The sequence below is a fragment of the Bifidobacterium pluvialisilvae genome, assembly GCF_019331695.1.
Lineage (GTDB): Bacteria > Actinomycetota > Actinomycetes > Actinomycetales > Bifidobacteriaceae > Galliscardovia > Galliscardovia pluvialisilvae.
Genome location: NZ_JAHBBI010000016.1, coordinates 1 through 41,345, shown reverse-complemented (window position 1 = coordinate 41,345; position 41,345 = coordinate 1). Strand labels below are relative to the sequence as shown.

Genomic DNA, 41,345 nt, shown 5'->3' with positions numbered 1-41,345 from the left:
CGCCACCGGCGTCGACGCCTACGAAAGCGGGTTCGGCATCAGAACCGGCTGGGCCGGACGCTCACACTAACCTACCAACACGCCAACAACACGCGCGAATAAGACCCACGTTTTGACCCTTAGCCCCAAAATAGACACACATTTGGGCCTATAAACCTATAACCCGGCCTCGGGCACTGGTCCAGCAGACCCGACCTTTGGATACCGGACGGCACACGCCGGCCTCCGGTGCCGGATTGGCGGACGCCGACATTGGCACACGCCGGCCTTGGATCGGCCAGGTCAAACATAACGAAAAAGGGCTTCTCCGCGTGGAGAAGCCCTTGACTTCGGGGTGGCTAACGTGGCTCGAACACGCGACCTTCTGAACCACAATCAGATGCTCTACCAACTGAGCTATAGCCACCATGTCGTCTTCACTCAGCGAACTGAATGAGCGCAACAGGTGAATACTATACACGATTTTCCACGCTTGTCACTTCGGCGTGTCGCAACCGTCATCATGCACCGACGGCGACGCCGGACGCCAGACCACACAGGCGTTCTCGCCACCACAGGCACCACGGACGCCACGGGCCCAATCATGACGGGTAGCGTTGATGCCACAATGAAGGGCATGAGCAAGTCTGAGAATCCCGCAGTCATTCATCCCGACTCCCCTGCCCCTTCCGACTCCCCCGCCGTCCCGGACCGCCCGCTCGGTGACCTCCGGGGCCCGTCGCGCACCTGCGCGCTGCTGCTCGGCTCCGGCGAACTGGGCAAGGAGATCGCCATCGAGCTCATGCGTCTGGGCGTGTGGGTCTGCGCCGCGGACTCCTATGAGGGCGCCCCGGCCCAGTATGTGGCGAACGAATCCCGCGTGCTCGACATGGCCAAAGCCGACGAGCTCAACGCGCTGATCGCCGACGTCCGCCCCGACATCATCATCCCCGAGGTGGAGGCCATCGCCACCGCCGAGCTGTCGAAGGCCTCCGAGGCCGGCGTGCAGGTGGTGCCGAGCTGCCAGATCGCGCAGATCTGCATGGACCGCGAGCGCCTGCGCCGTCTGGCGGCCGAAACCCTTGGCCTGCCTACGTCGCCGTACCGCTTCGCCGAATCCGAGGCGGAGCTGGCCGAGGGCGCGGCCGCCGTGGGGTTCCCGTGCGTGGTCAAGCCGGTGATGAGCTCCTCCGGCCACGGCCAGTCGGTGATGCGTGGCGCCGATGATGTGGCGCACGCTTGGGATATCGCGCAGAACGAGGGGCGCACGGCCAAGGAGCATACGGTCAGCCGCGTGGTCATCGAGGCGTTCGTGCCGATGGACTACGAGCTGACGGTGCTGACGGTGAGCTCGTCGTCCGGCATCGTCACCTGCGAGCCGATCGGCCAGCGTCAGGAGGACGGCGACTACCGCGAGTCGTGGCAGTGCGCGGACATCACGGACGACGTGCGTTGTCAGGCCTCCAAGATCGCCACGACCATGGTCTCCGGCCTGGTGGACCTCGCCCACGCCAACGGCGAGACCGGCTGGGGCGTGTATGGCGTGGAGCTGTTCGTGCTCAAGGACGGCCGCGTGCTGTTCAACGAGGTCTCCCCCCGCCCGCACGACACGGGCATGGTCACGATGATCTCGCAGCATCTCAGCGAATTCGCGCTGCATGCGCGCGCCGTGCTCGGCGTCCCGGTATCCGAGCGGTCGGTCGCATTGCGGGACGCGTCCATGGTCTCCGCCAGCCATGCGATCGTCGTCTCCGGCAAGGGCGCGGTGTCGTTCAGCCATCTCGCCGAGGCGCTTGCCGAGCCCGACACGGACGTGCGCATTTTCGGCAAGCCGGGCGTGGACGGCCATCGCCGCATGGCCGTCGCCCTGGCGTCCGCCGCCACCGGGGACGAGGCCCGTCGCAAGGCGGCCGACGTCGCCGAACGCCTTGCGGTCACGGTGACGGAACACGACTGACGGAAGACGACCTCCGCCGCGATGTCCGGCATGGATATCCCATGGTCGGATCCATCGTCGGTGTGACGCCGCGCCCGGACGTTTCCATGCGTCCGGGCGCGTTGTGTTTGTAGTTGGCGCTTGATATCCTAAGCTCGATTATTCACCCCGAATTTCCACTCCGATAACGCTGTGAAATCACGTTGTGAGAAAGGTAATGATGGAGAAACTGGAAAAGCTCTACGAGGGCAAGGCCAAGCAGCTGTACGCAACCGATGATCCGGAGGTCTTCTGGGTCGAGTACAAGAACACGGCAACGGCCGGCGACGGCGAGAAGAAGGAGGACTTCACCGGCAAGGGGCGTCTGAACAACCTCATCACCACCATCATCTTCGACCTGCTCAAGAAGCGTGGCATCGACAGCCATCTCATCGAACGCGTGAACGACACCGCCCAGCTGGTGCGCAAGGTGAACATGTTCCCGCTGGAGATCGTGCTGCGCAACACGGCCGCCGGCCACTTCTGCTCGCGTCTCGGCGTCGAGGAGGGACTGCCGCTCAAGGAGCCGGTGCTCGAGTACTTCCTCAAGAACGACGATCTGCACGATCCGTTCGTCAACGACGACGACCTGGTGGCCCTCGGCGTGTGCACCCGCGAGGACCTCGCCGAGATCGCGCCGCTGGCCCGCCGCATTAACGAGGCCCTCATCGAGATCTTCGCGAAGATCGACGTCAAGCTCGTGGACTTCAAGATCGAGATGGGCCGCACCGACGACGGCAAGCTGCTGCTGGCCGACGAGATCACCCCGGACTCCTGCCGTCTGTGGGACCAGAAGGACCATTCCGGCAAGGTCGAGCACCTCGACAAGGATCTGTTCCGCCGCAACCTCGGTTCGATCATCCCCGCCTACGAGGAGATCGAGTCCCGCCTGGCCGAGCTGGCCAAGTCCGAAGGCATCGAAGTCAAGTAGCCGTCAGTGATATGGCTCCCCTTCTCAAGGTCTGAAGGGGAGCCATACGAATTCAGGAAAGGAAAACCGCAGTGGTTTTTCGCATCTATGTTGAGAAGAAGCCCGGCTTCGACGTGGAGGCGCGGCAGCTGGAGAACGAGCTGCGCACCATCCTCGGCGTCGAGGCGCTGAAGGGCCTGCGCATCATCAACCGCTACGACGTGGAGGGCATCGGCGAGGACCTGTTCCGCCAGTGTGTGCCCACCGTGTTCAGTGAGCCGCAGACCGACGTGGCCACCGACGAGCTTCCCGAGACCGGCGACGCCGCCGTGTTCGCCGTGGAGTTCCTGCCCGGCCAGTTCGACCAGCGCGCCGACTCGGCGAGCGAATGCATCCAGCTGATCAGCCAGGGCGAGCGTCCGGACGTGCGCAGCGCCAAGGTGTACGTGCTCGAGGGCGCGCTCTCCGATGACGACATCGCCGCCATCAAGCATTACGTCATCAACCCGGTGGAGGCCCGCGAGGCCTCGCTCGCCACCCGCGACACCCTGAAGATGGAGGTCGCCACGCCGGGCAAGGTGGAGGTCATCGACGGCTTCCTCGACCTCGACGACGCCGGCCTCGCCAAGTTCATCGAGGACCGTGGACTGGCCATGGACCTCGCCGACATCAAGGTGTGCCAGGAATACTTCGCCGGCGAGAAGCGCAACCCGACGATCACCGAAATCAAGGTCATCGACACGTACTGGTCGGACCACTGCCGCCACACCACGTTCGGCACGCAGCTGACCAACGTGACGATCGACGACGACGTGGTCAGGGCCGCGTTCGACAAGTACCTCGCCATCCGCCATGAGCTCGGCCGCGACGAGAAGCCGCTGTGCCTCATGGACATGGGCACGATCGGCGCCAAGTACCTCAAGGCGCACGGCGTGCTGAGGAACCTTGACGAGTCCGAGGAGATCAACGCCTGCACCGTGAAGGTGAAGGTGGACGTGAACGGCGAGGACGAGGACTGGCTGTTCCTGTTCAAGAACGAGACGCACAACCACCCCACCGAGATCGAGCCGTTCGGTGGCGCGGCCACCTGCATCGGCGGCTGCATCCGCGACCCCCTGTCGGGCCGTTCCTACGTGTATCAGGCCATGCGCGTCACCGGCGCCGCCGATCCGACCGCGCCGGTCTCCGAGACGCTTGAGGGCAAGCTGCCGCAGCGCAAGCTCGTGACCACCGCGGCCGCCGGCTACAGCTCCTACGGCAACCAGATCGGTCTAGCCACCGGCCAGGTCGACGAGCTGTACCATCCGGGCTACGTGGCCAAGCGCATGGAGATCGGCGCCGTGGTGGGCGCCACCCCGGCCGACCATGTGCGCCGCGAGACCCCGGCCCCCGGCGACAAGATCATCCTGCTGGGCGGCCGCACCGGCCGTGACGGCATCGGCGGCGCCACCGGCTCCTCCAAGCAGCTCGAGGTCGACTCCCTTGAGGAGTGCGGCGCCGAGGTGCAGAAGGGCAACGCCCCGATCGAACGCAAGCTGCAGCGCCTGTTCCGCCGCGGCGACGCCTGCCGTCTCATCAAGCGCTGCAACGACTTCGGCGCGGGCGGCGTCTCCGTGGCCACCGGCGAGATCGCCGACGGCCTGACCATCGATCTCGACAAGGTCACCAAGAAGTACGAGGGCCTTGACGGCACCGAACTGGCCATTTCCGAATCGCAGGAGCGCATGGCCGTGGACGTGGCCGCCGACGACGTCGAGGAGTTCCTCGGCTACGCCCGCGAGGAGAACCTCGAGGCCACGGTCATCGCGACCGTCACCGAGGACCCGCGCATGGTCATGACGTGGAATGGCGACACCATCGTGAGCCTGAGCCGCGCCTTCCTCAACTCCAACGGCGCACCGAAGTTCATGGACGCGCACGTGGAGCAGGGCGGCACGTACGAGACCCCGTGGAAGGGCGCCACGCTGGCCGAGCGCATGCACGACCTCGTCACCGACATCAACGTGGCCTCCAACAAGGGCCTGTCCGAACGCTTCGACTCCACCATAGGCGCGGCCACCGTGCTCATGCCGTTCGGCGGCAAGGAGCAGCTGACCCCGTCCGAGGCCATGGTCGCGAAGTTCCCGGTGTTCGGCGAGACCACCACCGCCTCCGCGATGGCCTGGGGCTTCAACCCGTACATCATGGAGAAGAACCAGTTCACCGGCGCCTATCTGTCGGTGGTCGAATCCATCTCCAAGCTGGTGGCCGCCGGCTTCCGCCGCGAGGACGCCTACCTGACGTTCCAGGAGTACTTCGAGAAGCTGCGTGACGATCCGAAGCGCTGGGGCAAGCCGCTTGCGGCCGTGCTCGGCGCGCTCATGGCGCAGGTCGACCTCGGTGTCGGCGCCATCGGCGGCAAGGACTCCATGTCCGGCAGCTTCGAGGACCTCGACGTGCCACCCACGCTGGTGAGCTTCGCCGTGGCTGTGGGCCCGATGGACCGCGCCACCTCCCCTGAGTTCAAGAAGGCCGGCCACGACGTGGTCCGCATCGCGCCGCGCTACAAGGCCGATGGCCTCACCCCGGAGCCGGAGAGCCTCATCGAGGTGCTGTCGGTCATCGAGAACCTCGTCGACGACGGTCAGGTGGCCGCCGTCTCCACGCCGGGCTACGGCTGCACGGCCGAGACCCTGTTCAAGGACACACTGGGCAACCGCATCGGCGTGAAGCTCGACGACGCCATCGCCCTCGACGACCTGTTCGTCCCCGCGTACGGCAGCTTCATCGTGGAGCTGGCCGACCAGGGCAAGCTGCCCGCCGTCTCCAACCTGGTGTGCATGGGCAAGATCGGCGAGACCACCGAGGCCTACGAGTTCGCGGCCTGCGGCGAGACGCTCGACCTGGCCGACGTGCAGGAGGCCTGGGAGCACGGCATCGAGGATGTGTTCCCCTACCGCGGCAAGGGCGAAGCGGTCGAGACCGTGAGCTTCACTGCGCCGAAGAAGACCGTGTACACGGGTTCCCCCGTTGCCAAGCCGCATGTGGTCATCCCCGTGTTCCCCGGCAACAACTGCGAGTACGACACGGCCGCCGCGTTCGAGCGCGCCGGCGCCGACGCCACCACGCTGATCGTCAACAACCTCACGCCCGAGGCCGTGGCCGAGTCCACGCAGGCGCTGGTCGACGAGATCCATCGCAGCCAGATCGTGATGATCCCCGGCGGCTTCTCCGGCGGCGACGAGCCGGACGGCTCCGCCAAGTTCATCACCGCGTTCTTCCGCGCCCCGGCCGTCACCGAGGCGGTACGCGACCTGCTCAAGAACCGCGACGGCCTGATGCTCGGCATCTGCAACGGCTTCCAGGCGCTCATCAAGCTGGGTCTGGTGCCGTTCGGCGACATCGTGCCGATGACCGACGAATGCCCGACGCTGACGTTCAACACCATCGGCCGCCACCAGAGCCGCCTGATCCGCACCCGCGTGGCCTCGAACCTCTCCCCGTGGCTGGCGAAGACCAACGTCGGCGACGTGCACACGGTCGCCATCTCCCACGGCGAGGGCCGTTTCGTGGCTTCCGACGAGGTGCTGGAGCAGCTCAAGGCCAACGGCCAGATCGCCACGCAGTACGTGGGCGAGGACGGCGTGCCGAGCATGGACCTCAACGTCAACCCGAACGGCTCGCTGCTCGCCATCGAGGGCATCACCAGCCCCGACGGCCGCGTGTTCGGCAAGATGGGCCATTCGGAGCGTAGCGGCAAGGGCCTCTACGTGAACGTGCCCGGCGACAAGTACCAGCCGATCTTCGAGGCCGGCGTCGAGTACTTCACCGCCTGACGCCGATTCCGATTCCTTTTGTCAGGGCCGGCAAACCCGCTGGTCCTGACGAATCTCTCGATTTCAGCGAACCTGCCCGGTTCCGACGAATATGTCCAGAACAAGGCGGGGTGCATGCCGGCTTATACGGCCATGCACCCCGCCTTGTCATTGCAATGGTTGCCTCGCCGACGCATCCGTTACGCGATGCCCCTGCACTCCTGCATCATGAGTTTGTGGGTCTATCCAATCGCGAAAAATGATAAGTGGGTCTATGGCATACACAAGGAAGCCCTTGTTACGGTCCTCATGTATGTCATAGACCCACAAACCCCGTTGTGAACGCATATTTAATCATGTAGACCGCAAGCGCGCGTCCAGAGGCGACCGATAAATGGGCCGCCATCACAAATATCAAACGTCGGTTAGGCGGTCAGTCGATGTTGTTCAGCAGAAAAGCGTTATACGCCTTGTCCGCAATCACCTTCGTGCCGGCGAAGTCCATGCCGGCCCCCACCAATGCCCCGGCCACCGGTACGACCTTCACCAGATTGACCGCCCCTTTGGAGCCGAACTTGGTCAGCAGCCTGAAGCCGACTTTTTTGTTGATGGCGATCAGAACCGCCCCAGGAAGCTTCTTCAACATCGCCATGGTGACTTTATTCGCCACTTCCACACCGGTTTTCTTGACAATGTCCGTGATAGACGTGCCCACCAGGCACAAATATGCCAGCGTCTGCACCTCATCCTCGCGGGTATCGTAACCACCCATGTAGGCAAGTGCCGCGATCATGCGCATCTGTACATAGATGACGCTACTGATATTGGCCGGTATGGTGACGGGCATCGTAAGGAATCCACCAAACCCGGTGACAAAGCCGGAGACGGAACATTTGGCTATCTGATTGGCGATGAACGCCTTGGCCGCTTTCTCAGGAGAACCATATCGGTCCAGATATTCCTGAGCCAAGGCGTCACTGCTTTTGCTGACCTTCGGGATTCCGTGCAATGCAGCGTCGTAGCATTTGTCCAGCACGTCGGACATCTGTTCTTCCGTCAAGGATGGCATTTCGACCTGCGAGGAAATGCTCTTCACCGCATCCGTGGCATCATCCCTGACCTTCGCTGCCTGTTTCCCGACCTGGTCGGCCGCCTTGCCGACTTCATCGGCGGTGTTTTTCACCGTCTTCCATACACCATCGATCGCACCTTTGGCCGCGGAACCGACACTATCGAATATATTCATGGACGATCTCCCTGTTCCCCCGGATGCTGTCGACAATCGACCAGCATCCAGACACCCATTTATTGTACGTTTCGCCAAATACATTACATGCGGTCAATCCCATTGCTCCGTCATCTTTGATGACCAATGACGACGACGTGTTTGGCTTTTTTGACGATAGCATGCCGGACGATATGACCACGAGTGTCGATTGTTGCGACGTGGCAATACCATCGGAATCAGATGGATCGGGGAGGCAATCATGGACGATGGACGTCGGCATGCCGAAGACGGTGACGATGCGCGGCTGCGCATGCTGAACGCCGGTGTGCAAGGCATGCGTGATGTGCAGGACGAAGGGCGGAGGGCCCTGAACGAGTTCGATGAGAGCATCGGTGACGGCGCCGCGGAGCTCGACAAGACGTTCCGTTCCATGAGCGCGTCCATGGAACGGACCCGCAGGTCGGCCCGCGAGCAGGCCGACGACACCGCCGAACGTGTGCTCACCAAGCTCAGCGGACTGTTCAAAAAACGGTAGAAGTTCGCGGTTTACTCGCGCAAAGCGTCGAATTCAGGCACGTTTTACGACAAATTGCGCGAGTAAACCCGCGGATTTCACATCTCACGCAGTGCGTTTTGAATGCGGCGGACGGCTTCGGCGAGTTCGGACTCGGATTTGAGCAGGCTCAGCCGCACGTAGTCGCGGCCGACGCGGCCGAAGCAGGTGCCGGGGAGCACGGCCACGGAGGCGTGGTCGAGCAGATGATCGGCGAGGCTCTCCCCCGTCCAGCCGGCCGATTGCGGTACGCGCGCCCATACGTAGATGCCGCCGGCGGAGTCGAACACGTCGAATCCGGCCTCGCGTAGGCCTTCCGCCACGATGCGGCGGCGTGCGGCGTAGCGTTCGGCGAGTTCCGTAACGCATGACTGGTCAGACCGCAGTGCCACGATGCCGGCGTCCTGGATGCTGCCGGTAATCATGGAACCCATCTGATAGTGGTAGAGCTTGAGCCGTGAGACCACGGTCTCGTTCCCCGCGACGAATCCTGCGCGCCAGCCGGCCATGGCGTACATCTTCGACAGCGAGCACACCTCCACGGCCACGTCGAACGCGCCGGGGATTTCGAGGATGCTGTGCTGCTGCGCGTCCGGCCCGCCGACGCCGAGGCCCGTGTAGGCGTAGTCGTGCACGATGACGAACCGGTGCTCGTGCGCCAGTTCGACGGCGCGCTTCAGGAATTCCGGCGAAGCCTGTGCGCCGGTGGGGTTGTTGGGATAGTTGAGCACGAGCATCGTCATACGGTCCCATGTCTCCGCCGGCACGGCGTCGAGGTCGGGCAGGAAGCCGCGGTCGGCGAGCGCTGGCAGCAGTATCTCCTCGGCGCCATGCATGACGGCCATGCAATGGTAGGAGGGATAGTAGGGGTCCACGAATGCGACGGCGTCGCCACGGTCGGCGAGGATGGCGTAGAGTCCGGCGAGACCGTCGACCGCGCCTTCGACGGCGAACAGTTGTGTGGGCCAGTCGAGCGTGACGTCGTGCACATTCCGGTACCAGTCGGCGGCGGCTTCGAGGTATGCCGGCTTGCCGTCGAATGGGGTGTATCGCGCGTTGGCGGGGTCGTCGACGGCCTGTTTGGCGGCGTCGCGGATGAACGCGGCCGGGTAGGCGTCGGGGTTGCCTTTGGCGAGGTCGATGACGTCCGCTCCCCCGGCGACGGCCCGTGCGACTTTTTGGTCCATGACGGCGAACACGTTGGGCGGTATGGATTCGGCGATGGGTGCGAACGGCACCGGGCATGAATGGCGTTGTACTGCGGAATCAGTGGCGGGCATGGTGATGGTTTCTCCTGACGGTGCGATCATGGCCGAATATACCGTTCTTCCGTCACGGGCCGTCGCCGTCGCGCGCATCGTGGTCATAGCCGTTGCCTATCGCGCGTTATCATCGGCCGCGCATCGTGCATCATGCCGTCCGCCACGTCGCCACCGGCCACGTCGCCACCGGCTGTGTCGTCGCCGGCGGCATTGCCATCGGCTCCGTCCGCGTCTGCGGTTTCCCGGATGTCGATGATGTCGCCCAGGGGGACGGTCTGGCCGTTGCCGAGTCTGAGGAGGCGATGGGCTTGGTCGATGCGTCGGAGTTCGTCGGTGACGGTGACGTAGACGCCGCCGTCCTTGCGTGGGTCGGGCATGAAGAACGTGACGGCAATGCGTGGATGGTCCTGCTCATGACCGGCGATGCGTCGGAGCCGTTCGTCCAGTGATTGCCGGGCGTCGACGTCGAGTTCCACGCGTCGTTGGGTCTGTCGCGCGGTTTCCATGATGATGGCGTCGTAACCGTTGAGTGCGGCGAACGGCATGAACTGGGCGGCGCGGTTGTGTGCGGACATGCGTGGCCGGGTGTAGGACACGTGATGCGGCAGTTCGATGATGTCGTCGTAGCGGTGGGTCGGGGTAAGTGTCATGCGGCGTGGCCTCCGATCTGGTTGTTGCGTTCGATGCCTGTGGCTCCTTCCTCGAGGTTCATGCCTTTGATGACGGCGTTCCTGCCGAACCGGTGCTTGATGTCCAGCAGGGTCTGCTGCACGTCGTGTTCGCGTCGCTCCCCCGTCGCCGTCTCACGGCGTCGTCGTTCCGCCGCCTCCACGTCGGTGAACAGGTCCGGCTGTTCGTAATGGTCGTGGGACGCCGCCTCCCCCACGGTCTTCAATCGTGCGGCGACGATGGTGATGCGCCGTATGGTCAGGGCGGGGTCGACGACGCGGTCGTATATCCTCGTGGCCGCGTTGACGATGCGTCGGGCTGATGACGTGTACGATGCCAGGGTCTCCGTGCCATGCGCGGCTTTCGGGATCTTCCGTCCGTAATGGTCGGTGGCGACGGCGCCCGTATAGTGCGCGGCGTCGGTCCGGGGGGCGTTCCCCATGCCGCAGTCGCCCTTCCGGTCGCCGAGGTTCTCGATGTCGTAGCCGACCATGAGCGACACGCAGTCGGTCCGTACGTTCCTGTCGACCATGTCCAACGCCAGCTGGTCGGCCATCTCCTTGACGATGACGCGCGCGTGCGCGAAGTCGTACGGCTCGTGCAACACCTGCCCGGAGCTCATGCTGTTGGATGACGGCCGGTATGCCTTGATGTCGGCGATGGTGCATGGCTCCCAGCCCCATGCGTGGTCGATGAGCGGTTCCGCGTTCACGCCGAACAGGCGGTACAGCAGGTCCTCGTTGTGGAAATCGGCCGGCCCGCCGAGTGAGCATCGTGCGATGTCGCCCATGGTGTTCAGCCCGTGGGCCTCGAGTCTTCTCGCATAGCCCCGCCCGACCCGCCAGAAGTCGGTGAGCGGACGGTGCCCCCACAGCAGCCTGCGGTACGACATCTCGTCGAGTTCGGCGACGCGCACGCCGTCACGGTCGGCCGGCATGTGCTTGGCGACGATGTCCATGGCCACCTTGGCGAGATACATGTTCGTGCCGATGCCGGCCGTGGCGGTGATGCCCGTGTTCGCGAGGATGTCCCGGACGATGGTCATGGCCAGCCGGTGCGCCGTCATGCCGCCGGCCCGCAGATACCGCGTGACGTCCATGAACACCTCGTCGACGGAGTAGACGTGGATGTCCTCGGCGGCGGCGTATTTGAGATAGATGCCGTATATCTGCGCGCTGCGTTCGAGGTACAGGGCCATGCGAGGCTTCGCCGCGATATAGGTCAACGCGAGACGCGGGTCGGCCGCCAGCTCGGACGCCAGACACGACTCCCCCGTCAGCCGTCGCCCCGGCGCGCGCAGCCGGCGTTCGGCATTGATCTGCCGCACCTTGCGCACGACCTCGAACAGCCGCGCCCGCCCGGGGATGCCATACGCCTTGAGCGACGGCGACACCGCGAGACAGATGGTCTTCTCCGTCCGGCTGGTGTCCGCCACCACCAGATGCGTATCCAAAGGGTCGAGCCCGCGTTCCGCACACTCCGCCGACGCATAGAACGACTTCAGATCGATGGCGATATAAGTGCGCCGGCGCGAACCACCAGCGCCGATCTCAACGCCGCCATCAACGCCTCCACTGACACCGACACCGTTCCACGACACCGCACTCACCTCCTTCACCGAAGCCGCGACCTTCACCAGAACCGCGATTCACACCGACATCCTGCGAAACAAGACATCGCATGAAACAAATGTTCGAATAACCACCATCATACCATAGAACAAATGTTCTATATCACGCCCGAGCAAATTCCGACGACCCCTTCGACGACCCGAAACCGGATGCGCCACCGCATCGGATTCCCCGCCCGTCGGCCCGCCACGGCGCGGCATCGGTTGTAGTGCGCGGTTGGTAACGTGGGAACGATTGAATCCTGCGTTAACTCTATATGAAGGAGCGAGTGGCTTGTCCGCCGAACTGGAAGAAATTCACGAGGAATGTGGCGTCTTCGGCGTCTGGGGTCATCCGGATGCGGCACGTCTCACCTATTTCGGTCTTCACGCCCTGCAGCACCGCGGTCAGGAGGGCGCCGGCATCGTCTCGAACGATGACGGCCATCTCATCGGCCACCGCGGCCTGGGCCTACTCACGCAAGTGTTCGGCGACGAACGCGAGATCACCCGGCTCGCCGGCGACAAGGCCATCGGCCACGTACGCTACGCCACGGCCGGCTCCGGCTCCACCGACAACATCCAGCCGTTCATCTTCCGCTTCCACGACGGCGACATGGCCCTGTGCCACAACGGCAACCTCACCAACTGCCGCACGCTGCGCCGCAACCTCGAGGACGAGGGAGCGATCTTCCACTCCAACTCCGACACCGAAGTGCTCATGCACCTCATCCGCCGCTCCGACCAGCCCACCTTCATGGACAAGCTCAAGGAGTCGCTGCGCAAGGTGCACGGCGGCTTCGCCTACCTGCTCATGACCGAGGACGCCATGATCGGCGCGCTCGACCCGAACGGCTTCCGTCCGCTCTCCCTCGGCCGCATGAAGAACGGCGCCTACGTGCTCGCCTCCGAGACCTGCGCGCTCGACATCGTCGGCGCCGACCTCGTGTGCGACATCCGTCCCGGTGAGATCGTCGTCGTCAACGACGACGGCTACACCATCGACACGTACACCGACCACACGCAGCTGTCCATCTGCTCCATGGAGTTCATCTACTTCGCCCGCCCCGACTCCAACATCTACGGCGTCAACGTGCACTCCGCCCGCAAGCGCATGGGCGCACGGCTCGCCCAGGAGTCCCCGGTGGACGCCGACATGGTCATCGGCGTGCCGAACTCCTCCCTCTCCGCCGCCTCCGGCTACGCCGAGGAGGCCGGCCTGCCCAACGAGATGGGCCTCATCAAGAACCAGTACGTGGCGCGAACCTTCATCCAGCCCACGCAGGAGCTGCGCGAGCAGGGCGTGCGCATGAAGCTCTCCGCCGTGCGCGGCGTCGTCAAGGGCAAGCGCGTCGTCGTCATCGACGACTCCATCGTGCGCGGCACCACCTCCAAGCGCATCGTGCAGCTGCTCAAGGAGGCCGGCGCCGCCGAAGTGCACATGCGCATCAGCTCCCCGCCGCTCAAATACCCGTGCTTCTACGGCATCGACATCTCCACCACCAAGGAGCTCATCGCCGGCAAGAAAAGTGTGGAGGAGATCCGCGAATACATCGGCGCCGACTCCCTCGCCTTCCTCTCGCTCGACGGCCTCGTCGAATGCATCGGCTTGCACGAGGACGCCCCGTACGGCGGCCTGTGCGTCGCCTACTTCAACGGCGACTACCCGACCACGCTGGACGACTACGAGCAGGACTTCCTCAAGTCCCTCACCCCCGAGGACCGCAAGCGCCTCCCCGAATTCGCGGCGCACGGCAGCCAATACCAGGGCAACGAATACGCCAGCGTGAAAGCGTAGGCATCCGGGCGCGCCGCCCCACGGCGGCTTCCCCGGCAACCACACGAACGAACACGGACACAACCACCCGTAAGACATCAGGAAAGGATCATCATGCCCGAAGCGTATGAGAAGGCAGGAGTCAGCGTCGAGGCCGGATACGAGGTCGTCAAGCGCATCAAGTCCCACGTCGCCCGCACCAACCGTCCCGGCGTCGTCGGCGGCATCGGCGGCTTCGGAGGCCTGTTCGACCTCGCCTCGCTCGGCTACAAGGAGCCGGTGCTGATCTCCGGCACCGACGGCGTCGGCACCAAGCTCGTCGTCGCCAAGATGGCGAACAAGCACGACACCATCGGCATCGACTGCGTGGCCATGTGCGTCAACGACATCGCCGCCCAAGGCGGTCAACCGCTCTTCTTCCTCGACTACATCGCCTGCGGCAAGAACGACCCCGCCCTCCTCGAACAGGTCGTCGCCGGCGTGGCCGACGGCTGCGTCCAGGCCGAAGCCGGCCTCATCGGCGGCGAAACCGCCGAAATGCCCGGCATGTACGACGAAGACGAATACGATCTCGCCGGCTTCACCGTCGGCGTAGCCGAAAAGTCCGCCGTCGTCGACGGCTCCACCATCACCGCCGGCGACGTGCTCATCGGTCTGCCCAGCTCCGGCGTGCACTCCAACGGCTTCTCCCTCGTACGCCGCGCCCTGTTCGACCAGGCCGGCTACACCGTCGACACCGAACTGCCCGAACTCGGCGGCGCCAAGCTCGGCGACGTGCTCCTCACCCCCACCAAGATCTACGTCAAGACCCTCAAGCCCCTGTTCGCGGCCAGCGTCGTCAAAGGCGTCGCCCACATCACCGGCGGCGGCTTCATCGAAAACATCCCGCGCATGATCCCCGACGGCCTCGCCGCCGACATCAAGCTCGGCACCTGGCCCGTCCTGCCCATCTTCGACGTGCTCGAAAAGGCCGGCGACATCGACCATAAGGAGATGTACAACATCTTCAACATGGGCATCGGCATGGTGCTCGCCGTCGCCAAGGACCGCGCCGACGAAGCGCTCGCCATCCTCAAGGAGCACGACGAGCCCGCCTACGTGCTCGGCTCCATCGTCGAATCCACCGACGGCGGCCAGATCACGCTCCACGACTGATCCACGCACAATACGGCAATACGCACTCACGAACTGATTGAAAGGACCTGACAACATGGGTCAGAAAGTACTGGTCATCGGCTCCGGCGCCCGCGAACACACCATCGCGCACACCCTCCTCAAAGGCGACAGCGTCGACGAGGTGTACGTCGCCCCCGGCAACCCCGGCATGATCGCCGACGGCATCCGCATCGTCCAGCTCAACGAGGAGAACCACGCCGCCCTCATCGACTTCGCCGTACAGAACGACATCGACTGGGTGTTCATCGGCCCCGAAGTCCCCCTCATCGAAGGACTCGTCGACGATTACGAAGCCGCCGGCGTCAAGGCGTTCGGCCCCAACAAGAAGGCCGCCCAGATCGAAGGCTCCAAGACCTTCGCCAAGGAACTCATGCAGCGTCACGACGTGCCCACCGCCGCCTACGCCACCTTCGAAAGCCTCGACCCCGCCGTCAAATACGTCAAGGAGCACGGCGCCCCCATCGTCATCAAGGCCGACGGACTCGCCGCCGGCAAGGGCGTCACCGTCGCCATGACCGAAGACGAAGCCATCGAAGCCCTCGACGAAATCTTCATCGACCACCGCTTCGGCGCCGCCGGAGCCTCCGTCGTCATCGAGGAATTCCTCGAAGGCCAGGAATTCTCCCTCATGAGCTTCGTCCGCGGCGACGAATTCTGGACCATGCCCATCTCCCAGGACCACAAGCGCGCCCACGACAACGACGAAGGCCCCAACACCGGCGGCATGGGCGCCTACAGCCCCGTCCCCCAGATCGCCCAGTCCGTCGTCGACCAGGCCATCGACACCATCGTCAGGCCCGTCACCAAGGCCATGGTCGACGAAGGCACCCCCTTCACCGGCATCCTCTACGCCGGCCTCATCGCCACCGCCGACGGCCCCAAGGTCATCGAATTCAACGCCCGCTTCGGCGACCCCGAAACCGAAGTCGTCCTCCCCAAGCTCACCTCCGACCTCGGCGCCGGCATCTGGGCCATCCTCAACGGCGAAACCCCCACCTTCACCTGGGACGACCAGCGCGCCACCCTCGGCGTCGTCCTCGCCTCCAACGGCTACCCCACCAACGTCATCAAAGGCGCCAAGGTTCCCGACATCGCCGTCGACGACGACTCCCACGTCTACTACGCCGGCGTCACCACCACCGGCGCCAACGGCGACCAGCTCATCGCCAACTCCGGCCGCGTCCTCCTCGTCGAAACCACCGCCGACACCCTCCAGGCCGCACAGGACAAGGTCTACGCGATCATCGACTCGCTCGACACGGAGGGGTTGTTCTATCGCCACGACATCGGCGCCAAAGCCCTGAAGTGAAATAACGGAGTGTCCGCTGCGTTGTGGGGAACTCGACGTACGCAGTACGCCTTCGTTCCCCACGCCTTGCGGCCACACACGTTATTTCACTTCAGTCGTTTTTCTGGCTCCCCTCGTTGAGGGGAGCTGTCGGCGAAGCCGACTGAGGGGAGTCCGTCACCAAAAACAGCCGCCGACCATCACACGTCCCGTCACGTTTCACCCCACGCTCCCCCATTAATCTCAAACAACATCGTCATACCCCCGTATAATGATTGACGTTGTCGTTTCCTTGTAAAACAACGCCTTTCAAAAGACATATTTTCGGCACCCCCGACAATACACACCAAAACGTAACCTTCTGTTCATCCTCCATTCATTCGCAAATCCGCCTTCGGCAACGTCGCCGGACGACAATGGGTATACGGAACAGTGTCTTTTCGGCGATATTCCCAAAGCGAATCATGCGACGCGGAAAGACTCGGGATAACAGGAGATGAGATGTTCAGGGCAGTACGTTCGTCGATGAAAACCTGGACGGTCGCGGCCATCGCCGCGGTACTCGCGATGGTGATGCTACTCGCCGGATGCTCCGGCAACACGGATTCGCAGAACAACGGCAACGGGGGCGCTTCGGCATCGACCGACACCTCGCAGACGGACCCCACATCGTCGGCGAAGCCGGTCACATCGAACAACGGCAAGACGGAAACCTACAAACCCGCCGACGGCAACGCCACGGCCACGCTGAAGATCGCCTCCGGATCGGAGAACAAGGAGGTTTCCGCGGCCATCCAACGCGCGGTCGACGACTCCAAGATCGGCGTGACCATCGACTACATGGGCTCGCTCGACATCATGAACGTGCTGAAGAACGGCGGCAAATCCTATGACGCCGTCTGGCCGGCGTCGTCGATGTGGATCACGATGGGCGACACCAAGCACATCGTCAAGAACGCCACCAGCACCTCCACCACGCCCATCGTGTTCGGCATCGCCAAATCCAAAGCGCAGCAGCTCGGATGGGCCAATGCGGACGGCACCACCAAGGCCGTGAAGACGCAGGACGTCATCGACGCGGTGAAGGCGAAGAAACTCACGTTCTCCATGACCAGCGCCACCCAATCGAACTCCGGCGCCAGCGCCTACCTCGCGTTCCTCACCGCCATCGCCGGCAAGAACCAGGCGCTCACCAAGACCGACCTCAACAACGCGAGCGTGCAGGCCAGCGTCCACACGCTGCTCTCCGGCGTCGACCGCTCCTCCGGATCCAGCGACTGGCTCAAGGACATGGTCGTCGCCAACCCCGACCGTTTCAACGCCATGGTCAACTACGAAAGCCTCGTCATCCAGGCCGACAAGACCCTGACCTCCAAAGGCAAGGACCCGTTGCTCGCCGTATATCCCTCCGATGGCATCGCCGTCTCCGACTCCCCGCTCGGCTACGTCGACCGCGGACAGAACCTCGATGACGCCTTCGGCTCCTTCTCCAAGGCATTGCAGTCCAAGGACGCCAAACTGCTGTTTGAACGCGCGGGCCGACGCACCGGTCTCGCCGGCGTGCTCACCTACAAGAACGACGCCAAGGTCAAGGACGCGTTCCGCAGCGAATGGGGCATCAACACCGGCGCCGACGCATTGAAGACCATCCCCCTGCCCGCCGCCGACGTCATCGACGAATCGCTGAACGTCTACCAGTCCAGCCTGCGCAAGCCCAGCTGGACGGTATGGGTGGTCGACTATTCCGGCTCCATGCAGGGCGATGGCAAGGACGGCGTCGTACGCGGCCTCAACGCGGCCCTCAACCAAAGCCAGGCCAAACAGTCGCATCTCGAAGCCGGCAAGAACGACGTGAACATCCTCATCCCGTTCTCCGGCAACGCCCAGGACCCGACCAAATCCACCGGCACCGACACGACGGCCATCCTCCAACGCGGCCAGGAAACCGACACGATCGGCGGCACCGACATCTACGCCGGCCTCGAAAAGGCCCTGCAGAACATGCCGACGAACACCACCGACTACACCACCGCCATCGTATTGATGACCGACGGCGTCTCACAGACCGGCAACAAGGACGCGTTCACCAAGCAGTACAAGTCCTCCGGCCATGACGTGCCCGTGTTCTCCATCATGTTCGGCGAGGCCGACCCATCCCAGCTCAACGAACTCGCGAAACTCTCCAACGCGAAGGTGTTCGACGGCCGCTCCGAGGACCTCGCCACCATCTTCCGCGAGGTGAAGGGATTCAACGGATGATCAGCACCATCATCAGCTTCGTCGCCGGTCTCGGGCTCGCCGCCCTCACGTTCTGGGTGGCGGGCGGCGGCGTCATCGGGCTCGTCGGCGCCGTGATCGTGGCCGCCGGCGGATACATCGGCGTCTCGTACCTCACCCAGCCCGAACGCAAGCTCGGCAAGGTGCTCGCCTCGGCCGTGCCCAACGGGCAGAAGGCCATCGAGGCCATCGACATGGCCAATGCACGAATGAACGCCATCAAGGGACTCATGTCGCAGGTGCGCGACCCGGCGGTGCGCAAGGAGGTCAACGACATCGTCGTGGCCACGAAGGCGCTCACCTCGTTCGTCGAGGACAACCCCCGCGCCTACGAGACGCTGCGCCACTTCATCAACGTGTACGGCGACCAGACGCAGAACCTGCTCCAAGGCTATGTGGAGGTCGAACGCTCCGGCGCCCGCGACCAGCTGGCCAAGGCGCGCATCGACACCATCAACGCCATGCAGGTGCTCGAACAGACCGCCGCCGGCGAGCTCTCCCACGCCGTCGAGGCGAAGACGCTGGCCCTGTCCGCCGACTCGGAGGCCATCGCCCGGCTCGCCAGCATGGACGGCTACAGCGTGGAGACGACACACGACACCCTGCCCTCGGCCGACGGTACGACGCGGCCGGGCGGCGACAAGCGCCAGCGGTCGGCCTACGTGTCGCCGATACCTTACGAGACGCCGGCGAACTTCCCACAGACGTCACCGACTCCGCAAACATCACAGGCGTCACCGATGCCACCGAAGCAGACGATACAGGCGGGATATGCGGCGCCGACGTCCGCCGCCCCCGCAGGCCCGGCATCCCCCGCACACGTTCCCCCATACGACGCAACGGCTCAGAAAGGAGTCAAGTCGTGAAACTCTCGAAATCGAAGGTCATCGGCCTCGCCGCGCTGCTGGTCGTGGTGCTGGTGATCGGCGGCGTCACCGTGTTCCGCAACTGGAAGACCAGCACCGCGCCAAAGCCGGTGCAGACCCAAAGCGTGACCGGCTATCTGGGCGGCGAGAAGATCACCCTGTTCGAGGACCAGGAGTTCAAGAATCTCGCCGCGAAGAACGGCCTGAAGATCGACTACCGCAAGGCCGGGTCGTTGGCCATGATGGACGCCGACAACAACGGCATGGATTATCTCTTCCCGTCATCGAAGGTCGCCGTCGAATACGGCAAGTCGAAGAAAATCGACACGTCGGGCGCCGATATCGTCTTCAACTCCCCCATCGTCATCTACACGCACAAGCAGGTGGCCGACGGACTGGTGAAAACCGGCCTGATGAGCAAGACCGACGGCGTCTACCGCATGGACATGACCAAGGCCGTCGACGCATTGAAGAGCAACAAGACGTGGGCGCAGGTCGGATGGTCGGGCGGCTACGGACAGTTCCGCATCGACTCGACCGACCCGGTGAAATCCAACTCCGGAAACGAATACGCGGCTTTGGTGGCCACGGTGCTCAACGGCGGGCAGCCGGCGACCGTGCAGTCCGTGCAGCGCGACAAGGCCACCTTGCAGACCATCTTCTCGAAATCCGGATGGATGGAGACCAGCTCGGAGGACAGCTTCAACCAGTTCCTCACGCTGGGCGTCGGATCCAAGCCCATGATGATCGGCTATGAGAGCCAGGTGCTCGACGTGGCCGCGAACCAGCCCGACGCATGGAACCAGGTGAAGGACGACATCGTCATCGTCTACCCGACGCCGACCGTATGGTCCACGCACATGCTCATACCGCTCGACGACAAGGGACGCAAACTGCTGACGCTGCTCAAGAGCGACGATATGCAGAAGCTCGCCTGGCAACGGCACGGCTTCCGTTCGGCCAACTTCACCGGCACCGACGGCATCAAACGGTTCAAGGTGCCCGGCACCGTCGACCAGATCACCGCCGTCTCCGAACTGCCCAACAACGACGCCATGCAGGCGATCATCACCACGCTCTCGAAAGGACAATAAACCATGAAGGAAATCTCTCTCAGCGACCTCGCCGGAGGCGCGCAGACCTCCCAGGCCGTGGACCTCGCCACCACGCCCGACCAGCAGGCGCTGGCGGCCGACGCCACGCCCGACCAGCAGATCGCCAAGCTCAGCCCCGCCGACCAGGCGAAGGTGCAGCAGCTCGCCGGCTCCCTCGACCTGACCAAGTCGGGCATCGAATCGGCCTACGGCAAGGACGTGCAGCGTGCCACGTCGACGTTCGCCGACGACATCCTCTCCAAGACCCGCTCCAAGGACGCCGGGCAGGCGGGCGAACTGCTGCAGGGACTGCTCGTCACCGTGGACGAGGCCGAGCTCAGCGGCATCAAGAAGGTGCCGATCCTCGGCACGATCGCCGTGAACATCAACAAGCTGCGCCGCCGCTACGAGAAGGTCTCCACGCAGATCGACGACATCGTCTCCAAGCTGGAAAGCTCGCAGAGCCAGCTCATCTCCGACATCTCGATGTTCAACACCATGTACGAACGCAACGCCGAGCAGTACCGCGACCTGAAGATCACCGTGCTCGCCGGCAAGAAGGCGCTGGCGGACTTCAACGCGAACCAGCTGCCGAAGCTCGAGCAGGAGGCCGCCGCCGCACAGGACCCCATGCAGGCGCAAATCCTCTCCGACTTCAAGGCCAAGCTGGAGCGCTTCGCCAAGCGTCTCGACGATCTCGACCGTGTGAGCGTGATCTGCCTGCAGACCGCGCCGCAGATCAAAATCATCCAGAACGCCGACCAGATGGTGTGCGACAAGATCGACACCACCATCTCCACCACGATTCCGGTGTGGAAGAGCCAGATGGTCATCGCGCTGGGTCTGGAGAACCAGCGTCAGGCGCTGGAGCTGCAGAAGAAGACCGACGACGTGACCAACCGGCTCATCCAGGCCAACGCCCGTGCGCTGCACCAGGGCGCCGTTGATGCCGAGAAGGCCAACCAGCGTTCCGTGGTCGACATCGAGACGCTGGAGAAGGTGAACTCGGAGCTGATCTCCACACTGCGCGAGACCGTGCAAATCCAGAAGGAGGGCAAGGCCAGCCGCCAGGCCGCCGAGGTGAAGATGCGCCAACTCGAAGGCGACCTGAAGAACGCGCTCATCGAGAACGCCCAGCAGCTCGGTCGGTAGCCGAGCGTGGTTCACTCTTTGCACAGGGGGCGTAAAGAGTGAACCGCAAAACATATACGAGGACGTGCCGTCCACTGGAACCATGCGGTTTTCAGTGGACGGCACGTCCGATATACGAGAAAGCCGGTTCACTCTTTGTGTATCCCCATAAAGAGTGAACCGGCATCAGGCCATTTCGGTCACTTCACCGCGCTGTCGAAGTCGTCGACCAGGGCGCTCATCCAGTCGGTGAGGCTGGTGTACTCCTGCGGCATCTGCTCGGTGAGCTTCACCACGGGCACGTTGCCTTCGGCGGCGGCGGACTCCAGCTGCTTGGTGGTGTCGTTGGCCTCCTGCGTGTTGAGCACGAACACCTTCATCTTGCCGGCCTTCAGGGCGTCGGCGAACTGCTTGACGTCGGCGGGCGAGGGCTCGCTTTCGTTGGCGCTGGCGTTCTTGTAGCCGCTCGTCGTGGTGTCGGTCATGCCGAGGTCGTCGGCGAGATACCATGCGACGGATTCACTGGCACCGTACGGCACGCCCTTGGTCTTGGCCGATGCGGCTTTGATCTTGTCCTCGACCTTCTGCTCCTGGACCTCCCAGTTCTTGTGCTGCTGCTCGAAGTAGTCCTTCTGGTCGGGCATGGCCTTCTCATAGGCGGCGGTGATGGCGTCGGCGGTCTTCTCGCGCACGTCCTTGGAGAACCAGACATGCGGGTTGTCGCCTTCCTTGATGCCGTCGGTCTCAGCGGCGTTCACCACGTCGGCCTTGGTGGAGGCCGCGGCCTTCGACGCCCATGGATCGTAGTCGGCGCCGTTCACCACGGCGACCTGCGCCTTGGTGAACGCGGCGACGTCGGAGGTGGACGGCTCGTAATCGTGGGCCTCCACGTTCGTGCTCTTCATGATCGACTGCACGTCGACCTTGTCGCCGCCGAGGGCCTCGGCGACGGAACCCCACTGGTTGATGCTCGCCACAACTTCGATCTTGGAGCTTCCCCCGTTGTCGGCGGACTGCGATGCGCCGCCGGATGCACTGTTCCCGCATGCCGCAAGCCCTGCGGTCATGACCACCGCCGCCGTCGCCGCGGCCAGCACGGTCACCTTGCGCTGCAGTTTCTTCGTCCAAATCGTCATTTCTTCCAGCTTTCTACCGTTGCATTCCCCTCTCTGAGGAATTCCACGCCCCAGTATACACATAAATTGATAATCGTTTTCATTATTGATGAAAATCACCCGTCAATCATCGCCCATCACGGCGTTTCCCAAGCCGACACGCACGATGCGGGAAATCCTATGGGCGATCAGCGATGCGCGGCGTTGCTCCATGCAGTGAACTCGTCGGCCTGGTCGAACCATGACGTCGTCGGCATCCTCAACTCGTCATCGGTGAGCAGCAGCCATTCCAACCGCAACGGGATATCCGTATGCACGGCGGAGACGATCTGCAGTATCGTCTCCGCCGGCAGATCGCCCTCGATGTTGTCAAGCTCCTCGATGGAGACCCCGCCGGGGCCGCCCTCCCACACGAACACCGAAAACGGCTTGGTCGGCACGGTGAAATGGCCTCGGATATGCACCGGCGTTTCGATTTCGTTGAGCAGCGTCGACAGCCGCCCCGGATGCACCGGTCTCGGCGAATGCACCACGGTGGCCTCGAACCCGTCCCTGGAGCATTCCAGCCGAACCGGCATATGCGTCTGGACGGGACTGTCGCAGGACCGCCGCAGCGACAGGGCGTCAAGCCGACGCTGCGCCCCATCAAGCGAATACGAGCCCGAGGCCAGGGCCCGCCAGTCGACATCGCAGGCGCATTCGATCTTCGCGTCGTCGGACGAACGGATCTGACCGATCAGCTCGCCCATCCACATCGAACCGCAATCCGGTTCGTCGATCTCCCCGGTCCACGCGGATATGGTGAGCACATGACTCGCCTCCCGCAACAGCAGCGCCTCGACCTCGCCGACCGACCGTTCGTCCACAATGACCACGTCGCCGTCGTCGGACTCGAACGGGGCGTCGTCGAACAACCGGTCACGCAACCCCACCTCGTTCACGACCGTCGCCACGGCGGCGACACGCGGCACGGGCGTCACCGTACCGTTGTCGCCGAGATCGTCGGCGAACGAAAAGCAGTCGTCAAGATACTGGGCGATGGGGAACGCCTGCAGTCCCACGGGCAGCACGACGACGAAGGTGACGCCCGTGCACACGCCACAGCGGCGTATGGCATTGCCCAACCCCACAATCATGCGCTCCACATCGGATTTGATGGCGCACGTCACGCAACAGCCAGGCATCGCAAAGCGTTCCTCGCCGTGCGTCACCAGGGAGCAGCCCTGCACCGTTCGCACAATGGCCACGTCGGACAGACAGCCCTCATGCATTATCGAGTGCGAGTCATCGTCCGACTGCTCCATTCCCATGAATCGCCGTTCCACGCGATATCGGATGACACAGACATCCGGACCGTCACCCGCGCAGAATGCGGCGAGGTCTCGGGTAACACCATCCATGCTGGTCAGCAGCACGACACGGTCAGGACGAAGGGGCTCCGACATATCGGCCTTGGCCATATGCATCGGTTCGTTGATATCCATGATTCCTTTTCCACTGGTAGCGCATGAACCGGCCCGACGGATTCCGCAGCCGGGATATCCCGGCGACGCGCCGGGAGCCATCCCGGACAACCGTTGCGTTTCCACGCATGACGCGATCTCATGCATCACCAATTTGTGATAATGATTCTCATTAGCTATGATGACATCCATGACCAAACATTGTCAAGTCACCGGGAGGCGGGCCGGAGTCGGCAACCGCGTCTCCCATTCGCACCGCAAGACCCGCCGACGCTTTGGCGTGAACCTCCAGCACAAGACCTATTGGGTCCCCTCACTGGGGCGCCGAATCACCCTGACCGTCTCCGCCCGCGGCATCAGGACCATCGACCGTCGGGGCATCGACGTCGTGGTCGCCGAATTGATCCGCCGCAACGAGATCACGGCCTGACGCCCATCGACGGCACAACACGCCGCAAGCCGGCCCGGCATCCAGACCGGCTTGCGGCATCACAGTCTTGCCGGTCGCGTTTCTCCATCTTCCGCGGCCGGCATCTTCATCGAAGGAACCATCATGGCAAGCAAATCATCCGACATCCGCCCGGTCATCACGATGCGGTCGACGGAAGGCACCGGATTCACCTACACCACCCGGAAGAACCGACGGAACACACCCGAACGACTGGAACTCATGAAATACGATCCGATCGTCAAAAAACGCGTCATCTTCCGCGAAACGCGATGAGACCACAAGGAGTATGAAAATCATGGCCAAGACCAGTAAGATCGCCCGGCAACGCCAACGCGAACGTATCGTGGCAAAATACGCCGAACGACGCGCCGAACTCAAGAAGGCCGGCGTCAACCCCCATATCAGCGAGGCGGAGCGCGAAGCCGCGATGAAGGCACTGCACGCCCTGCCGCGAGACGCCAGCCCCACCAGACTGCGCAACCGCGATTCCATCGACGGGCGTCCGCGCGGCTATCTGCGCAAGTTCGCCGTTTCGCGAGTGCGCATGCGCGACCTCGCCCACGCCGGCAACCTGCCCGGCGTCACCAAATCGAGCTGGTGAACGGCAGGAGAATCACCATACGGAAAGGAAGACTCCCATGAAGGTCAAGGCATCCATCCGGTCCATGGCCAGAAAGCCGGGATCGGTGGTCGTACGCCGGCGCGGCCACACCTATGTGATCAACAAGAAGAACCCCCGATGGAAAGCGAGGCAGGGCTGATGGCCCATCCGAAATACCGGACGTCACGCGCGAACACGCGTTCGCGCCGCGCCAACTGGAAGGCGAAGCCGGTGAGCCTCGCCACAGTGACCACGCCGGACGGTCGCACCGTCCAGGTGCCGCAGCATCTGGCGAGCGCCGTCCGCAAGGGGTATATCGAGACCTGAAATCGTCTCCCCTCCCCCACATATATCAAACCGCTCCCAAACCTCATGATTATCAACGGTAGAAAGACAACCATGACCAACGAAGCAACAACCAACGCCGCCACCGAAACGGCATCCCGTAAACGACGGGGCCCGCTGTACGCCATCGGAGGCGGTGTCCTTGCCGCCGCCCTGATCATCGGCTCGTTCGCGGCCGGAAGCGCCTATCGCGGAAGCCACATGCAGGCCGGCACCGACTCCACGGCCACCACCGCCGCGGACACCGTGGCCGATTCCTGCGACGTCACGCTCGACGTGGTCGCATCCGTGAACCAGTGGGGATCACTCGCCAAGGAGCTCGGCGGCAACTGCGTGAACGTGACATCACTGATCAATTCCACATCCGCCGATCCGCACGACTACGAGGCCACGCCAAAGGACCTCGCCAAGCTGTCGAAGGCGCAGGTCGTCGTCATCAACGGCGCCGGCTACGACGGATGGGCGGAAAAGGCGAATCTCGATTCCTCCAGGCAAAAGATCGTGAACGTGGGCGACCTCATGGGCATCACCGCCACCGAGGAGCACAGCCACGAGCACGACGAAGGCGACGGGCACCACCATCACCACGGCTCGACCAACCCCCACCTCTGGTTCAGCCCCGAAGCGGTGCTCAAGGCCTCGCAGGCCATCACCGCGGCATACACCGACGCCGCACCGGACGGAGGCTCCACCGAGGCCACGGTGCAGCGGCACTCCAATGCATGGAACGGCGACTACGCCGATTTCGTCGCCTTGGTGAACAAGGGTCGTGCGAAGAACGTCGAACGACGGTTCGCCGCCACCGAATCCGTGGCGAACTATCTGCTCGACTACATCGGCGCCGTCGACAAGACACCCGCCACATACACCAATGCGATGAACAGCGAATCCGAGCCGTCGGCGTCCGACCTGAAAAGCGCCATCAACGTCGTCTCCGGCAACGACGTGGACATTCTCGTCGTCAACCCGCAGGAGATGGGCGAATTCGCCAAGAAGCTGGATGCCGCGGCCAGAAAACACAACAAGACGATCATCTCGGTGACCGAACAGCTGCCCGAAAACAAGAAGACCCTGCTGGAGTGGCTGACCTCGATCACCAATCAGGCCCTGGCCATCGACACCACGAACGGCTACTTCCTCACCCAGGACGTCAAGGACCGCACGATCGCCGACTACGCCGGCGAATGGCAGTCCGTATACCCGTATCTCAAGGACGGCACATTGGATTCGGTGATGGAGGCCAAGGCCAAGGCCAAGAAGGGCGATATGACCGTTGACGAATACAAGAAATACTACGACACCGGATACAAGACCGATGTGGAGAAAATCGTCATCAAGGGGAATCGGATGACCTTCACCAGCAACGGCAGGTCAGCCACCGCCACCTATCGGTACGACGGGTTCAGGATCCTCGACTATGCCAAGGGCAACCGCGGCGTCCGCTACCTGTTCACCGCCACCGGCAACGTGCCGCAGGGAGCGCCGAAGGTCGTGCAGTTCTCCGATCACGGCATCGCGCCCGGAAAGGCCGCGCACTTCCACATCTTCACGGGCGACGAATCCCAGGAGCAGACGCTCAAGGAGATGGACAACTGGCCGACCTACTACCCGGCTTCGATGAGCGCGAAGGAGGTCGCCACGGAAATGCTGGCCCACTGAGGCCGCTGGATTCCGACCTTCATCATCTTCGGCGCATGTCCGGCACAGGGCATGCGCCGAAGCCATATCGTTCCGGCGGCAGCCGTATTGTCCATCGGACATATGATTATGATAACGGTTTTCATTTAACATACGAAGTTGACCGAGGCCCCTATGAACGACGAACCACGCAAGACGCCGGCAAAACGCGTGACACGACCACGAATACTGCTCTCCCGCACCCTGGCCGGCCTCGCCAGATTCGCCACCGCCCAGGAGATCGCCGGCATACTGCGCGAACAGGGCACCGGCATCGGCACAGCCACCGTATACCGCAACCTCCAGCTCATGGCCTCGGCGGGAGAACTCGACACCCTGCACCTCAACGGCGAGACGCTCTACCGGGAATGCTCCGACCACGGCCATCACCATCACATCGTCTGCCGGGAATGCGGACGCACCATCGAAATCGAAATCCCCGGACTGGAGCAGTGGATCAAACAGGCTGCCCGCAAGGTGCACTTCACCGAAATCAGCCACGACCTTGAGATATTCGGCCTATGCGAGCACTGCGCAAAAACGCATTCGCACGGCAATGAAATAACTGACTGATAATCGCTTTCACTAATTTTCGCCCACATGGCTTCGCGCCTATATTGACGTACGTCACAAGGAAACGCCGCGACGACGGGCCGACGATATCGGCGGCGGATGCGGCATCATACGGAAATCATACGGAAAGAGGTTCATCATGACCATCAAGAACTACGACGAGCACGCCTACGAGATCGTCACCGAGGAAGGCACCTTCGCGGTCTGCAAGGACGACCTGGCCAAGTTCGACGTGACCAAGCACGAGCACGGCGTGGCCGCCTGCGGCTGCTGCGGCTGCTGCTTCACCGGCGACTGCTGCAACGACGCCGACTGCAAGCACTGCGAAGGCAAGTCCTGCGCTCACGCCTGCCACGAGAACCGCGAAGGCCATGAGTGCGCCTTCTGCCACCTCGCCTTCGACACCAACGAGAAGTGCCACGAGGAGATCCTCGCCGATCTCAAGGAGCTGAAGGCCGAACTCGCCGCCTGATCTCCGCCCGGCCTTTCTGCACGGGCCGCGAACGGCTTCAAACGAAAGCGAGGCCTCATCCAAGGGATCGCCATAGGAATACCGACACGTCGATAGAAGGATTCCCCGGCTCCCCATCAACTTCGGCGCATGTCCGGCACAGGGCATGCGCCGAAGTTATTATTTTTCTCTCTCAAAAAGACGGTTCCAGACCACCCATCATCCATATGGGACCCGCTCACCCGCCGAAAAACACCGGCCATCCCCCGAAAACGCGAGTTGTGGGTGTTCGATTTGGCGATAATCGCGTTTCGCCGAGAATAATCGTTGAAATTCCAACGCCGCCATGCCGAATCAACCGAGACGAACACCCACAACTCGGCATATGCGGTTGCGACGGCCGGATGTGTGCGCTCACCGACGCCACCCGCCACCGTCCGGACACCGCCGCGAGCCGGATTTAACCACCGTCCGGACACCGCTACTGCTTCAATGCGGCGATGAGGTCCTGCATGGCGTCGTTGGGTGGCAGTTCGGTCACGTTCTGCACGGTGTCGACGGTGCCGGGCACCTTGAACCGTGTGATGGAGTCGGTGCCGGAGAAGGTGACGCTGCGGAAGCCGTGCCGCTCCCATGCGAGCTTCTGCACCGGCTTGGACTCCAGCAGGGTCAGCAGCTTCTCCCCCTTGGCGTCCAACGCCATGAACGTGTGCGTGCTCCATACGGTCGGTGTGGGGTAGGCGATGACCAGGTCGTCCTTCACCTGAGCATACGCGTCGGGATTGTTTACGGCCAGGTCGAGGATCTGGCTCTCGTAGCCGACCATCATCGGCTTGGAGCCGACGCCGAGCGTGAGGAACTGGTTGAAGCTGTCCTCGGAGCTCGTCTCCATCCATCCGGATTTCGCGAAGATGCCGCGGATGGTGGCGGCGTCGCGTTTCACCGAGGCCCGTGTGGCCGGCTGGCCGCCGTTCATCGTGTTCGCCAGCAGGGCCGCGTATTCGTTGCCGGAGTTGGATTTCACCGGGTCGGTGCTTTCGATGTGGAACACGCCGTAGCCGCCCGCATACCCGACTTGCGACCATGTGCGCCCGGCCTTCATCGCGTCGACGGCCTTCGCCATGTCGAGCCGCCACACGTTACCGGATTTCGTCATGATGCCGGATTTCGCCAGCCCTTCGGCCACGGGCTTGTGCGTGTAGACGACGATGGGCGAGTTGAAGACGATGTCCTGTTTCGTTGCCTTCACGCCCTTCGACGCCCCGTATTCGACGGCGGTGCGCGAGGAGGGGAACAGATAGTCCATGCCGGAACGGTCGGCCGTCATCATGTCCAGAGAGCCGGCCTTGCGATAGTCCACTTTCAGACCGGATTCGGCGGCCAGTTTCGCGAATTCGTCGTCGTCGAACAGGCCGGTCTTCTCGCCGCCGAGATAGCCGGTGACGGACACGGTCGACGTCGGCGTCGCGGACCCGGGGCCGGACTTCGACGTCGTCCGCCATACCGCGAACCCGCAGATCACGGCGACGACGACGATCAGGGAGATGAGCCCGACGATCCTGTTCCTGTTCATATTCCCATTTCAGTCGGTGCCGTTGACTTTGTCGCCGGAATCGCCGTCGGCAGCGGCTCCGGCTTCGGCGGCCGCGCAGTCGGCGCAGATGCCGAAGATCTCAAGAATATGATGGCTGATGGTGAATCCGTTGTCCTTGGCGACCTTACGGAACCATGCCTCGCTCGGCGGTTCGATGTCGACGGTCTTGCCGCAGCGTTCGCAGACGAGATGATGATGATGCCGCGCGGCGTCCTCGCCGCAGTCGCGGAACAGCTGTTCGCCGCCCATGCGGATGGTGTCGGCCTCCCCCGCCGCCGCCATGGAGTTGAGCTGCCGGTATACGGTGGCCAGACCGATTTTGGAGCCGGCGTCCTGCAATCGGCGGTGCAGGTTCTGCGCGGAGACGAAATCGTCCGTCCGCCGCAACGCCTCGCGGACCGTTTCCTTCTGGACCGTCCGTCTCGTCAGATGTTCGACCATGCATACCCCGTTTGCCATGAATTCATTCGTTGCACGTACTCATATAGGATACGCGCGTCAACGACCAAAAAATACGGACCCAGAATCCCGCTATCCGTGATTTACGGTGCGTTTCGGTCGTTTTCCGAACGAAAAACGACCATAAAGCACCGTAAATCGGCGATATCGGGGTTTGGATCCGACGCGCAACATCACAGAGGCCAGTAGGGGGCGACCTCCTTGTCGAAGGCGTCCGACACCGTCTTCGCCACGACGGCGGGGTCGGTGTCCCAGATCTTCTGGTTGAACAGCTCGCATTCGATGTCGCCGCGCCAGCCGGTGTTCCACACGGCCTCGGTGAGCGGCTTGAAGTCGATGACGCCGTCGGCCAGCCGGACCGTGCCGCCGCCGTTCGCGGCGCATTCGTCGATGGCCCGCTGGATGGCCGCGGCGTCATTGGTCGTCCCATCGGCCTTGGCGCCGAATTCGCGGGGATCGATCGTCATTGCAGGCTCCTTTCGTGGTGTGCGAGGTGCCCGACTCCTGTGGGGAAGTCAGGCACCTTGGTCTCCGCCCCGCTGGCGGGGGCTGTCGACGACAGCTGACTGGGGTGGTCGGACACCTACTCAGCCGCACAGGCCATGCTCACGCCAGCTGGGCGTCGAGCGGCAGGTTGTCGATGGCGTGCCGCGCGGCCACGAGCGCGTCCTTGAGCGGCGCGACCTCGGGGTACCAGCGACGCTCCCATTCCAGCGACAGCGGACCGGTGTAGCCGCCGTTCTTCAGCAGTCGGCAGCACTTGGCCAGCGGCACGCGGCCGGTGCCCTGCAACACCGGGGTCTGGTCGCCGGGGAACGCGCAGTCCTTGATCTGCACGAGGCCGCGACCGTTGGCGATGTACTGGCCGACGTATTCGAACGTGGTCACCGGGTCCTCGCCGACGCGCCACGGGTGGGCGAGGTCCCAGATGGTGCCGACGCGGTTGCCGGGGGCCAGACGGTCGATTTCGGCGTGGATCATGGCGTTGCGCTCGCCGTTGGTGTGCGAGTCGTGGGTTTCAATGAGCGGCTGCACGCCGAGCTTGTCGGCCAGTGGCAGGGCCTTGACGATGATGGCGGCGCCGCGCTTGGAGATGCCGGCGAGGTTCTGGCCGTCGGGCAGGGCGAGTCCGGGCAGACGGTCGGGGGTCCAGCACGGGTCGAGCGGGGCGGTCGGGAACACGCGCACGTACTGGGCGCCGAGCACGTCGGCCATGTGCAGGCAGTGTTCGAGGCTTTCGAGCAGTTCGTCCTCGGTGCGGTCGGGGTTGCACACCTGCACGCGCGAGTCGACGGAGAAGATGGAGACGTTCGCCTTCTCGGCGAGTTCGTCGCGCATGGCCTTGAGCTCGTCGTCGGTGGAGGTCATGGTGAATTTCATTTCATCGCCAACCGCGACCTCGATCTTCGCAACACCGGTTTCCGTGAAGGTCTTCGCCAGTTCGTCCATGGTGTCGTACGGCGCGCCGAGCGTGCTTGCAGCCAGTTCCCAAGCCATTGTCGCTTTCCTTTCCTAAGCCTCGTTGCTGAGGTGTCATCGGGCTTTCGGGAACATGTGGTTCCGTCGGCCCTATATCGTCCGCATCGGCCCGTCACGACTCTCCGTCGTTTCTGAAACCGATTTCAAAAACAGTTTCAGTGTACACCAATCCGCAGGCCGAAACAGCGGGTTTCGCGAAAAAGCCGTTACCGTCAACCCAAGGGCGCAAAACCCCGTTATCGCGAATTCACGGTGCGAAAAGGTCGTTTTCCGCCCCGAAAACGACTAAAAGGCACCATACATCGCGGATAACGGGGTCAATAGCCCGTATTCACCCGTCAGCCCATCCCCTCGGCCGACCGCGCCGTCACAGATACGTGACGAGCTCATCGACAGGCTTGCGGCGGGAGTGCTTCGCCGACGGCCCGGCGTCGGCGGCCGGATAGCCGAGGTCGAGCATCGCGACGACCCGTTCCTTGTCCTCCAGCCCGAACGCCGTCTTCACCTTGTCCGGATCGAACACGTTGACCCAGCAGCTGCCGACGCCGCGGTTCGTAGCGGCGAGCATCATCTGCGTGGTGGCGATGGACGCGTCCTCCACGCCGGAATCGTATCTGCCGCCCGGATACTCATACACGTCGGTCGTGTCATACGTGACCATCAATACGGTCGGCGCACCATACCGGCATTCCGACAATTCGTCGACCTTGGCCAGCCCGTCCGCCGAACGGATGACGTACACGTGCTGTTCCTGCTGGTCGGTGGACGTCGGCGCCAAGCGTCCGGCCTCGAGAATCGCGTCCAAGTCGGATTGCGCGACCTGCCGCGCGTCGTATTTCCGGCACGCATACCGCCTGACGATCGCATCATCGAACTCCATGGCAAAATCCCCTTCCATCGTCACCCGACGATTTCGAAGCCCACTATAGGCGCGGAATTATGAGCGAACGCACGCCACACTATGCTGAATATGGGCTGAACCCCCCGCTATCGGCAATTTGCGGTGCGAAAAGGTCGTTTTTCGGCGGGAAAGCGGCAGAAAGGCACCGTGAATTGCGGATAACTCCCGTAAACGCGGCTCTAGCGTGAGCGTGCGGAATCACGCACGACCATGCGGCCCTGCACGGTCTCCAGGCGTGACTGCGGCGGCTCCTCGCCGGCACGCTTAGCCTGGATCTGCTCATAGAGCATGGCGAAGGCGCGTTCGCCCATCTCGTTGAAGTTCTGCCGGTAGCTGGTGAGCGCCGGCTTCCACAGGGGCGCGAACTGGCGGTCGTCGAATCCGACGACGCTCACATCCTCGGGCACGCTGCGGCCCTCCTCGCGCAGGCCGTTGATGACGGCTATGGCGGTCTCGTCGTTGCCGGCGAACACGGCGGTGACGTCATCGCGGCGGCCGAGCGCACGACCGGCCTCGACGGCCTCCTCCAAATCGGAGGACGATACGCGCAGGATCTCGGGAATCGGCGCGCCTGCCTCGGTCAGCGCGTCACGCCAGCCGTTGGTCCGCGTGTTGCCGCTCGGGCCTTCGGCGCGGGCGACGTGGTAGACGGTCCTGTGGCCGAGACCGAGCAGGTATTTCGTCATGTCGCGGCCGCCCTCGCGTTCGGAGTTGATGACCTGGTACGGCCCCTCCCCCGCGTTGCCGCCGACGATGACGACCGGCATGTCGTCGGGGATGTATCGCAGGGCCTCGGCGCCGGCGCGGTCGTATTCGTAGACGATGACACCGGCAGGGTTCGACCCCAGTGTCATCTGCACCATCTGCTGCACGTCGTCGATGTGGTGCTCGCTCAGCGTGGTGACGCCGAACAGGTAGTTCTTCGACTGCGCGCCGCGTTCCACGCCGATGTTGGTCATGTTGGTGGAGAACGTGCCGGAATTGGTGGCGAACACCATGACAGAGTCCATCTCCTTGTTCGCCAGCGCACGGGCGACGATACTCGGCTTGTATCCGAGCAGCTTGATGGCCTGCGCGATGCGCTTGCGCTTCTCCTCGTTCACGTTGGCGGTGCCGTTGAGATACCGGGAGACGGTGGGCGCCGAGACACCCGCCAGTTTGGCGACGTCCTTGATCACCGGCGTGCTGCGTTGCGCATTCCTGGCCATTGGTTGGTCTCCTTGGATGGTTGTGCCGCCTTATGGCAGTTGTACTGCATTGACCGTCGGTATGAAAGTATTTCAGACTTCATGCCGACGGTCACGATGTTGCCTATTATTTCAAGCCTCGATGACATTGCCGCGGCTTGTAATCGATTGCCCGCCTGCTCGGGGTTCCCTTGGCTCCCTCTGATGAGGGAGCTGTCGGAGTCCGACTGAGGGAGAGATGAAGACGGTACATGCCGAGTCCGCTCCGACTACCCCTCAGTCCGGCTTACGCCGGCCAGCTCCCCTGACAAGGGGAGCCGAGGGCGCCGGGGGGGGCGTTCGATCAGCCGGCGAGCGAGGCCTTGAGCGCCGGGGCCACGGAGAGCCGGGTCGAGCAGCGGGATGAGCGTGGCTGAGGTTCCGGCGAGGATCACGAACGCGTGGGCGTAGCAGATCTTGTCGGGCCCGTGCTTGCCGTCCCACGTGATCTCCGGGTACCAGCCGCCGTTGGCGTCGTCGTGCAGGTGGCCGAGCAGGCCCTCCACTGCGGCGTCGACCAGCTCCTCGGAACCGGGGTGGCCGAGCAGCGTGCCCAGCGAGTACACGTGCGCCATGCGGCAGGTGATCCACGTCTGGATGCCATGCGAGGGGTCGGGGCTGCCTTCGTTGTCGAGCCAGGCGGAGCCGCCGCCGGGCGCGGGGAACCTGTGCCCGAAGCCGAGCAGGTTCTCGGTCTCGCGCTTGAGCAGCGCACGGTTCTCGTCCGTGCCGTATTCGTATTTCTTATCCATAAGACGCTCCTGTGCCTTGTATGTCAGTCCAGCGGGTTGGCCTCGAAGCGCACCGGTGGCTCGCCGGCGGCGATGTGCTCGAACTCGGTGAGCACGGAGGCGCCCATGCGGTTGAGGTCGCAGCCCATGGAGCCGGCGATGTGCGGGGTGAGTACCACGTTCGGCAGATCCCACAGCGGCGAGTCGGCGGGCAGCGGCTCCTCCGGGTCGGTCACGTCGAGCACGGCGCGGATGCGGCCGGAGACGAGCTCCTTCTCGAGCGCCTTGTGGTCGATGACGATGCCGCGGGCGGAGTTGAGCAGCAGGGCGCCGTCCTTCATGAGGCCGAGCTCGTGGGCGCCGATCATGCCGGCGGTCTGCGGGATGCCGGGCGTGTGGATGGACACGATGTCGGACTCGCGGAACACGGTGTCGAGGTCGACCTTCTTGGCGCCGTACTGCGCGGCCTCCTCATCGGTGAGGTGGCGGCTCCAGGCGAGCACGTTAAAGTCGAACGGCTTGAGCATCTCCATGAAGTCACGGGCGATCTGCGCGGTGGCGGTCACGATGCCGACTGTCTTGCCGAAGGTGCCGGCGTCGGCGTAGTTGACCTCGCGGTTGATGTAGGCGCGCCTCTCGCCGTACTGATGCTGCGAAAGCGTGTGGTCCTTGCTTTCCAGCAGCGTGACGCCGAGGCAGTATTCGGCCACGGGGATGGAGTTGGCGGCCTGCACGTTGGTGGCGAAGATGCCGCGGTCCTTGGCGATCTTGCGGGCATCGTCGGTCAGGGCCTTGTAGGCGCTGCCCTGGGCGGCGATGATGCCCTTGAGCTTCGGCATGGCGTTGAGCACGTCGGCGGTGATCTGCCCCCAGCCGTACCACAGGTAGTCGGCGTCCTTCATGCGCTCCCGCGCGGCCGAATCGGAGAAGTCGGTGATCTCGGTGTGCCGCTCGATGTTGGCGATCTCGTGCAGGCGCTTCCACATCGGCTCGGTGAGCAGCTGCTCCGGCAGGCCGGGCTTGATGGACATAACGACGTTGAATTTCTCGGACATGACGCTCCTTTGCAGTGTCGGACGTTCTTCACAAAACCGCGCTTAAAATTGGTTTCTTTATTCCAAAACGCCATCTTTCATTGTCAGACAGTATTATATGAAACCGATTTCAAAACTGTAACCGCGACCGACGCCGTTATCGAATCATCGGAACCCGCATTTCCCACACGCGAATGGTCGAGAATCCGCCTCAATCCCGACAATTTGCGCGGGTAAACATCACAGAACGCACGAAGGCACGAGGAAAGTTCAGGAACGCTTCGGCAGAGAATCCCTCAGGATGACGTCGGGCCTGTTCTGCAGGAAGATCAGCCGATGGCCGAGGCCACGGTATTCGTCGTCGCCGAGCATGATGTTGTCGACGGCGGCGCGGCCCATGTCCTGCAGCGGCAGGTGCACGGTGGTCAGCGCCGGGTAGACGTCGGCGGCGTAGGGAATGTCGCCGAAACCGGTGACCCCCATCTGTCTGCCGGGTTCGAGGCCTCCGGCGCGCAGCGCGGTCATGGCGCCAATGGCCATGACGTCATTCAGCGCCACGATGCAGTCCGCGCCCCTGCCGCCGTAGAGCGCCCCCTCCCCCGGCGACAGCAGTCCGTCGCGAAGCATCTGCGCCACGACGGCGAAACCGGTCTCGCGACGGAATCCGCCGCTGGCCACGGCACGCGGGTCGATGTCGACGCCCCCTTCGGAGAGCGCCCTGACCACACCACGGTAGCGCTGCCCGGAGGAACGGTAGCCGTCGTTGCCTTTGAGAATCAGCGGACGCCGGTACCCGGCATCGATCAGCAGCTTGCCGATGGCGTAACCGCCGGCTTCGTTGCCTACGTCGACGGCGGGGAACGGCATATCACGGTCGAGGATGAACACGACGCGCCCGCCGGCGTCGGTGTAGCGTTTCAGCTCCTGCTGGAGGTCCCGTCTCGTACGGTCGTTGACGTTTTCGCTTTCCGAGATGATGATGCCGCGCGGCCGGGAGGCGATGAACCCTCGGATGCGTTCCAATTCCGCGGCGCCGTCGGACGCCACGCCGATGGCGACGTCGACGCCGCGCTCGGAGGCCGCCTTGAGGACGCCCTGCGAGACGCCGGCGAAATACGGGTCGGAGATGTCGGAGACGAGCAGCGCGATGTTCGGGGACACGCCCTTGGCCACGGCCTGCGCATAGGCGTTCGCGCGGTAGTCGAGCCGCCGCGCCGCCGCCACGACCTTCTCATACGAGTCCTTGCGCACCTTGCGCGTGCCGCCGTTGAGCGCACGCGAGGCGGTGGCGATGGAGACGCCCGCCTCCCTGGCCACATCCATAAGCGTCGCGGCCCTGCCCTGATGATCCGTCGTCATCGCCGTCCATCCTCCATATGTCCACAATCCGCCCGCCGCTTCGGGGCAACGTCACGGAAAACGATTGCCGTACCAATGGTGAAGTCTAGCACCCGGCGCCTTCCCCGACTATTATGGAAAACGCTTACCGTATTGATTTTTGGGGAAATCAAAGGAGCGTGTCTCATGAAGACGTCACCGATATCGACGGGCTCGAAGACCCGCATGACCAACCATACGCAGACGCAATCCGTCCGACCGCAACCGACCGCACGGACGCAATCCGCCACCACGCCGGCGCAACCGCCGCAGGCCATGTCCCCGAAGCTCATCGGCTCCATCGTTGCCGTGGGCTCGCTGGCATTCATCGGCATTCTTACGGAGACGGTCATGAACGTGCTGTTTCCAAGGCTCATGGCGATGCTGTCGGTCAATGCGTCGACCATCCAATGGCTGACCACGGGATATCTGCTGGTCGTCTCGGTGACCGTCCCGTTGTCGTCGTTCCTCGACCGCAGGTTCCCCCATCGCGGCATCTTCGTCGTGGCCGTCCTCGCCTCCGTCGCCGGCTGCATGATCATGATTGTCGGCAACGGTTTCCCCATCCTGCTGTGCGCACGCATGCTGCAGGGAATCGGCACCGGCCTCGCGCTGCCGCTGATGTTCAACATCATCCTCGAACAGGCCCCGCAACCCAAGATCGGCATGTTGATGGGAATCGGCACGCTGGTGGTCGGCACGGCCCCGGCGCTCGGACCGGCGTTCGGCGGCTTCGTGGCCGCGCACACGTCCTGGCGGATGATCTTCGTGATTCTGCTGCCGATCATGGCGGCGGCCCTTGCACTCGGTCTGGCCACCATCATCCAGTCCCATCCGACGGGCGCGACACCGTTCGCGACCGCGCAGTTCGTCATGCTGGCCGTAGGGTTCACCGGCCTGATCGTGTTCATCAACCAGGGTGCGGAGACGATCGACGCGTTGCACGACGCGCAGCAGACGACCATGCAGGCGGCGTTGACCGCCCTGGGGCTCGTCTGCGCCGTCGGCACCAGCGAATACCGTCTCGCCACGCAGTCCGGAGCGCGAATCGACTACCTCATCATGGCCATCACGGTCACCATCATCGGCGTGATGTTGGCGCGGGCCCTCCGCCACGCCGACACACAATCGTGATTAATCGTGTGTGATTCACTGCGCAATTCACCGCGCCGGAGCCACGGCGACGGAACCGCGAATCTTCAGCTGCGTGGGCATGGTCACGTCGCGGCCGAGCCCGTCGAGGGCGATCTTGACGGCCATATGGCCCATGTTGCCGAACGGCGCATGCACGGTGGTCATCGGCACGACCAGGTCCTCGGCGAAGGGCATGTCGTCGAAGCCTCCGACCGAGACGTCGGCCGGCACGTTCCTGCCGAGCTTGCGCAACGCGGCGATGGTGTACAACGCCATGGCGTCGGTGACGGCCACGACGGCCGTGCAACCGGGGACCATGGGATAGGCGGCCATGACGTTGGCGATGACGCTGTCGCGGTCGTCGTCGATGGGCACGTTGACGCGGTCGTCATAGGCGATGCCGGCCTCGCCCAGCGCGCGGAGGAACCCGTGGTACCGTGCCGTGAACACGCTGGAGTCGGGTTTCCTGCCGACGAACATGAACGACCGGTGGCCGAGCGAGATCATGTATTTCGTCAGTTCGTACATGCCGCTTTCGTTGGCGTAGTCGACGACGGCGATACGCGGGTCGAGGTCCATGCGGGGACGGGCGATCACCACCACGTCGGTGCCGACCGAGGCGAACCTGTCGACGTAGTCGTTGAGGATGCCGTCGACCGGCGAGCCGATGACGTCGCTGGCGTTGAGCACGACCAGCCGTGACCGCTGGGAGAGCAGGTTGTCGAGGATGGGCTTGGGGTCGTCCCAGTCGCCACCGGTGGATTGCAGGCGGAACGTCATTTTGCGGTCGGCCGCCTCGCGCTCCACGCCGGCGGTCATCTCGCCGTAGGTGCCGCCGTAGATGTGGTCCACGACGAAGGTGACGGAGTTGGGCGGCGTGGTGAGCGCCAGCGCGTGGGCGTTGGGGATGTAGCCGAGCTCCTCGATGACCCTCTGCACCTTGGCCCGCGTGACCTCCGACACCCGGTTGCCACCACGCATCACGCGCGAGACGGTGGCGGTGGAGACGCCCGCCGCCTTGGCGATGTCGCGGATGTTGACGTTGCCGGTTCGGGCGGGACCGGGGCCTCGATGCCGTGCCTCGTCGCCGTCGTACTGCTCATAGCGACCCATTGTCGTCCCTCCCGTTTGGTGTCATAATCGCCGTCGTGACGGCAATCGTCGACGGCGGTCGTCACAGTCGATCGTCGTCCGCGTTGTCGTCATTATCGCGCTGTTGTAGTGTAACTGATTTCCTTTACAAAAAGCGGCGGCATCGGAAGGATTCGATGCCGCCGTATTCAGCAAAATGGTGGTTTGCCGAGACTGTTGTGACATTGCCGTCGGCCGGATCATGGTCGTATCGTGACTTGACCGCGGTCAGATGGCCGTCGTGAGCGGCCGGTGCGCGGACGCGACGTCATCGTCGGCGTCGACGTCGGCTTCGGCCACGTCAGCGACGTCGGCGAGGCCGTGGTCCGCAGCCCACCGCACGGTCTCGTCGGCGAACCGCCGCGGATCCTCCATATGCATGAAGTGGCCGTGATCGGATTCCCACAGCGAAATCTCGACGTCCAGACCGTCCGGATTGCAGTCCCGTTCGTAGCCGCCGCGCGCCTGGCTGGTGTACAAGCCGAGCACGGGCTTCGTGCGGCGTTTCGCCACTTCCGGGGTGTGGCCGCGCAGGCCGAACGACCCGTCCTCCAGATATTCGGAGGAGAAGTAGTCGGCGAGTGCCCGCCCGTTCGTGCGGTCGGCGTCCTTCATGATGATCTGGCGGCTTTCGGTCGGCAGATACGTGGAGAACGCGCCTTGGATGAACGTGTTCATGGCGCCGTGCGGGTCGGCGCGGAACGCGTTGAGAGTGCGTCGCATGTCGGTCACGTCGGCCGGCGAGTCGTCGCCGTTGTATGCGGGGTCGATGACGACCTCCCCGTCGATGAGCTCGGGGTGGTCGGCGTTGACCAGCATGGACAGCTGGCCGCCCATGGAGTGGGCGATGAGCAGGGTGCGGGCGCCGGCCGGGACGTTCTCGCGGATGTATGCGGCCAGGTCCTCGGCCGCGGACGGGATGGTCCAGGGGCCTTCCTGCGCGCGCTCGGCGTGGCCGGGAAGCGTGTAGGCGAGCACCTTCCACGATTCGGGCCAGCGCACCGGCTCCCAGGTCTTCGGGGAGCCTCCCCATCCGTGGACGAGTACGGCGTATGTGGTGATGATGGAAGACATCGGCCGGCTCACCGCTATCTTCATCCAACACTTGTCCATCCGACCCCTCCCTGGTTTGGAACTCTCCTTGGTTTGGAGATATGTAACTAGTTTTAACCGCGAAACACTTAAAGCATGGGGCAGACTCTGGTAATCTGTCAATTCCATTGAAATTTCAGTCGTTTCGCATTTTTCACACTGATATTGTTGCTTTTTCAGACGGTTAACTGATTAGATATCCAGTCGTCAAGCACGCGCTCCGCCACCATCCCGAGCGGAATCGCTTCACCGCACTGTTGTCATCCTGAAAGGAACCAGTCAACCGTACTATTGCCATCCCGAGCGAAGGCCGCAGGCCGGAGTCGAAGGATTCTGCCGCCCAAAAAATCCTTCAAGATCCTTCGGCTCGCTGCGCTCGCTCAGGATGACAGAAGTGACGGCACGGCCCACTCAGGATGACAGAAGTGACGGCACGGCCCACTCAGGATGATAGAGGGGGCAGCGTTGCCCGCCCAGGAGATGGCAGAGCAGAGGTGACAGCTTCGCCCACCCAAGATGACCGAGCAGAGTACCCGAATACACCCACAACCAGTCCAGCGGACCACCCACAAACAATGCAATCGCGAATCATCAAGCACGCCAACTATGTAACCGGATACGCCAACCGTGTGACAGGGCACAGGTGCACCCGGCCACACGCTATCACAATCGTTGCAATTCCAACGTTTTGCATCACACGTGACCCAGTGCACATGCACCCGGTCACATCAGGATGCGTCCGGTCACTACATCAACACCCTTATCACCCTCCCCGCCGGCGGGGGCGATGCGAACTTGAGACAACGCCCACTCAGCAGCACACCAGTCATCCCACCCTTCGTCATGCCGCGTCCGACCGAATCCGCCATCACATCCCGCCCGACCGAATCCACGTCACATTCCCGCCTCTCAATCTCCCACCC

The 41,345-nt window shown here is 63.5% G+C and carries 36 protein-coding genes, 1 tRNA gene and 1 pseudogene; 20 read left to right on the top strand and 18 right to left on the bottom strand.

Features of this window, described 5'->3' with window-relative positions; genetic code table 11:
• Positions 1-333: 333 nt before the first annotated feature.
• A tRNA-His gene (locus tag KIH77_RS10135) sits at positions 334-406 on the bottom strand.
• Positions 407-616: 210 nt separating this feature from the next.
• Here KIH77_RS10135 and purT point away from each other — a divergent pair.
• The 3 genes from purT (at position 617) to KIH77_RS10120 (ending at position 6,679) form a co-directional block, all read left to right on the top strand.
• Complete coding sequence (gene purT, locus KIH77_RS10130) at positions 617-1,936, top strand: formate-dependent phosphoribosylglycinamide formyltransferase (RefSeq protein WP_219101510.1); 1,320 nt, start codon at positions 617-619, stop codon at positions 1,934-1,936.
• 199 nt (positions 1,937-2,135) lie between these two features.
• Positions 2,136-2,885, top strand: coding sequence for a phosphoribosylaminoimidazolesuccinocarboxamide synthase (gene purC, locus KIH77_RS10125; RefSeq protein WP_219101508.1), 750 nt, complete (start codon positions 2,136-2,138; stop codon positions 2,883-2,885).
• Between the two features lie 71 nt (positions 2,886-2,956).
• Positions 2,957-6,679 (top strand): phosphoribosylformylglycinamidine synthase, encoded by a 3,723-nt coding sequence (locus tag KIH77_RS10120; protein WP_219101506.1) that lies wholly within the window; start codon positions 2,957-2,959, stop codon positions 6,677-6,679.
• Between the two features lie 412 nt (positions 6,680-7,091).
• Here KIH77_RS10120 and KIH77_RS10115 read toward each other — a convergent pair whose 3' ends face one another.
• Positions 7,092-7,904, bottom strand: a complete 813-nt coding sequence (locus KIH77_RS10115; protein WP_219101504.1) for an EcsC family protein — start codon at positions 7,902-7,904, stop codon at positions 7,092-7,094.
• Positions 7,905-8,145: 241 nt separating this feature from the next.
• Between KIH77_RS10115 and KIH77_RS10110 the strand changes: the two genes are divergently transcribed.
• Entirely contained in the window at positions 8,146-8,421 is a 276-nt protein-coding gene (locus tag KIH77_RS10110; RefSeq protein WP_219101502.1) for a hypothetical protein, read from the top strand.
• Between the two features lie 77 nt (positions 8,422-8,498).
• Here the strand turns inward: KIH77_RS10110 and KIH77_RS10105 are convergent, their stop codons facing one another.
• The 3 genes from KIH77_RS10105 to KIH77_RS10095 all read right to left on the bottom strand — a co-directional run bounded on the left by KIH77_RS10105 (position 8,499) and on the right by KIH77_RS10095 (position 11,919).
• Positions 8,499-9,719 carry a pyridoxal phosphate-dependent aminotransferase gene (locus KIH77_RS10105; protein ID WP_219101522.1) on the bottom strand — a complete coding sequence of 407 codons (1,221 nt, stop codon included), beginning with the start codon at positions 9,717-9,719 and terminating at the stop codon, positions 8,499-8,501.
• A gap of 83 nt (positions 9,720-9,802) precedes the next feature.
• Positions 9,803-10,351: a hypothetical protein gene (locus KIH77_RS10100; RefSeq protein WP_219101524.1), complete on the bottom strand. Its 549-nt coding sequence runs from the start codon at positions 10,349-10,351 to the stop codon at positions 9,803-9,805.
• Positions 10,348-11,919: a Y-family DNA polymerase gene (locus KIH77_RS10095; protein ID WP_219101520.1), complete on the bottom strand. Its 1,572-nt coding sequence runs from the start codon at positions 11,917-11,919 to the stop codon at positions 10,348-10,350. The genes KIH77_RS10100 and KIH77_RS10095 overlap by 4 nt, the downstream gene beginning before the upstream one ends.
• 355 nt (positions 11,920-12,274) lie before the next feature.
• Between KIH77_RS10095 and purF the strand changes: the two genes are divergently transcribed.
• From purF to KIH77_RS10060, 7 genes are all read left to right on the top strand, one after another.
• Positions 12,275-13,777: an amidophosphoribosyltransferase gene (gene purF, locus KIH77_RS10090; RefSeq protein ID WP_219101500.1), complete on the top strand. Its 1,503-nt coding sequence runs from the start codon at positions 12,275-12,277 to the stop codon at positions 13,775-13,777.
• Between the two features lie 93 nt (positions 13,778-13,870).
• On the top strand, positions 13,871-14,911 hold the full coding sequence (gene purM / locus KIH77_RS10085; RefSeq protein ID WP_219101497.1) for a phosphoribosylformylglycinamidine cyclo-ligase: 1,041 nt from the start codon (positions 13,871-13,873) through the stop codon (positions 14,909-14,911).
• Positions 14,912-14,966: 55 nt separating this feature from the next.
• Entirely contained in the window at positions 14,967-16,241 is a 1,275-nt protein-coding gene (gene purD / locus KIH77_RS10080; protein ID WP_219101495.1) for a phosphoribosylamine--glycine ligase, read from the top strand.
• Between the two features lie 480 nt (positions 16,242-16,721).
• Entirely contained in the window at positions 16,722-18,479 is a 1,758-nt protein-coding gene (locus tag KIH77_RS10075) for a vWA domain-containing protein (protein ID WP_236024623.1), read from the top strand.
• On the top strand, positions 18,476-19,363 hold the full coding sequence (locus KIH77_RS10070) for a 5-bromo-4-chloroindolyl phosphate hydrolysis family protein (RefSeq protein WP_219101493.1): 888 nt from the start codon (positions 18,476-18,478) through the stop codon (positions 19,361-19,363). Before KIH77_RS10075 ends, KIH77_RS10070 begins: the two co-directional genes overlap by 4 nt.
• Entirely contained in the window at positions 19,360-20,457 is a 1,098-nt protein-coding gene (locus tag KIH77_RS10515) for a hypothetical protein (RefSeq protein WP_236024622.1), read from the top strand. The genes KIH77_RS10070 and KIH77_RS10515 overlap by 4 nt, the downstream gene beginning before the upstream one ends.
• Before the next feature lie 3 nt (positions 20,458-20,460).
• Positions 20,461-21,609, top strand: coding sequence for a toxic anion resistance protein (locus KIH77_RS10060; RefSeq protein WP_236024621.1), 1,149 nt, complete (start codon positions 20,461-20,463; stop codon positions 21,607-21,609).
• 179 nt (positions 21,610-21,788) lie between these two features.
• Here KIH77_RS10060 and KIH77_RS10055 read toward each other — a convergent pair whose 3' ends face one another.
• Both KIH77_RS10055 and KIH77_RS10050 read right to left on the bottom strand, forming a co-directional pair.
• Positions 21,789-22,724: a metal ABC transporter solute-binding protein, Zn/Mn family gene (locus KIH77_RS10055; protein ID WP_219101491.1), complete on the bottom strand. Its 936-nt coding sequence runs from the start codon at positions 22,722-22,724 to the stop codon at positions 21,789-21,791.
• 167 nt (positions 22,725-22,891) lie between these two features.
• The gene (locus KIH77_RS10050) at positions 22,892-24,187 is read right to left on the bottom strand and encodes a hypothetical protein (protein ID WP_219101489.1); all 1,296 of its coding nucleotides are present in this window, start codon (positions 24,185-24,187) and stop codon (positions 22,892-22,894) included.
• Positions 24,188-24,356: 169 nt separating this feature from the next.
• On the opposite strand from KIH77_RS10050, the gene rpmB reads away from it, so the two are divergent.
• From rpmB to KIH77_RS10010, 8 genes are all read left to right on the top strand, one after another.
• Positions 24,357-24,596: a 50S ribosomal protein L28 gene (gene rpmB / locus KIH77_RS10045; RefSeq protein ID WP_219101487.1), complete on the top strand. Its 240-nt coding sequence runs from the start codon at positions 24,357-24,359 to the stop codon at positions 24,594-24,596.
• A 123-nt stretch (positions 24,597-24,719) separates the two neighbouring features.
• Entirely contained in the window at positions 24,720-24,890 is a 171-nt protein-coding gene (gene rpmG, locus KIH77_RS10040; protein WP_219101485.1) for a 50S ribosomal protein L33, read from the top strand.
• Positions 24,891-24,912: 22 nt separating this feature from the next.
• Positions 24,913-25,218: a 30S ribosomal protein S14 gene (rpsN, locus tag KIH77_RS10035; protein ID WP_219101483.1), complete on the top strand. Its 306-nt coding sequence runs from the start codon at positions 24,913-24,915 to the stop codon at positions 25,216-25,218.
• 37 nt (positions 25,219-25,255) lie between these two features.
• Positions 25,256-25,378, top strand: a complete 123-nt coding sequence (locus tag KIH77_RS10030; protein WP_109137451.1) for a ribosomal protein bL36 — start codon at positions 25,256-25,258, stop codon at positions 25,376-25,378.
• The gene (gene rpmF / locus KIH77_RS10025) at positions 25,378-25,545 is read left to right on the top strand and encodes a 50S ribosomal protein L32 (RefSeq protein WP_219101516.1); all 168 of its coding nucleotides are present in this window, start codon (positions 25,378-25,380) and stop codon (positions 25,543-25,545) included. The genes KIH77_RS10030 and rpmF overlap by 1 nt, the downstream gene beginning before the upstream one ends.
• A 72-nt stretch (positions 25,546-25,617) precedes the next feature.
• Entirely contained in the window at positions 25,618-27,222 is a 1,605-nt protein-coding gene (locus tag KIH77_RS10020) for a metal ABC transporter substrate-binding protein (RefSeq protein WP_219101481.1), read from the top strand.
• Positions 27,223-27,375: 153 nt separating this feature from the next.
• Positions 27,376-27,813, top strand: a complete 438-nt coding sequence (locus KIH77_RS10015; protein WP_219101479.1) for a Fur family transcriptional regulator — start codon at positions 27,376-27,378, stop codon at positions 27,811-27,813.
• Positions 27,814-27,952: 139 nt separating this feature from the next.
• The gene (locus KIH77_RS10010; protein ID WP_219101477.1) at positions 27,953-28,285 is read left to right on the top strand and encodes a lectin-C; all 333 of its coding nucleotides are present in this window, start codon (positions 27,953-27,955) and stop codon (positions 28,283-28,285) included.
• Positions 28,286-28,745: 460 nt separating this feature from the next.
• On the opposite strand, the gene KIH77_RS10510 is transcribed toward KIH77_RS10010, so the two are convergent.
• The 9 genes and pseudogenes from KIH77_RS10510 to KIH77_RS09965 all read right to left on the bottom strand — a co-directional run bounded on the left by KIH77_RS10510 (position 28,746) and on the right by KIH77_RS09965 (position 37,047).
• Positions 28,746-29,837, bottom strand: a complete 1,092-nt coding sequence (locus KIH77_RS10510; RefSeq protein WP_236024620.1) for a hypothetical protein — start codon at positions 29,835-29,837, stop codon at positions 28,746-28,748.
• Between the two features lie 9 nt (positions 29,838-29,846).
• Entirely contained in the window at positions 29,847-30,299 is a 453-nt protein-coding gene (locus KIH77_RS10000; protein ID WP_219101514.1) for a Fur family transcriptional regulator, read from the bottom strand.
• Between the two features lie 191 nt (positions 30,300-30,490).
• Entirely contained in the window at positions 30,491-30,784 is a 294-nt protein-coding gene (locus tag KIH77_RS09995; protein ID WP_219101475.1) for a glycosyl hydrolase family 28-related protein, read from the bottom strand.
• A 139-nt stretch (positions 30,785-30,923) separates the two neighbouring features.
• Positions 30,924-31,814, bottom strand: coding sequence for a sugar phosphate isomerase/epimerase family protein (locus tag KIH77_RS09990; RefSeq protein WP_219101473.1), 891 nt, complete (start codon positions 31,812-31,814; stop codon positions 30,924-30,926).
• A gap of 349 nt (positions 31,815-32,163) precedes the next feature.
• On the bottom strand, positions 32,164-32,676 hold the full coding sequence (locus tag KIH77_RS09985; protein WP_219101472.1) for a nitroreductase family protein: 513 nt from the start codon (positions 32,674-32,676) through the stop codon (positions 32,164-32,166).
• Positions 32,677-32,876: 200 nt separating this feature from the next.
• Positions 32,877-33,905 carry a LacI family DNA-binding transcriptional regulator gene (locus KIH77_RS09980; protein WP_219101470.1) on the bottom strand — a complete coding sequence of 343 codons (1,029 nt, stop codon included), beginning with the start codon at positions 33,903-33,905 and terminating at the stop codon, positions 32,877-32,879.
• A 359-nt stretch (positions 33,906-34,264) separates the two neighbouring features.
• Positions 34,265-34,675 (bottom strand): annotated as a pseudogene (locus tag KIH77_RS09975) (AGE family epimerase/isomerase); the annotation flags it as partial.
• A 23-nt stretch (positions 34,676-34,698) separates the two neighbouring features.
• A complete protein-coding gene (locus KIH77_RS09970) occupies positions 34,699-35,709 on the bottom strand; it encodes a hydroxyacid dehydrogenase (protein ID WP_219101468.1) in 1,011 nt (336 codons plus the stop codon).
• Between the two features lie 249 nt (positions 35,710-35,958).
• Positions 35,959-37,047, bottom strand: coding sequence for a LacI family DNA-binding transcriptional regulator (locus tag KIH77_RS09965; protein WP_236024619.1), 1,089 nt, complete (start codon positions 37,045-37,047; stop codon positions 35,959-35,961).
• A 165-nt stretch (positions 37,048-37,212) separates the two neighbouring features.
• Between KIH77_RS09965 and KIH77_RS09960 the strand changes: the two genes are divergently transcribed.
• Positions 37,213-38,199, top strand: coding sequence for an MFS transporter (locus KIH77_RS09960; RefSeq protein ID WP_219101466.1), 987 nt, complete (start codon positions 37,213-37,215; stop codon positions 38,197-38,199).
• Between the two features lie 27 nt (positions 38,200-38,226).
• On the opposite strand, the gene KIH77_RS09955 is transcribed toward KIH77_RS09960, so the two are convergent.
• Positions 38,227-39,312, bottom strand: a complete 1,086-nt coding sequence (locus KIH77_RS09955) for a LacI family DNA-binding transcriptional regulator (protein ID WP_219101464.1) — start codon at positions 39,310-39,312, stop codon at positions 38,227-38,229.
• A 246-nt stretch (positions 39,313-39,558) separates the two neighbouring features.
• Positions 39,559-40,404 carry an alpha/beta fold hydrolase gene (locus KIH77_RS09950; RefSeq protein WP_219101462.1) on the bottom strand — a complete coding sequence of 282 codons (846 nt, stop codon included), beginning with the start codon at positions 40,402-40,404 and terminating at the stop codon, positions 39,559-39,561.
• Between the last annotated feature and the right edge of the window lie 941 nt (positions 40,405-41,345).

Excerpts from the sequence above, each read along its gene's own strand:
- purD (WP_219101495.1), top strand. The coding sequence starts at position 14,967 with ATGGGTCAGAAAGTACTGGTCATCGGCTCCGGCGCCCGCGAACACACC.
- KIH77_RS10050 (WP_219101489.1), bottom strand. The coding sequence starts at position 24,187 with ATGGATATCAACGAACCGATGCATATGGCCAAGGCCGATATGTCGGAG.
- KIH77_RS10060 (WP_236024621.1), top strand. The coding sequence starts at position 20,461 with ATGAAGGAAATCTCTCTCAGCGACCTCGCCGGAGGCGCGCAGACCTCC.
- KIH77_RS10030 (WP_109137451.1), top strand. The coding sequence starts at position 25,256 with ATGAAGGTCAAGGCATCCATCCGGTCCATGGCCAGAAAGCCGGGATCG.
- KIH77_RS10055 (WP_219101491.1), bottom strand. The coding sequence starts at position 22,724 with ATGACGATTTGGACGAAGAAACTGCAGCGCAAGGTGACCGTGCTGGCC.
- KIH77_RS10100 (WP_219101524.1), bottom strand. The coding sequence starts at position 10,351 with ATGACACTTACCCCGACCCACCGCTACGACGACATCATCGAACTGCCG.
- KIH77_RS09970 (WP_219101468.1), bottom strand. The coding sequence starts at position 35,709 with ATGTCCGAGAAATTCAACGTCGTTATGTCCATCAAGCCCGGCCTGCCG.
- rpmG (WP_219101485.1), top strand. The coding sequence starts at position 24,720 with ATGGCAAGCAAATCATCCGACATCCGCCCGGTCATCACGATGCGGTCG.
- KIH77_RS10110 (WP_219101502.1), top strand. The coding sequence starts at position 8,146 with ATGGACGATGGACGTCGGCATGCCGAAGACGGTGACGATGCGCGGCTG.
- KIH77_RS10000 (WP_219101514.1), bottom strand. The coding sequence starts at position 30,299 with ATGGTCGAACATCTGACGAGACGGACGGTCCAGAAGGAAACGGTCCGC.
- KIH77_RS09965 (WP_236024619.1), bottom strand. The coding sequence starts at position 37,047 with ATGACGACGGATCATCAGGGCAGGGCCGCGACGCTTATGGATGTGGCC.
- KIH77_RS09955 (WP_219101464.1), bottom strand. The coding sequence starts at position 39,312 with ATGGGTCGCTATGAGCAGTACGACGGCGACGAGGCACGGCATCGAGGC.
- KIH77_RS10020 (WP_219101481.1), top strand. The coding sequence starts at position 25,618 with ATGACCAACGAAGCAACAACCAACGCCGCCACCGAAACGGCATCCCGT.
- KIH77_RS10510 (WP_236024620.1), bottom strand. The coding sequence starts at position 29,837 with ATGAACAGGAACAGGATCGTCGGGCTCATCTCCCTGATCGTCGTCGTC.
- KIH77_RS09950 (WP_219101462.1), bottom strand. The coding sequence starts at position 40,404 with ATGTCTTCCATCATCACCACATACGCCGTACTCGTCCACGGATGGGGA.
- KIH77_RS09985 (WP_219101472.1), bottom strand. The coding sequence starts at position 32,676 with ATGGAGTTCGATGATGCGATCGTCAGGCGGTATGCGTGCCGGAAATAC.
- KIH77_RS10075 (WP_236024623.1), top strand. The coding sequence starts at position 16,722 with ATGTTCAGGGCAGTACGTTCGTCGATGAAAACCTGGACGGTCGCGGCC.
- KIH77_RS09980 (WP_219101470.1), bottom strand. The coding sequence starts at position 33,905 with ATGGCCAGGAATGCGCAACGCAGCACGCCGGTGATCAAGGACGTCGCC.
- KIH77_RS10070 (WP_219101493.1), top strand. The coding sequence starts at position 18,476 with ATGATCAGCACCATCATCAGCTTCGTCGCCGGTCTCGGGCTCGCCGCC.
- KIH77_RS10115 (WP_219101504.1), bottom strand. The coding sequence starts at position 7,904 with ATGAATATATTCGATAGTGTCGGTTCCGCGGCCAAAGGTGCGATCGAT.
- rpmB (WP_219101487.1), top strand. The coding sequence starts at position 24,357 with ATGACCAAACATTGTCAAGTCACCGGGAGGCGGGCCGGAGTCGGCAAC.
- KIH77_RS10010 (WP_219101477.1), top strand. The coding sequence starts at position 27,953 with ATGACCATCAAGAACTACGACGAGCACGCCTACGAGATCGTCACCGAG.
- purT (WP_219101510.1), top strand. The coding sequence starts at position 617 with ATGAGCAAGTCTGAGAATCCCGCAGTCATTCATCCCGACTCCCCTGCC.
- purM (WP_219101497.1), top strand. The coding sequence starts at position 13,871 with ATGCCCGAAGCGTATGAGAAGGCAGGAGTCAGCGTCGAGGCCGGATAC.
- KIH77_RS09995 (WP_219101475.1), bottom strand. The coding sequence starts at position 30,784 with ATGACGATCGATCCCCGCGAATTCGGCGCCAAGGCCGATGGGACGACC.
- rpmF (WP_219101516.1), top strand. The coding sequence starts at position 25,378 with ATGGCCCATCCGAAATACCGGACGTCACGCGCGAACACGCGTTCGCGC.
- KIH77_RS10105 (WP_219101522.1), bottom strand. The coding sequence starts at position 9,719 with ATGCCCGCCACTGATTCCGCAGTACAACGCCATTCATGCCCGGTGCCG.
- purC (WP_219101508.1), top strand. The coding sequence starts at position 2,136 with ATGGAGAAACTGGAAAAGCTCTACGAGGGCAAGGCCAAGCAGCTGTAC.
- KIH77_RS09960 (WP_219101466.1), top strand. The coding sequence starts at position 37,213 with ATGAAGACGTCACCGATATCGACGGGCTCGAAGACCCGCATGACCAAC.
- KIH77_RS09990 (WP_219101473.1), bottom strand. The coding sequence starts at position 31,814 with ATGGCTTGGGAACTGGCTGCAAGCACGCTCGGCGCGCCGTACGACACC.
- KIH77_RS10015 (WP_219101479.1), top strand. The coding sequence starts at position 27,376 with ATGAACGACGAACCACGCAAGACGCCGGCAAAACGCGTGACACGACCA.
- rpsN (WP_219101483.1), top strand. The coding sequence starts at position 24,913 with ATGGCCAAGACCAGTAAGATCGCCCGGCAACGCCAACGCGAACGTATC.